Source organism: Staphylococcus sp. HMSC068C09 (assembly GCF_001813735.1).
Classification (GTDB): domain Bacteria; phylum Bacillota; class Bacilli; order Staphylococcales; family Staphylococcaceae; genus Staphylococcus; species Staphylococcus hominis.
This window is the reverse complement of record NZ_KV813764.1, coordinates 137,754-188,315: the sequence shown is the minus strand read 5'-3', so window position 1 is coordinate 188,315 and position 50,562 is coordinate 137,754. Positions and strand designations below refer to the sequence as shown.

Below are 50,562 nucleotides of genomic sequence, written 5' to 3'. Positions count from 1 at the left end.
TATTATGTATTCATTTTCCAAAATCAAATATCGATATTTACAGTCAAATAAAAGGGAGATATGCCTTCGACCGGGTAGATGTGGAAGGTCCTTTTTATATCTTAAAACATCATAATCATGAATATGAAAGAATCCAACATCCAAATGATATTCTAGATTTAATTTTAGCTGAAGAGCCAAAACTTGATAACGCTGCTAGTGAACAGTTTAGAGAAGATTTAAATAATAGTGCTGCTAATATGATTCTGGCACTAAGTTATCAAGCTAAACATATGCATTCAAACTACGAGTCCTTATGGGAATTGATTGCAAAAAGTGACGATAGTTATTTACGTTCGGAACAATCAGTTATAGAAGGTCATCCCCTTCATCCAGGCGCAAAGCTTCGTAAAGGGATGAGTGCTAAAGAGAATATTCATTATAGTTCAGAATACGGTCAAGAAATCCAGTTAAAATGTGTATTCATACATAATAGTATAGCAAATGTTCAATCCTTATCTTCAACCTATAATGATATGCTTCAACAATCTTTTCATAAATTATTTACTCACCTTTTAAATAAATATAATGATATAAGAATTGAAGATTATCATTTAATGGTTGTCCATCCTTGGCAATTCGAACATATTTTACTTAGTCAATATCAACAAGAACTAGATGAACAACTTATTATTCCTATTGATATGACCTTACCTTATTATGCTGGCTTATCATTCAGAACATTAATGCCAAAATATCCTAAACTATTCCCGCATATTAAACTTTCTACAAATGTTCATATTACTGGGGAAATACGGACGCTTTCTGAACAAACAACGCATAATGGACCTTTAGTTACTAAAATTGTGAATGATATTTTAAAAAACGACCCTGATTTTCAACCTTATCGCATAGAAACCTTAGATGAAATTGCTGGCATTCATTTTTATAATTCTAAAGATCATTCAACAATCCAGACTGAACGTAGTGAACAACTAGGAACATTATTTAGAGAAAATATTTATACATTAATCGAAGAAGATACAATACCTGTCATACCGTCTAGTCTTGTTGCTTATTATCCAAACAATACTGAACCGCCGATTGAAAGCTTAATAAAACGATATCAACATACACATCAATTTAAGACATTTGAAAAAGCGGCTTATGCATGGATTCAAGATTATGCGACTCAATTATTAGGACTAGTTATTCCACTATATGTAAAATATGGAATCGCACTAGAGGCACATTTACAAAATTCTATTGCTACATTTAATCAAGATGGTTGTTTAAGTAAAATCTATATTCGAGATTTCGAAGGATTACGTATTGATGAAACTCAATTAAACCAAATGGGGTATAAAACATCACATTTCCATAAGAAATCTAGAATTCTTACTCAATCTACTACATCTGTTTTTAATAAAGTATTCTATTCAACTGTTCAAAATCATCTAGCTGAATTAATATTAACAATTACTGAAAAAGTAGAAAATATGGATTTTGAAAAAATAATGTGGCATCATATCAGTCATATTATTCAAGATATATTAGCTAAGTTGACTGACGTTGATACAGGACGTATGCAAAAGATTACTCATACTTTATTTGCTGCAACAATTGATTATAAGTGTGTAACCACTATGCGTTTAGAAGATGAAGCACATCATTACACTTATATTAAAGTTAATAATCCACTACATTAAAATTAAGAAGCGGAATAACATTCAATTTGAATGTTATTCCGTCTCTTGTTAAAAAATGATATTAACCATAAAAAGACCTTGGAACATTCCAAGGTCTTTTTTCAATAAACTTATTGTAAATCTGATCTTTCGAAATTATTATTGTTGTTATTATTGTTATTGTTGTTGTTATTTTTTTGGTTTTTTTGTGCCCATTCTTTTTTAGTCATTACGTCGTCAACTTGCATGTTAACTTCAACAACATCTAAACCAGTAATGTATTTAACTTGTTCTTTAACTAAGTCAGTTACTTTACGGAAGATTTTTGGAGCTGATTCACCATATTCTAAGATGACTTTTAAGTCTACAGCCGCTTGTTTTTCACCAACTTCAACAGAAACACCTTGTGTTACGTTGTTACCGCTTGAGAATGCGCTAGAAATACTGTCAGTGAATCCGCCTTTCATATCTAAGATACCTCTTACTTCACGAGCAGCGATACCAGCAATTTTTTCGATAACTTCATCAGAGAACGTTAATTTATTTTCAAAATGTTGTTGATTATTTTGACGTTCTTCTCTGTATTGTTGTGCTTGTTCTTGACGTTCTTCTCTTTCTTTTTCATTTACTCCAGTTTGGTTATTATACGCTTGTTTAGCTTTGTTATTATCTACAGCCATGTGAATTCTCCTTTTTAAATAAAATTTAATTTTTAATACTTAATTTTTTAATTTATATGAATTCTTAAATAATGAATGTTAACTCCATCGATTTAAGAAGTTCATGAAATCTTGTGTACGGTCTTTCATATACCCAACGCCAATTCCGATTAAACATAAAACAATAATTAAAATTGTTTTCCAGAACCCTAAAGTCAGGAATAAGATTGCAATAATTAAGAATGCAAAGAAACCTATAATTCGCCATTTATACGACTTTAGGAAGTCGATAATTTGTTGAGTAGAATCTTGACTATTTTGATTATTATCAGCCATGTTATCCCTCCCTTATAGTACGCGTTGTCCGGCAGATTTTTGATCTCTAACATTAATTTCTAATTTTCTAACAGGCATTTCAGTAAAATGCTCAACATTATGTTTAATGTCAGATCTAATGCTTTCAGTTAATGATTTTACTTGCACATCATTAGGTACTAAGAAATCAGCTTTAATATCAATGTAAGAATTGTTTTTCTTATTGTAAAGTTTAGTAACCACGTTTGGTTGTCTGATTTCATCGTATTTAGTTAATGTATCGTATGCAGACTTTTCGACTGCTTTACGTGATACATAAATATGTCCATCATTATAATCTTTATAAAGACCTGGTTTTCTATATGTTGGTTTAAAGATGCTAAATACCAATATAATACCAATTAATACGAGTAAAGCAGATAAACCAATTAATAGTGGTTGGAACCAATTGAATTGTAAGAAATAGTCTTGATAACGCTTAATACGACTATCATCTATGTACATAAACAATAAGAAACCAACAATCGCAACTATTAATAGGCCAAGGATAAAGTTTTTAAATCTATGCACCTCTAAACACACCTCCTTAGTCATTGTTGAAATTATTTAATTATAAAATTTAAGTACCCTTTAAAAATTTTTTAAAACGTTAACATTAAAATTTTTTATTTAATTTTTTTAAATTTATTAAAGTTTACCTTCTAGATTAAATATTCCCAAATTTAACACAATAAAAACCTGTTTTTCATAATTATTTTCGTTTTTTTATATTATTCGTTTTTTTGTATTTTAAATTATCTTTTTTCATTAAAACATCTTTCTTTGATACCCGCGGATGATCTGAACTCAACGTTTTAAATAAAGACCATATCATAAGAATAATAACTACGGAAAATGGGAGTGCTGCAATAATTAATAAGTTCTGAATTGCTTGTGTTCCTCCGGTGTAAATCATTATCATCGCAAATAAGGCCATAATAATACCCCAACTTACTTTAACGAAAGAGTTAGGATTAATATCTCCTTTACTACTTAACATTCCAAGTACATAAGTAGCCGAATCTGCAGAAGTTACAAAGAAAATCATAACAACGATTAAAGTAACAATACTTAATACAAATCCCAATGGAAAATGCTCTAAAGTGGCAAATGTTGCAGTTTCTGCTGCTTCTTTAGCAATATTAGCAATTCCACTATGCTGAAGATACACTGCTGCTCCTCCGAACACTGCAAAGAAAAAGAAAGATACAAGAGCTGGAGCAAATAACACTCCTAAAATAAATTCTTTAATTGTTCTACCACGTGATACACGTGCAATGAATATTCCTACAAATGGTGCCCAAGACACCCACCATGCCCAGTAAAATATAGTCCAATTTTGTACCCATTGAAATTTTGCGCCACCATCCATTGGAATACGCAAACTCATACTAAAGAAATTAAAAATATAATTTCCTAATCCGTTAGTAAATGTATTTAAAATATATAAAGTAGGTCCTACTAGAAATAATCCTATTAATACAATAAAAGCTAAAATCATATTAATATTACTTAAAGTTTTTATTCCCTTATCAATTCCGGACCATGCAGACCAACTAAATAAAATAGTTGCAATAATAATAATGATGACTTGTGTGCCGAAATGACTCGGTACTTTAAACAAGTAGTGAAGACCTTCATTAATTTGTAAAGCACCAAAACCTAAGGTAGCTGCTACACCTGTAACCGTTGCAATAACAGCTAAAACATCTATAGCACTTCCGATTGGTCCTCTCATTCTTTTTTCTCCAAAAATTGGAACAAGCGTTGCGCTTACTAAACCTGGATACCCTTTATGAAAATTAAAATAAGCAAAAACTAATGCAACAATGCTATACACTGCCCACGCATGAATTCCCCAATGGAAGAAAGCAAACTGGAACGCATCATTAATTGCTGCTTGTGTACCAATTTTATGTATAGGCGTTGCTTTATAGGCATGACTAACTGGCTCAGCTGTAGTCCAAAACACTAATTCTATTCCCATTCCTGCACTGAACAACATAGCAAACCAAGAAAGTAATGAAAATTCTGGCTCTTCTCCTTCCACACCTAACGTAATGGATGCATATCTTGAAAATAATAAGTATACGCAAATAAAAAATATAATTAAAACTAGTAAAAGATAATACCAAGAAAAATTAACTGCAATAAACGATGTAATATTTTGCGTGATTGCTTCTAATTGCTTAGGTAATATCGCTCCATACACTACAAATAATGTACAGATAGCTAATGCAATCCAAAATACAATGCTTATAGATTTTTTTCGCATTATATTATTCTCCTTTCTGATAGTTAGAAATTCTATACCCTATTCATGTTATATCTAACGATATATTGGAATTTTTATAATTAATCAAATTGATATATTATAAAATAATAAAAACGCCTCTTAATGTCTTATTTATAGACACTAAGAGGTGTTAAATCATTCTCTATTCTTCTACATTTATAACAAGTTTTCCTATCATGGAATTGGATTCTAATATTTGATGTGCTTCATATAAATGTTCTGCTGTTAAGCCATTGATGACTTTTGTCGTTGTATTTTGATACGTACCATTCTCAATTTTTTTAGCAATATCCTCTAAATAATAATGATGTTTAATCATGTCTTCTGTTTGAAAAATAGGTCTTGTAAACATAAATTCATGTGTAAAGGAAACACTTTTTGTTTTTAATAAATTTAAATCTTGTGATCCTTTAAAAGCTACAATCGTAGCAACATGTCCTCTTGGTTTCACTATATCTATCATTGTTTCATAATACATGTCTGTATCAAACGTGCAAAATACGAAATCTACCGCTTCAATGTGCTGTTGTTCTAATTGAGATTTTAAATCTTCTTTATGATTGAGTACGATATCTGCACCCATCTTTTTTGACCAATCGATTGTTTCTTGACGTGACGCAGTTGTAATGACTTTTAGACCATATGCCTTAGCAATTTGAGTCGTAATGCTTCCAACACCACCTGCGCCATTGATAATAAGTAATGTTTTCCCTTTATTTTGATTTGGATTCTCTGAAATTTTAAACACATCAAATAAAGTTTCTGACGCTGTAATACCAGTTAACGGAAGACTAGCAGCTTGTTCTGCCGAAAGATTTTTAGGTGCTTTTGCGACTAATCGTTCATCAATAAGTTGATATTCCTGATTTGAACCATGTTGATTAGGCGCACCAGAATAAAATACAATATCGCCTTCCTTAAACATTGTAACCTCTATTCCAGTTTTTTGAACCGTTCCTACTGCATCAAAACCTAAAATTCTCGGAGAATTTTTAACTTCAGTAAGGCGTTGTTTTGTATCAACCGGATTTACACTTATACTTTGTATTTTAACAAGCAACTCTCTAGAAGATGGCTGGGGCATATCTAATTCAAATGGTTCAAATACATTTCCTTCTTCTAATTTAAATGGTTGTTTAAATCCTATAGCTTTCATAAGTATATACCTACCTTTTACTGAATTTTAAATTATACATTCTCTGACACTTTAACGATCTGTTTGCCAAAGTTTTCACCTGTAAATAAGTTTCTGAACGCTTTTGGTAAATATTCAAATCCTTCTTCTATAGATACTTTTGTTTTAATTTTTCCTTCTTGTATCCACGTTGCCAGTTCTTTACTTGCATGTTCAAAGTCATCGGAAAATTCCGCTACCAAGAAACCACGCATCAGTGCTTGATGTTTAATTAATGTGCTTTGTACACGTGGACCTTTTTCTTGTTCAGTATTATTATAATTAGAAATCGTACCGCAAACAGGAATACGTGCATGACGGTTGAGATGTTTCATAACTTCATCGGCTATTGTGCCACCTACATTTTCAAAATAAACATCTACGCCATTCGGTACGGCTTTTGCTAATGCTTCTGCAAAATCATCCTTTTTATAATCAATGCCTGCATCAAAACCCAATTCTTCTGTTAGATAATTCACTTTTTTATCTCCACCAGCTATACCTACTACTGTAGCACCTTTGATTTTAGCAATTTGACCAACCACAGCACCTACTGCACCAGAAGCTGCTGAAACTACTACAGTGTCGCCTTCTTTTGGTTGACCAATCTCTAATAAACCATGATAAGCTGTTTGACCTGTCATACCTAACGTACTTAAATATAAATAAAGTGGTACATCTGTATTAGATATTTTACTTATTTTCTCTTCATTTACTGTATTAATACGCTTCCATGGCAACATACCTACAATAATGTCATCTTCATTAAATTTTTCAGAATTTGATTTAATAATTTTGCCTACAATGTGACTTTGAATAGGTTCGCCAATTTTAAAAGGCTCCACATAAGAATCGGCTTGAGTCATTCTTCCACGCATATATGGATCGACAGATATATATAAAGATTCAATTTGAATTTCATTTTCTTTCGGATCAACTATGTCAATATTTTCATATTTAAATGTATCATCTTGGGGCATACCTTTAGGATATTTTGCTAATAAAACTTGCTCATTATTCATTATAAAAGACTCCTTTCAGTATTCAAAAACAGTGTCATATCACAAACAATTTTATCGCAATTCAACTGCTTTCACTTTATAATGTCTAGTATGATAACACTTAATACTTTATTATACCAAGCAAAGTGAGGTCTTAAACTTGAAATTAAGTATCTTAGACTATGTACCACTCTTCGAAGGTGATACACCACAAGAAGCTTTAAATCATTCAATTGAACTTGCTCAACTATCAGAGAAACTTGGTTATGCACGTTATTGGGTAGCAGAACATCATCAAGTTCCTTCTGTTGTATCAAGCGCTCCTGAAATCGTAATGGCTATGTTACTTGAACATACACACTCTATTCATATTGGAAGTGGCGGTGTGATGCTCCCCCATTATAGTGCTTACAAAGTTGCAGAACAATTTAAAATTATGGAAGTCAAACATCCTGGCCGAATTGATATGGGAATTGGGCGATCTCCTAGCTTCAAAAATGTAAACGAAGCGCTAAATGAATTTAAAACTCAAAAACCCAAACTATCTCAACAAATAGATGATTTGAACAAATACTTTACGAATGACACTATTCATTCACATCGTTTCAAAACTTTAGAAGCCACTCCATACACAGAGCATTCACCTGAGATGTTTATTTTAGGAATGAGTGAACAAAGTGCTGAACTTGCCGCAAAAAAAGGCTTACCTTTTGTGATTGCTCATATGGGTCAATCGCACGCAAATTTAACACATGTCATTCAACATTATAAATCGCGTTTTACAGAGTATCATGGTCATTCGCATTCACCCTATATTATTTTAGCTACTTTTGTCGTTACGGCAGAAAATGAATTAACGATTAAGCAATTAGTAGATACATTAAATTTGTGGTTAATACGTATTAATTATCTTAAACAACCTAAAGTATATCCTTCTATTGAAACAGCACAGCAACGCCATTATTCTGAAAGAGATCGAGAAAAAATAGAAAAAAATAAACGTCGAATGATTAGTGGCTTACCACATGAAGTAGCTCAGCAGTTAATACAATTACAAAACGAATTTGAAGTCGATGAAATCATGATTCTTCCTAATGTATACGGACATACTCATCGTACTAAATTAATTGAACTTATAGCTCAGGCTTGTCTAGATAATTAGGAGAGTCAGTATTATGAACGCTCCTAATTTTTATTTGTTTCATAAACTTTAATGTTTTCATTTGCAACATCTTTATTTTCATGAAGTTGGCTATGTTGAGTCGCCGATTCTGTATATTAAGATTTTTTATACGTTTTTGGACTTGCTTCTAACAGAGATTTTAAAGGCCGAGGTGAGCTATTAGATACTTTAACGTCAAAATGCATACCATTTTGATTATCTTCATAAATATTTAAATCTTCTATTTGTTTACCTTTATAAATATTCTTTAATCCAAGTCACTTTTTATCATCTTCACTCATTTTGTTTGGTTTGCCATTTTGATCAACTTGAATTTCATTCACCTTTTCATTTAAATTAAGAACGCCATTATATGTTCTAGCCATATTGACTTCTTTTTTATTTAGTGTCGGAAATGGTGGATGATTACCATCACTTTTCATAAAATACGTGAAAGATAAATTCCCCATAGAATATACGACAAAATTATACTCCTTATTTTTTAATACTAGTATCTCATCTCAATAAAATAAGAAACAGGACAGAAATGAAAATTTCTGTCCTGTCAAATTTATAAAATTACTTAATTTCTTTAGATTCAGCTAATGCTTTATACCAATATGCACTTTTTTTCGGATAACGTTCTTGTGTGTCAAAATCAACGTAGAATAGACCATAACGTTTTTCATAACCATTAGACCATGAGAACACATCCATAAGTGACCATAAGAAATAGCCCTTTACATTGGCACCATCACGTATCGCATCAGCAATGACTTCAAGATGTTTTTTAACATAGTCGATACGTGCATCATCATCAACTGTCTTACGTTCTTCGTCGAATTCATCTTTATACCCAAGCCCATTTTCAGTAACATAAATTTTATGATAGTTAGGATAATCTTTTATAACACGCATAATTTGATCATAAAGACCTTGTGGATAAATCATCCAATCCCAATCAGTACGAGGAACATCTATGTCAAATTCACGTTGTCCTACACCTTTAAGTTGATACTTAGAGCCACCTTTATCTCCAGTAGCATTGTGTGTAATTTCTGATTCTCCTTCATATCCTCTCATCCAATCACTCATATAGTAATTGATACCTAGGAAGTCATTTAAATCTTTTGCAGCATCTAATGTAGCATAGTCTTCATCGGTAATATCTAATTTACCGCCATTGACAGAAAGAATATGTTGTACACCTTCCATAGTTTCACGAGAATATTTTCCTAAATACGTTGCATCTAAGATAAATTTGTTATGAATAATATCTTCAAGTTCTGCTGCTCTTACATCTTCCGGATTTGAAGGATCGTATGGATACTTAGTTGGTAATGCATGAACGACTCCAATTTCCCCATTATATCCATTGTCTTTAAATAATTTAACCGCTTTCGCATGTGCGACCATCATATTATGATGAGATTGGAATACTTTTGCAAAATCATATTTAATACCTGGTGGGAATTTACCTACTAAATACTGGCCATCACCAATAGGACCAATTTCATTAAAAGTAGTCCAATAGTTGACTTCAGTAAATTCTTCAAAGCAGAATTTTGCATAGTCTACAAAATAATCAATCGTTTTACGGTTTAAGAAATCTCCATCACTGTGAAGTGTTTCTGGGGTATCAAAATGATGTAATGTAACAAACGGTTCAACGTGACGTTTATGACATTCTTTAAATAATTTGTGATAGAATTCTACACCTTTTTGATTAACTTCTCCATAACCTGTTGGAAAAATTCTTGACCATGCGATAGATATACGGATACCATTAACACCAAATTTCTCACTTAATTCTAAATCAACTGGATATTTATGATAAAAGTCACTTGCAGGTTCAGCTGTATACCAATAATTTTCTTCTAGATAAGTGTCCCAGGCTACACGACCTTTTCCGTCAGTTTGAGTCGCACCTTCTGCTTGATAAGCTGCTGTTGCACCACCGAAAATAAAATCTTCTGGTAATTTTTTCATTATACTTTCATCTCCTAATTATTTTTCAAATTGTTGTTGAACGAAGTCTAATGCTGCTTTGCCATCACGAGTTAAGTTAATGTATTCAACACCTTGAGTTTTTGCTAATTTAATACCTAATCGATCTGTATCTTGTTTTATATCTTCATAGTTAGAAGCAACTTGAGGCGCTAAAATAATTAATTGATAGTCTTTCATAATATCCATATGTGCACCATAACCACCAGCTGCCGCTTTTACAGGTACCTGATATTCTTCAGCAGCTTTGTTTAACGCATTTGCAAGTAATCCACTTGTACCGCCACCGGCACATAAGACTAAAACGTTAGTTTGTTCGTTAATTGAATTTGATGACTCTTTAGCCGATACTTCCTCATCGGAAGGTGCTGGTTCAGTTGTTGTCGCTTCATTTGCACCAGCAGTTGCTAAAATTGCATCTGCTTTTTTCGTATCAAAGTTTGCGGATACTTTTTCTTTTAATTCATTATTTACTTCTTTGTTACCTCGTTCTTCTTCAAGAATTTGTTCATCATATACTTTTAAAAATGGATAATAAATCATAACGTCAACTACGATTAATACAATTGCTAACACAAATGACCAAAATGCAAATCCTGTACCCATCACAATACCAAGAGGCCCTGGTGTCGTCCATGGTAAGAAGATGCTAAAACTATTCATTTTAAGTACATCAACAAAGAATTTAAAGATCCATACGTTTGCTATTGGTGCAAAAATAAATGGTATGAAAAATACTGGGTTTAATACGAGTGGTGCACCAAATAAAATTGGTTCATTTACTCCAAAGAATGTTGGTACAACTGATGCTCTACCAATTGCTTTATTTCTTTTTGATTTAGTTAACCACATAAACATAAATGGAACGACTAATGTAGTGCTTGTTACACTATTTTTATGTATAAAACTGGTCGAATTCGACCACTTTAGAATAACCGTATCGAAATCGAGGCGGTTAAAATAAAAAAAGACCGTACCTGTTAAGGTACGGTTAAATAAATAATTTTGCTAGAAGTCCTGCTATTGCAACTATTAAACTAGTCCCAGAAAGCGTCCAAGTAATTATGGACTTTTTATCCTCTTTACGTTCTTTTCTGAAACTCTCCATTTGTTCATTCAATGCTAATTGCAATTTATCGCTCAATCTGTTTGGTATATCATCTATTTTAGATTCTAAACTTTTAAATCTATCGTCTATCCTTTTTTCAAATTGTTCAAATTCTTTTCTCTCAATATATTCAGACATTTTATACACCTCTTCATAAGTAGAATTTGAATTTGGGTTAAATTCGTAACTACCACTTGCCTTTTTCAATTGTCTTGAATCAATAATTGTTCTTTCTTCCTTATGTTGCAATTTAAATTGTTTTGGTCTGCTAACTTTTTTATTACCCATGATTAAGACACCAAATTCACATTAAAATTAGATTGAGCTTCGGCATTATCTATAGACAATTTGATAGTATAAACTCCTTCTTTTTGGAATTTAAAATTATTGAAATTTGCATTTGATTCAAACACATTATTAAATTTTTTGTCTGGATTATCTTTAATTAATCTTTGATGATCAATTTCAACGTCAATATCAAAAATTACTTTTTGCTCTGGATCTATAATTTGAAAATTCAATTTATACTGTCTATGTTCTTCTAAATTAATTATCCCAAAAGATACATTAAAAGAAAAGTTATTTGGCAAAGCCTCTAAATCAATAAAGGATAAAGGCTTTTCAATTACTAAATCTCCTTGAGAATTATTAAACACACCAAGCGAAGGAACCACCCATGCAATGTTAACCATTTTTCTTATTCTCCTTTTAATATATTTAACATAATTAAATATATAATAAACAACTTATTTAAAAAGGAATAGACCGAACATAATACGAACATAAAAAAACACCACGCTCATAAGAACGTGGTTTGAACGATTTACTCATTTAAGTTAAATCTGATATTCGTCTAATTATCATAAACTGGGTATTTTTATTATAACATAAAAAGCTACCCAGTGACATGTTAGGTAGCTTAGAAGGGAACATGCTCAAGTGAGTTGTTCCAAAAGATCATTAAGTTTTTAACTGGGTGTGAAACCCTTGTGAGTTAATTATAACATAAAAAGCCATAACCCGAATAGAATTATGGCTAGATCGTTTAGCGTTAAACTATGTTTATATTATAACATAAAAAAAGAGGGAAAAGCACTAAACTTGTCCCTCCATAAAACATAATGAACTTTGTAAACGTATGGGATATTATCCCAAGTCGATTATATCATATTAATACACTTCTACAATTCTCAAACGTTCATGCCATATCCATCCGTTATTATTTCTAGAATAGACACGACACCAACCATTTTTAATTTCAAAGATATAGAACTGATCATATCCTGCTCTATAAGTATTGTTTGTCACGTACCACTCTATACCTCTAAATTTAACTAACGCTGCACCATGATAATCGACACGCGCTCTGAATTTAGCTTTAGATGACTTTTTCATGTTTAATGGTGGAATACTATTCACTTTTATTCCTGTTGTATCTGCAAGAATATTACGTTGCGCTACTGCTTGTTTATCATCTTTTTTTGCAAAATTCTTACCACCTGCTGTTTTGTAGATATCTTTAACGATTAAGCGTTCATACCATACATAACCGTCATTGCTAGGACTGTAAACTCTAGCCCAACCATTACGAATTTCATAAATGTAGAACACGTCGCCCGGATTGTATTCTTCACTCGTAACAACCATTACGTTATTATGGTTAGGTCTACAAATTCTAACGCCCTCGCTATCTGCAACCGCTTTGAAGTATGGTTGATTACTCCATGTTAAGTTTAGCGGTGGCTTTTTCTCTAACTTGATTGAACTTTTAGATTTACGTTGAGGTTTTTGTACTTCTTTAATATCAGTTAAATCAACGCTATCGTCTGCGAAGTCTGGCACAATGAAATGTGTTAAGCCTGTGTAATCATCTTCACGTAATTTAGCTGGCGAATTGGCTTTACTATCGAAGTTTTGTTCTAAGATTGTAAATGATTTTGTACCGCCGCTATTGTCCCAAACTAAACCAGTATGTCCCCACTTTTTGTAAATTCCTGACGTATAAATTGGAATTGCACAAATAGGCGGCACGTAATCTCTTGTATTTTTAACCACTTTCCAACCTTTCGGCATGGCGTTTTTAGTGTGTAACTCTTTAGCGTTACCAATGAAACGTACGCCGCCTGTTACATGATAGATGAAGTCTACAACGACATCTACACATTGATAAGCCCACTCTTTATCAAAGTCGATATATTGTCCTTTCAAGCTGTGCATGTATTCGATTGCTTGTTTATACTTAACCACACTTTGTGGCGAAGGTGTCGGCTTTTTAGTTGTTTTTGTTGATAGTTTCTTGCTCGGTGCTGGTTTAACGCCATTAATATATTTAGCGATTTGCTTATCTAAATTCTTAACGTTTCTCGAATATCCACAAGCCTCTAATAAGTTTCCGGGATCAATCTTATCAGCTTGAATATCTTGGTGTCCCGGCACTTCGGTTTTATAATCAATTCCCCAATAGTTACATAAATACGCTAATACACGTGCCATATTATCTAACGACTTACGTGAACGTTGAATGTTGCCTGGAAAATAGCTACCTTCTACACCAAACGCTACGTCGTTAGCGTCAGCACCATACCACTGATTATCAGTAGGCGTGTTATATATTACATGCCACGCTTTCTCTGTAACTGGAATACATACAATGCACTCTTTATCATCAACGAATATATGAGCGCTGGCAACAGTAGCCCAATTTTCCATATATGTGTTTCTATAATAATTCACATTCGTTTGTGCTGTTGTGTGAGGATTTCCAGTATCATGTGCTACCGCAAATAAAGGTTTCTTACTTGTTAAAGGTTGCCCACTTCTACGTGTTCCAATCGGTAAAAAATCATATTTAACTGGGACACCATTCCATTTTTCTGCCATTATGCACGACCTCCACCAATTTTATTATTTTTATCTTTAGTTGAACCTGTACGTGGTCGAACTGTTTCCCAAATACCAGTAGCCATTAGTCCACTAATCAAACCAGCAAGCAATCGACCTCCGATTGATAATTCGGTAACAATTTCAGGAATAAAAGCTGTAATACCACCTAAAACGATACCAATACCAATGGCAATTAAAGGTACAATGTTTTTAGGTACGCCAGCTTGCTTAACTAATTGTGTTAATGCGATTGTGATAACTGAAATTACTGTTGCAAATGCAATAATACTTTCCATTTCTTCCACTCCTTATTATTCAAAATAAAAAGCCGACACAATGTGCCGACTTAAAAGAATGCAGCTGCAAAACCTAATGCTCCGACAAGTACCGAAGCAATACCACTGATAATTGCAACTATAATCTTTACGTTATAACCTTGTTTCTCTTTAATAACTTCGCTGAACGTTTCAAGTTGTTTGCTATGATCTTTAACTTGATACTTAACATCAGTGAAATCTTCACCGAATTTCTTCATTGTTTCGTTCAATTTCTCTAAATGCTTTTCTGAGCGTTCTTGACTTTCAAACGCTTGTTTTTGATAGATGATTTGTTTATCTACCTTATTATTCAAATCTTTCAATTCACTAGTGTGTCGTTTATCATTCTCATCTATTTTTCGATGAATTTTACTCGTGTTATCTATCCACTCTTCTCTTAATACGAAACGTTCATCTTTTTCCTGCAACGTCTGCACCCCCATAGTAAGCGATTAATGCATTAATCATTGCTAAAGTTGCAAACTGTACTGGACTTAACCAATTAATCGCATTAAAGATACTTGCAGAAGTGAGTAAAAAATAATAAATTGCATTCCCACTACCACCAAAGATAAGTAAGAAGTTAAATTTATTATCCACTTGTTGTTTAGGTAAGAAGATAGGTGCAAGAATGATAAACAAACTAAAAAGCATTCCTAAAACGCCCCATAACCAAATAGGCATGACTTGATGGAGTGTTATATAGAAATCGCTATCGCTTAATACTGTGTTTTGTTCCTTAGTCCAAAAGAAACCTCTTTCAAACATAAGTAAGCCAAAACCAAAGATAAAGATAGCTAACACTTTGTAGTTAAATGAATTTTCTTTCATATTTAAAACTCCTATTCTGCGTTAGTTTCAGTTGTTTCTTCCACGTACTCTAAAAGAGTGGTTAGCTTTACTGGTTTGACTGTCACTTTTTCAGCAATAATACCAAATTCATAATTTAGTTCGTTTAAGCTGTTTAAACGACTAGCAAGTGCTTTAATTTTATTTAAATCATCAAATTTAGTCGCGGTATTTACATTAGTAGTAGGGTAGAACTGTCCTCTAAAGTCATTAGATAAAGCTGCTTCTTCTCCTTTTTCATTCACTTGTACTAAGATATAACTTTCTGTGTTTTTTACGATTTCATTTGCCATGATAAATTCCTCCTAAAATTTGGTATAAAAATAGCGCTAAAGGTTACTCTCCTTCAGCACTTGTTTGTTCATTATTTTGTTGTTCTTGTTCTCTAATTACTGCTCTTAACATTGCATTTTCTTGTGAAAGTTTAGCGTTTTGAGTAACTAACTCCTCGATAACGTAACTTGGATTAGCTTGTAATTGATTGTTCATTTAATTGTTCCTCCAATTTATCTACTTTTTTAATTAATTCTTGAATAGCTTTAGTATTCCAAAACATGACCTCATTACCGTCAAAACCATCTCCATGTCGCCATTCAATAGGTATTTCTCGTTCAATAATAATTCCGTGATGATTACGTGCATAGTTTGTTTCTTTTTCTGAATTTAACTTGTATGAATACAATCTCAAGTCATTTCTAAATGCATCTAATACATTATAATTCCATTCTTTAATATCATATTTGAATTTTTCAGACGACATAGCGTGCCAGTTAGCAAAGCGAATGTCTTTATAACCTGTATCTCCACCGTTATACCGTAAGTTATTTGTCACTCGTAATTCACCAGTAGACACACCTATATAGAAATCTTTAGCAGTATTAACCCTTATAGAGTTAGCTTGTACATCTAAACATTGCAAGTCTTTGTATCTCACATCGCCATTGTTGTAACCTTTTTTATTAGTTATACGCAATGCATCGTCTACTAAAATATAACCATTACTTCCTTTAGCAGTTAAATCTCCATATAATTTATCTGCAAAGAAGTGGCCAGTCCCAATATCACCGTCTTTGTTTGTTGCATAGATTGTACTATTAATAGAACTTTTACTAAATCTCAAGCCTGAACCATATTGTGACGTATCACTTGAAACATTACCGTATTTAAGAACACCGTCTGTGTATGCACCACTATCGTTTTGTTTTACATACATAGCAAATTCATTGTTTCCAGTTCGATTATCACGGTAAGGTCTGAAGTAAATACCATAGTTACTTTCAATGTTTACAGTTAAGTTTGCATTTAGAATAATACGACTGTAATCACTTTCTAATGCTACTGCACCATAGGTTGAATGAAGTCGTACACCTCTTGAAGTATCATTATATTTTGTAGAGTGGAATTCTAATGTACCTGCTGTTTCATCACCAGCGCCTGCAAGCATGGTAGATAAACCTTTTTCGGTTAAATATAAGTTATAACCAGTTGTTCTATTTTGTACTTTTACAGTACCGCCTTGAATACCTAAACGTAAATTAGCTGTATCTGTTTCGTTTGCCCAAGTACGTGTGAAAGAACCATAAGAAAGGATAGAATTGTTTCTAATATCTATATAGTCAATATTATCTCCACCACGAATACCAATGTTATTAACATTGATATCTAAACCTTCGGGACTTAAATTTAAACGGTTGATAATCTCATTTTTACCGACTTTATCATCAACTTTACTTGCCATAACATTGAAGTCTTTATTGACTGTAATATCTACTTTATCGCCTCTAAGTTGAATACCATTTCTATCCATTGTGTAAGATTGAATATTACCGTTTTCATCGTAACTTAAATTTATCCCTTTAGTTGTGGCTGATATTTCTGAAATCACTTGAGATAATGTTTTACGACTAGCGTTAAACTTTTGTTCGTCAACTTTTAAAGCTATTTTATCGCCATTTTGAGTAATTGATGTTTCTAGTTTAGTCATGGCTACGTCATTACTTTGTTTATATTCATCTGTGTATGCTTTGGCATTTGTCTCGGCGCTATTTGCTTTAATAACTGCATATTCTTCTGCTGCTGTTTGTGCTGCATTAGCTTTACTTTGTGCGTCTGCCTTTGCCATTTCTAGTTTGCTTTTAGCATCTTGTATTGCTCTTTGTTCTTCATCTGACACGATACCGTCTGCATATGCTTTTAATTGCGTTTCTTTTAAATTGTCTTGAGCGTCTGTATACGCTTTAGATGCTTTTTCTGCGTCTTGTTGCGATTTTTTTGCTAACATTTCTATATCTTCTGGTGCAGGCGACCAATCAAGTTCTTTTGTCCCTTTATATAAGCTCACTTTCCCAATAAAATGGCTATCAACGTTAGGTGTCAATATAATTCTTATATCTTGATAACTTTTTGTGTTAAATCGAATAACGTTATCAGTTGTATATCCTATAATCGTGTTAGAACCTTTATTATAAAATACTCCCATTCTTACATTTTGGTCTGATTCGTGTATTTTTAAAATATAATCTGTATTTTCTTCAAGTGTAGGATTAGTACCATTACCTCTGTCATAGAAATAGAAATTAAGTGTTCTGTTAGCGTTTAATGTAACGCTATAAGCCCCATTAATTACACCGTTGACAATATTTTGATGCGGAGAATAATATGATTGTAAATAATTTCGGTTTGTAGATTTAATGGAATCTATACCACTGTTATATTCAGTTATTGTCACTCTATCCTCAATTTTATTTGCAAGTTGTATGCGGTCACTATCAGCATTATCTAATCTTTGAACTATATTGTTTTGATCTGTTTTATAGTCTTGTTTAGATACTTTACTTTCAATTTGCGTAGGTAAAATATCAAGTGTGGCTTTATTACTTTTAACTGTCGTTTCTAGTGGTGTAAGTCGTCCATCAACATTCTTCAATTTTTGCTCTACATCATCACTTTTAGCCATTAAACTAATTTGTTCATCTAATTCTGTTATATTTGTTTCATTAGTTGTTACGCGTGTTGTGATAGGCACTAATTGATTAGATGTATTTTGATTTGCTGCCTCTTGCGCCTCTTGTGCTTTTTGCTCTGCGTATTCTTTTGCTTCATCACGTTTTGCTATTGCGTCAGCTATTGCTCGTTTTTCTTCATCTAATACTTTTCCGTCAGCATATGCTTGTATTTCTGTCTGTTTTAACTCATCTTGTGCTTTAGCATATGCTTTGGATGCTTCTTCTGCTTCTATTTTTGCTTGATTTGTTTGTCTTTGTAAATCTTCTGGCGCTGGCGTCCAATCAGTAGCCATTGTCCCTTTTTCTACTTTCATATCTGTTATATAAAAGCTAGGATATGTGCTATTCATAACTAAAAATGTAATGCGTATTTTTTCGGTAGTAGTAGTTACATTAAAAGAAAACGTTTCTTCTTTATTGAAGTCGAATGATTGATAAGATATATATTTTTCATTGTTGTTTGTATCTATTTCTTTAACTGGCACATACACACTATTTTTAGTGTTATCTGCAATAGGTTTAACTTTGAATGAAATTGTATAAGTTTCGTTAGGTATTGCGCTTATTGTTTGTTGAACTAGCCAATCGTTATAAACTTTTACCCAAAGTCTATCGCCTATCTTTTCTAAACGACCATCTAATTTATTATCAAAGCCATAATCATAATTAAGTGTACCTAATAATAAGTTACGTCCGCCGACTTCAATACCATCTATTTTTCGTTCTACGCTATTTATACTAGCGCTTAATTTACTTTCGCTAGTATTTATCTTGCTATCTATTTCCTTACCTAAAACACTGTTTAAATTACTTATTTGACCGTCTGTATATTCTTGTAATGTAGTTTTAAGATTTTCTACTTCATTACGATTAGGTATATCAGCATATAACTGTTGATTTTCACTATCCCAACGACCATTAGGTAACGTTTGTGCTATTTTATCCATAGCATCATTAAACTTCTCATCAGTATATTGTGATTGAAGTAATTTCAACCGTTTATCAATAGAAATTTTAGCGTCAGTAACGTATTTATATAATGTTTGTAACTTTTCTCGATACACTGTAAATAAAGTTTGTGTATCAACTAATTTTCCTATTGTTGCTGTATCTTCATCCATGCTATCTAAATTTGTCTTGATGTTTTGATACACGTTGTCTACATCTGATAATGCTTGGTTTAAGTTTGCTTTTAAATCATCATCGACAAGATATTCATTATTTAACACATCGTACACATCATTTTGTAACTTGCTATGTTGAATAGTTAAATTGATGAAACTATTATTTAAATCTCGATACATTACTTGTTCACGTCTTAAACCACCGATTTTTTCTACATCATCAGCTGTTTGAGTTATCCATTCTCCGTCCCAATATCTACGTAGTACTGCAACATCAGAGTTTGACGTATCGTACCATAATGTATCGTTTTGTGGATTTTCTGGTGGCTCTGCACCTTTAAATATTTTACGTTCGTAATATTCTAGCTCCCCAGCTACAACATCACTCACAATAGTATTCACATTAGATATACTGTCGTTAAGTTTTTTAGTAATTTCATCTAACTTTCTATTAAAGAACTCTCTGAGTTTGGTTTCTTCGTACTCAATGACATTACCGAATGTAAACTCACTCTCATCTGCTAGCCAATTGTACTTAATGCCTATGACTTCTGCTTCTATATATAAAGGTGGTCTGAAATCTCTATCTTTAACTCTGACGATATCTCTTAGATGTACTGTTACATCGTTATAATATTTATGAATATCGATTGAAGATACTTCATAACTTATTGCTGCTTGATTACGTTTGTTAAGTTCTGTTTTAGCAAGTGTAGTCAAACGTTTGAGTGTCATGTTCTCATCTTCGGTTTCAGGCTCATATACATCCCAAATATAACGATTAGGAAGTCCGAAAATCTCTTGTGCTTCATCATCTACTACAACGGTTTCAATTCTTGAGCCATCTTCTTTTTCAGGACCAACTGCAAGTAAAGCAGTTTTCACTTCAGATAGATCAATCGTTCTTGTCATGCCTGTTAAGTCTTTACCTTTAGTAATTTCTTTACCTTTGAATAAGTTTTTAGGTTTAGTAATTGATACATAACGATGTTCAACAGTATGTGCGCCTAATTCGATATAAAAACTAGGAACCATGTCGTAAGTAGTACAAAGCATGTAAATTAAATCAAACGGATTAGTGTGAGAAGTCCATGATGTTGTTCTATTGCCACCATATTCTGTATCATCAGATACTTCCCAACCTGTATCAGCAAGTGTTTTAAGTAACGCTTGTGTTGTTGTATGTGCTTCAAACTTACCAGGTTTAATTGGCTTTGCTGTTTTCAAATCTTCTAGGTAACTTGCGTTACATTCAATTTCAGTTGTACCGTCAAAGTTATCTGCAATGTGGATGATAATAAACTCTCTAAATGTACCGTTATTGTCTTGAGCGATAATACGATTGCGTTCTCTTAATTTCTCTGCTCGAGTATTTTCAATCGTAAAATCAAAGGTTTCTGTTTTTTCTTCTACATTCATACTCATTTCGACATTAAGCAATGCGCCATCACTTTGACTAATAAAATCAATGATGTTGTCATTAAAATCAAGTACATGTATTCCTACATTCTTCACTATCTAACCTCCAATCTATAAAAATCTATCTTGCCAGTATACTGTCGTGTCATATGTGTTTTCTGGATAAATCATACATTCATTCATCCCTTTATTTATGTTGAAAAAGTCACTACCAAATGTTTTTAAATCAAGCGCAGGCTCTTCATTAATTGTTACTGTTTTTTCTTCCATATTGATATTAATCAAGTCACCTTTTTTAATAATTAAATCTCTTGCTTTAGGTGGTTTGGGTAATATTTCATGATTATAACTACCTAATATCGTTGTTGGCATATGATAATTATTACCATTCTTAGCAATATAGATACTTACTGCTGATATAGGTCGTTGATAGAAGTTTCCTGCGTCAATGAATACTTTTTCTGTAACGTCTACTGGAGTTATTCGTTTAGGATAGTCTACTTCATCATATTTCCATGTTTTTATATAAAACTTATCTCCAATACGTTTTAAACGCATATAAATTACTATATGTTTCCATGTGTAAAACTTAGGTGCGTTTGTATAACTGTATATCTTCTTTTGATTACCGTTTTGGTCGAATAGTGTCACATGTATTGTGCCTATATTTTGCGTTGCTCTAGGGTTGCTATAACCAATAGAAGCAATCACACGGTTATCTGTGTCGTATATATATTGAGTTGCATGTGTAGCACCTTTTTTACCTTGATTAACGTGTATTTTAACTGTCGAACTAAAATCTTGAGTACTTTTACCGAATGAATGCTTATATTCTGCACCATTCCATCCACTCGTGCCTGTAATACTGTTTTCATCAAGCATAAAAGCGTCTTTTGAAGAACTCATTGCCATAGAACCACCAACTGTTCCACCAGTTACATTATCGTTGATAGTACCGTTAGTGACTTTAGTCCATCCAAAGAAAGAACGCATCTCATCATTAAATAAAGTCGGTGTATAATCTTCGACCTTTTTATCTAAATCATCATCACCTATCATGAAATAATCTTCATCATTCTTCGTGATAGAGAAATAACTCGCATTCTTTAATGCTGTTGCTTGTACAATAATAGGACTGTCGGCTGTCCCTGTACTAACTACTGATACTTGATCTGAAATAGCTGTGTTTTTAGTGCCTTCGACTGCGTATTTGTATGGATCAAGTAATGTAACTTTTAGAGAGAGTTCAGCTTGCATACCTACATCTTTATCTAATTCGAAAGGACCAGTGATATAAGCATTCCAATACCAGTTTTGGCTTTCGAACTGCAATTTAATTGGTTTATCACTATCCACTCTTTTTACTAAATCATTTATGATATCATCATGATTTTTTTGACCGTTTCTGTTTGTGTGAGTGTCATTCCTTACTATCAAAGGTATTTCAAATTCTAATGGACCTATCTTTCTATCTTTTAATACACCCCCAACTCTACCTGCTACTTCTTCAACTTCTAAAGCATAATTAAAAGAGGGTATTTTGAACCCTCTTTCGATATAAATATCATTCACTTTTTTATCATTAATAATTAAAGTGTCGCTCAAAATATCCCTCCTAAGTCACACTAGGTTTAAATCTAGCTTTTCTATTTTTATGACGTTCTCTTTTATCAACGATTGTGTTTACTTCTTCGCCTAACGAATATCTATCAATTACATTAGACTTGTTTGCAATACGTTCATTACTATCTTCTAAGTTGAATAATGTAGAAATAATTGCGTCCATTTTTTCAACTAAAGATGTTAATTTAATATTCTGTTCTTTTAACGCTTGATACTCTAAGTTTCTACGCATTTCTGTTTGCTGTTGCTTATCTTTTTCTTCTCTAATACCATCTGCAAAGCGAGAAATTGCTTCATATACTGCTGATTGAGTGCGATTGAAGATATCACTATTAATGACACGTTCAATAGCAGCGATTGATACATCATTAGGGATAATTTGCTCGCCACCTCGTAAGTTCATGATTTCGCCACCTTTTTCAAACACAGTAGCGTAACCTTTACGAGCATTGTTTGTTCCTGTGGCGTACTTTTTACGTCTACCAGTTGGCCCCCAACCAGTTAAGCCACTAGCCATTCGACGTTTCCAGTAAGATAAATTAGCACGCCAATCTGTGTTATTGAAGAAAGCAAGTAATTGGTCGTAACCGTTTTTAATGTTTTTATGCCCTCTAATTGCGTAGCTGTTAAATGAGCCTGGTGTATATTGTAGTAAACCTTGTGCTTCATTACCGCCACTGTTCACGTCTTTTATCCCTTGAGTAACTCCAGCGTTACCACTACTTTCTGTTTGGATAAGTCGAGCAACATCATTCACATCAGCGCTAGATACTCGCACACCAATTGCTTTAGCAGCACGTCTGATATCTGGTTTCCAAGCACTTGCTGATTTAGATACTCCACCTTTACTACCGTTGTGTGATTTCAACCATTTAACTGGATCAATAGAGTGTCCTGTCATTGAACCAAAACCGTGTTTATTCATTTCATAGTGTAAGTGAGGACCACTACTTGAACCTGTGTTACCAGAAATACCAATAGCGTCGCCCGGTTTAACACGTTGTCCATTTTTAACAAGCCATTTACTCAAGTGACCAAAATAAGCATCATAAGGTTTTGCTCTTACGATAACATGTTTCCCAAAGCCTGATGCTGTATGTCTTGTTTCAACTTTACCGCCCATCGGCGTTAGGACTTTTTCGTAAATATATGGTAAGTCAATACCTGGATGCGCCCAGTTGAACGGATAGCCTGGTGGTGGACCGTTCGGACTGTATCTTGTAGTAATGTTATCAAGATACTTAATAAATCGACCGTCGCCATCGCCACCAGAAACGTCATCTAACCAACCGCCAAATAATGACTTAACACCATCTTTAAGACGTTTCCACATTGCATCCCAAAGCATCTTAGGAATTTCACCATTAACCATGCTAAAGTCAACACCGAATTCTTTTAGAACTTTATCGACAAGTTTTCCAGGACTACCGACGTATTGTAATAAGTCGCCTGCTTTCTCTTTAGCCCATGTTCCTGCAGCACCTAGAGCGCCTTTAGTTGTGTTAATCATTTTCTTAGCACCATCACTAAGTGATTTAACTGTATGTTTAGCACCTGAGCCTATATCTTTAGTTTTGTCAGTAACGTATTTCCACGCTTCTTTTGCAGCACCTCCAGCACCACCTGCGCCGAAACCACCTTGTCCCATCATTTCTCCAGCGTCAAATGTAGGATGATTATGTTTCTTGCGTTTCTTAGCGTCTCTTAGCATACGTTTTCTAACATCTGCACCACTATCTGTACCACGAGAAAATTTAGGAATAAAGCCTTGATTTCGGAGTTTTTGAGTGTTTCTACCACTTATAACTTTATCCCCTTTATCCAATGGGAAAATTACATCTTTACCAATAGGCGCAATGATTGATCCGTTTTTACGTTGCACCAACTCTTGATGTCCGTTTAATCCTGTTCCATTTCCTCTACCTTTGTCATTCAAAGTAGCTAGTGTAGGACGGTTGATTACACCATTTGATACAAAACTTTGTGAGCTTGCACCTTCTGTACCAGTAGAAAGTTTAGGTATTTTGCTATCTATACCTAATTTACCGCCTACCCAGTTTACAGCTTTGATTAATGCATTCAAACTTTTCTTGACTGCGCTTACCATTCCAGTAATATGACCTTTGATTTTTCCAATAATATTTTTAAGTCCGTTAGACATATTGTTGAACACCTTACGGACACTATTCCATAAACCTTTAGCCATGTTCACTGTTGTATTCTTGATGCTACGCCAAGTGTTTGACATAAAGCCTTTAACACGATTGAAAATAGTACGTGTGCCTCTATAAAGACTGTTGAATGTATTACGGACACCTGTCCATAAAGATTTGGCGAACTTAACTGTTGTATTTCTAATATTACGCCAAATGCTACTCATGAAACTTCTGATTTTATTAAAAATACTACGCGTTCCTCTTGATAAGCTATTCCACGTTGATTTTACGCCTGACCAAAGATTTTTAACTAATTTAATAGTAGTATTTTTGATAGCACGCCATACACTAGACATAAAGTTTTTTAGCTTATTAAAAATATTACGCGTTACTTTAGATAAACTATTAAATATATTTTTAACGCCACTACTTAAACCTTTAGCTAATTTTATTGTTGTATTTTTAATAGCAGTCCATGTTTTTGTCATCCACGATTTTAAAACACTTACAATTTTCTTAACGCCATTACTCATACTGCGAATAGCATTTATTACACCGTTTTTTATAGCATTCCACGTTCTGATTGAAATAGATTTTATGACATTCCACGTCGTAGAAATAAATTTCTTCAAACCACTAATCACAGTTTTAGCACCATTAACTAATGATCTAATAATTCTCAATACACTGTTCTTAATGGCTAACCATGTTTTTATAGAATTATTTTTAACGAAATTCCACAACGTACTAAAGAACGATTTCAAACCATTGAAACTCGCTTTCACTAAGTTAACTAAACTTTTAGCGATAGCAACTATTCCGTTCTTGATAGCGTTCCATGTTTTTATACTGGTTACTTTTATAAAATTCCATATATCCGAGATAATATTTTTAAGCGCTTGCATAGGATGTTGAATTGCAAACTTAATTGCATTCCATGTTACTTTTGCAGCGTTTTTTAAAGCATTCCAAATAGCAATAGTTGAGTTCTTGATAGCAGTCCAAATATTAATAATATACGGTTTGATAAATCCAAATACTGCTACTGCACTATTTTTTATTGCGTTCCATGCATTTATTACGAAATTACGGAATGTTTCGTTATTCTTCCATAAGTAAATAATGGCAGTCGTTAAAGCACCAATAACTGTTATTGCAATGCCAATTGGACCTGTCATAAATCTTAGTGCTAGACCTAAACCTCTAGTCGCAAGTGCAGCAGCTTTAGTAACGACTGACCATGCTTTAGTTGCAGCAGTTGTTATTTTTGCTTGTATAGCTTGTCGTTTCATTCCTAGCGTTGCAAATGCGCCTTGCGCACCTAATAACTTCTCTGCACCTGTAACAGCAAGTAAAGCGCCTCTCATACCAGTTAAAGCACCTTTAACTAGGAATATTGGTTTAAGTAATAGTAAGATAGCACCTGTTAGAGCTACTGTTGAACCTAGTATTTTACCTATCATAGGATGTGTGTTAATCATGCTCGATAGCCAACCAGTTATAGCATTAGTTACCGACAATGTGACTGACGCAACGGGAGCCATACCTTTCACTAGCCCCCAAAGTACACCAGTGATGTTTTTAATTAATTGCCATACTTTAGGACCATTCGTTTCTAGGTATTCAACAAACTGTTTGAAACCGTCTGAACGTTTTAATTCTTCGCTCCACTTCCTGAAACCTTCCGTTACGCTTTCTATACCTAGTAAAACGTTGTGAGAATGTCCACTAAATGCACTGAATAGATTGAATAAACCAGCAAATACATTACCGAATATTCTTCCAACAATAGGTAAGTTAGTTTTAGTGTATTCAACAAAACCGTTTATCGCTTTAGAGCCTTCAACACTATTTGCCCATTTTCTGAACGATAAAGCCATATTTTCAAAGCCTTTTGATGCCCACACGAATAATGGACTTAACTTGTTAAATACAGCAGTCGTACCGTCTACAAAATGATAAGCACCTTGTAATAAATGGCCGAACGCTTGTGTTCCTTGTGTATTTAGAATATTGAAAGCAGTTTTTGCATTAGCTGAAGTTTTAATCCAATTTAACATCTTTCCACTCATGCCTTCTATTTGTCCTGCTGTTCGTGTTAAGAAAGGATTGAGGTTAGATAAAGAAGTTCTAGCAATATTAATACCATTACTAAGTGTGTTGAAAATTTTAGCTTGATTTTGAGCGATAAGTCCTTCCCATTCGTTTTTCAAACTACTTAACACACTTTGATAACGTCTTGTTTCATTAGTTAGTGCTAATTCGCCATCTTCTAGTTTTTTAAGTGCATATGTTGCTTGACCTGCAAACACATTAATAGCGCCCATACCAATACCAAATGCGCCACCTAGACCGATAGCACCACCAGCTAATGATGTGAGCATACCGCCAATACCAGCACCAGCACTTACGACTGAACCCATGATAGGTACTAAGTTGGCAAATTGTGTAGCCATGACTTCACCGACTACACCTTGTGTAATTTCGCCTAAACTTCTTAATGTAGTAGCGATACGATCCATACTACCTCTAGCACCTGCAAACCCTGCTCCCATTAGAGTAGTAGCTAATCTCACTTTACGTTGTGACCTAGCAACTTCATCTAATTCATCTGAAAGCTCATCTGCTCGACCTTGTGCAATTTGCATAGCGATACTTTCTTTTAAAATATCGTTACGCAATTTGTCGGCTTGTCTACTTGTAGAACCATGTGCTAATGAAACTTCTTTTAAATTTTGTTTAAGTAAGCTAATGTTAGCTTTTGATTTAGTGATAGTATAGTTCATTTCTGTTAAGTGATCTTTGTAGTTATCAACTGAACGTGTACCTTGTTTAAAAGCGATTTCACTAAGTTTTGCTCTGTTTTTAAGTTCACCTAAGCTATTCTTTACTTGGTCACTTGAACGATTAAATTGCTTGTAAGCTAATTCTGTCTCTTTTAATTCACGATTATAAGTAGAAAGTTGATTTTCTGCTTGTTGTACTGCTCTTGAGGCACTATTAAGCTTTCTTTTTTGTTCTTCAGTAACCACATTAGATTTACTGATTTCACTTCTAACATCTTCCAAGCTATCTTGTCGTTTTTTAAGTAAACCCTCTTGTGCTGTGATTGCTTTACCTAAATCTTTTTCTCTGTTTGCTAATTGTTCAGCGCTTAACTCATTTTTCTTGAATTCTGAGCGTTGAGAGCGTAAAGATTTATTGATGTTCTTTAGTTCTCGTTCTAATGTTCTTGAGGAGGCTTTTATGGGGTCGACATCCATCGAAACCTCTGCACCTAAGTTAAAATCTGCCATTATTCCACCTCCTTATTTTTAAATTAATGCCATCATTTGTTCAGGACTTAATGCTCCTGCTTTAGCCACTTTAGAAGCCTTACGTTTACGTTTTTTCGTATTGAAGTATTTATCGAAATCTTCCATAACAATTGCGTCAACTTCATGTGGTTTGTATTGTGCATCTTCGATAAAATGACGGTAAACCAGATAAATATCTTCGACTATTTCGTCTGCTGTTTTGTCTTTGTTGTAGTCGCTTTTTTCTTTGACTTTCCCGCGTCATTACTAGCGAAGATTTTGCTATAAGTATCTGGCAAACTGTTTTCGACTTCTAAACCGTCAAACACTTCATCAATCGTGAATTGATTGTCGAATACTTTAACTAATAAATTTGCGAACTCGTCATAAATTTCAAAATCTTCATCGTTGCCTTCTTCTTTGATTTGCTCGTTTAGTTCTTCTGATTTATTTAAGAACTCTTTATACTCATCTGTTGCTTCTAGCTCGTCTAGTTCTTGATATAATTTTTCTGCTTCTTCATCCGTCTCTACATCTGCTAATTTATTCTCTACTTTTTCAATTTTGTTTAAGATCGAACGATGTTTACGGTATAAGTTTTGTAACTCGCCGATTGTACTAAAACCTGTTTGTAATTTTTGCTCGAACTCTGCTTGTGCTTTAACTGCACCTAAATTCAATTTATCTTTAACAAATGTTTTGTTTTTACCATCAATTTTTAAAATTACTTTAGCCATTCAAACTACTCCCTTATCAGTTATTTTTGTATACAAAAATAGGCGACTTATTACAGTCGCCTTAAATCATTTATGCAGCTGGTGTATTGTCGGCAGTCGTCACTGCGTCGTCACCATGAATTGCTTTATAGAAATCTTCTTCGTTGAAATCTGGATCTGCACTATGAATACGTGCAAATACTAATTTGTCATTATCACGTTGTACGAATGAACCTTCCATTTCTACTTGGTCTTGTTGCTCTGGACTATCTTCCATAGTAGATGCACTTGTATTAGGAATATTGAAGTTACCACGAGTTAACCCGTAGTAGATGTAAGAACCATCATTGCAACGATACTTCCATGAAACTGATAAATATGGAGGTACTAAATCAGAAGTGTATAATTCCATACCTTTGTCAACTTTTACTCCTAAGAACTGTTCACGTTCTTCTTTGTTTAATTCCATTAAGTTTGCTGTAACTGTTGCACCAGTAATACCACTGAATAAGTTTAATTTTTTAACTCCATCTGCATATACTGGTTCGTTACCTTGTTCTAATTCTAATTCGATTTCTTGTAAGCCTGGAACGTCTGTTAAAAGACCTAGTTCAAAACCATTACCTGCTTGACGACGCGCTTTGAAACCTTCACATGTAATTGCTACTTTTTTATCTGCCATTATTAATTACTCCTTTACTGGTAAAATTATTTCGTATTCATTCATTTGATTAAAAAGGCCGAGTTCCTTATCTTTCGAAAAGTCTCGGCTTATCACTCTGCCATTGTGTTGTTTGATAATGTCGTTCACATACTCACTTACTGTGTAAGTGGTATTGATGTCATTACCAAACGTTTCAATTGCAAATAAAAAGCGATAGTATTCACTATCGCCATCTCTGTATATTGTGTTTTGTAATAAAATTTCTGTAATTCTTATTAAAGGTGTGTATTCTGCTTTTTGATAGTTTTCGGGAATTTCAAAATTAAATATTTTAGGTTGCTTACTAGAATTGAGTGATCTCTCTAACTCTTTATCGCTTTTTAACCACGAGTATATACGTACGATAGGGTGTCTAGTCGACATCGACCATGTTCCTTACTGCCTCTTTATATATTGCAAGAATTGGGGCTTTACTCATTTCTAATGAACGTCGCATAAAGTGTTGTGGTGGTTGTCCCATAGAACGATTAGAGGGACGAGTACCGACATCGGGAAAGTGGATATACCAACCAGCATCTTTACGTTTACGACCTTTATCAAAACCAACTGTTTTAGTTGGATTAAGTTCATCACGACTAAAATTAGATATTTTTAATACCTCTACTGCATGTGTCGAATGAGTTTGTCGCTTGTGTACTGGTGTATTAGCCTCAATGTTAGCTTTGTAGAGTTTTGCAGCCTTTGTTACTGCCTGTTTTGATTGCTTTTCACTATTGATAACTAATTTTCTAATTTTATCTGATATATCCTTGTCACTGTCGTAACGTTGTTTAACCATTACTCTACCACCTCGCATTTCAACATTTGACGCTCTAAATCTTGTAAGTCTGTTTCAATATATTTAATTTTGTAATCTTTCCCTTTGAATTCAACTATCATATCTGACTGTATATCAGCCTTTTGTCTATAACGGATAATAAAGTCGATTGTTCCTTTTCTTGCCTCTAGGCCCATTTCTCTAAATTCTTTTATTGTGGTTTTTGACACTTCGCAATAAGGAGTGGCAATCAACTTCTTATCTGTTACATAAACACCTTCATCATTGACTGTTTCAGTTTGGTCATAAATCTTTATTCTATGTTTGAGCCTTCCGATTTCCATAAAGCATACGCTCCTCTCAAACTTTGAATAAGTGCTAGTGATGAAGGTGCTACATTGTGCTTAGCGAATTGACTTGTAGTTGATCTATTCTCGTAGTGGTGGCCAACTTGGTTAATCACAGCTAAGTTATAAAGTGCATTACCTTTATAAAAGGCATTTGCTTTGCCATAACCACTTACAGCACCTTGTATTTCTTGTTCAGATGCTTGTATCAACCCTAGAATTTCATCATCATCAAAATCATGGTCAACTCTTAAACGATTTTTAACTTCTTCAAGTTCCAAAGTAAGCATTTAATCACCTACTTTTTCTCTTTATTATCAATACGTTCTAAGAAAGGACCTTCATAGCCTTTATCTGATAAAGTTTTCTCAATTTCTTCTGAACGTTTGACAGTCATCTCAACTTTTTCATTTTTGATTAGTTTTTTTTCTAATTCTAAATCTTTATAAGGTTTTAACACTTTGAATTTAGCCATTATTTAACCTCCTTATGCGACTGGTTCAGAATTTGTAGTTTGTAAATCAACTACTACTGCTGCTTTGTGGTCTAATAGACGTGCATCTTGTCGTACTGCAACCATTAAACATTCACCAAAGTGCATATAGTCAGTCCATGCTGCTTGATATTGAGAACGATCAAATAAAGTGATAGCATCTTTCAAGTTACCAAAGATGAGTGTATTTGCACCATTTTCTCCAAGCATTTCATCAGGTAAAATTACCACTTTACCACCTAATAAACGTTGAGCAGTCGCTTCTTTAACGTCTGGTTGTAATAAATATCTATCTTCTCTATCTGCCAATTTATCTATTGTATTAAATGCTGTTTGAGAGACAATCGCTACATTATGTTCATAGTTAGGGATAACATGTTTATTAATAGCGTCTTTCAATCCATCTACAACTTCTTTAGATGTTACTCCTGTTACAGTTTCAGAAGGAATGCGTGTATTTTCTCCTTCTTCACCAGGCCCACCATTTTTAATTAAATCAATAATTGCTGCATTACGAGTTGCTGCAATTGTACGTGCTAACCATTGTTTCAATTCTCCTAATACATCAATTTGTGAATCTTCAATAGCTTCACGAGAAATTCTGAAATATCCACGATGAGTTTTAATATCATACGCTAGTTGGAAGAATGGTTTAACTGCTAATTCAGGGTTTTCAGCTAGTTCTTCAACAACTGGTAAAGCTGCTACACTTGATTGACGTACTACTGGGAATTTACCTGATCCGTTTTTAACTTTCTTCACTGTTACATATTGATCTAAGTTAAATTCAACTTCTTTTAACTTTAAAATGTCAGTTACAATTTCTTCTGGGATAACAACAAAACCAGAATCAGTTTTTAAGCTACCACCTGGAATATCTGCTCGTGTTTCGATATAACGCTTAAAGTCACGAACTTCTTTGCTATCCTTAGATTTGCTACCTTCTGTTGCGCGAGGTGCAAAAGGTGAAACACTACGTTGTTCTCCATTAGTTGAAGATGTCGAAGTAGAATCATTATCTCCTTTATTTTGTTCATCATCTTTTTTAATTTCATCTTCTAATTTAGTGATTCGTTCATCTAATTTTCTAATTTGTTCCACTAAATCAATTGCTTCTTTTGGCTTTTCGTTATCATATGCTTCTTGCGCTCTGATTTCTAAATCTTTTCTTTCAGAACGTAAACCTAATAAAATTGTTTTTTTGTTCATTATTGAACCTCCTAAATTTAGTCATAAAAAATAAGCACCATTCATTGAATGTGCTTTATGAGTGTATGATTTGTGGCGTTCACCTTCGCCAAGTTAAATATTCATCATTTTTAATGCTGCATTAGCTTTTTCCATTAATCTACGTTGTTCAATTTGCTTTTGCTCATTCTCTTTAATATTTTTGATACTTCTTAAAGCTGGTGCTACATCAGTATCTTCGTAAGCTGGATAAGTAACAATGCTCACATCGAATAAAGAACGGATTTTGTTTACTGTACGCTTAAATATGCCATCTTCACGTCGTTCAAATTCATCTCCATCTTCTTCAATGGTGAAACCGAATGAACATTGATTAATATTTCCTAATTTAATGTTTTCATATAAGTCTCTAGCATACGATGTATTAGGTAGTTCACATCTGAAACGTAAACCAACATCATCTACTTCAAGTTTTAATGTGTCAGCTACTGTACGACCTAAAACATAACTGGAGTTATGATCAATTAAACATCTCACATCAGATAAATCTGCATTTCTTAATGCTTCTGGTGAAATAACTTCTACAAATTCTCCTAATAAATTACTTTCTCTATTAAATTTCAGAGCATAACCTTCAACAATCATATTCTCATCATCTTTAGCGATAATATTATCACTCGTTCTGAATTCCTTGTTCATCATTTCCACCTCCCTTCAACTGAGAAAGTTGAAATTGATTAGCATATTCTAATGAAACATGGTTTAAATCTACTCTTGGTATTTGTCCTAAGCCTTTAGGTAAAGGTATCAAACCTAATTCTTTACGATACTCATCTAAAGAAATGCCACCGTTATTTAATTGACTGTTTAATGTTTCTACATAACTATCCCAATCAATCTTTCTAAAGCCACTTGTATCAAACATGAATTCCTTATTATACATTTCTTTTTGAGTAACCAACTTAAAATCTAATTCAGAGGTCCACATCTTCATGTATCCTCCTAAACAATTCATTAGATAATCATTGTTTACATCTTTCAATGAAGTATTATTCATTTCAATTCCAAATTTCGATAAAGGAATTTGAAAAGCTTTAGCAATGGCTTTGGTACTTAAATCATTTTCATTGATAGCTTTCAATACATCGGTACTAATCTCTAATTGTTCATATTCCATAGTGGAGTCTAAAACTAATACTTTACCTGCTTGATCTTCACCACTGTTTGCTTTTTGCCATTCTTCTTTAATTTTATTTCTAGCTTCTGGTGATAATTTACCATCTTTCATTTTTAACAATGAGCCAGCTTGAGCGCCATTAGTGAAAAAATTAGTAAAGAACTTTTTAGCAAAACGTTGTGCATTAATATCTTCTTTTAAAGCATCAATAACAGATAAACCATTTAATCCATCACTAGAAAAAGGTTTAATGTCTATAACATCTGAAAAAGGAACTTCTAACAATTCACCATCATTGTCTATTTCGTAATAATTTTCACCTTTATCATCTGTTTTTAAATGACACCTACTCGTCTTTATATGATAAAGTTCATTCACTCCACCTTGTGGATTGCGTTCGATTTTAATATAACCGTGTTTAGTGAGTAACGCGTTTAACATAGTAATGAATTTAAGCATATAACCATTGTAATAGGGATTAGGTTTTTTATTGAGCAACATTTCTAATCTATCTCTTTCACTTGCTACTCCGTTTTTCAATACCTTGATATCTAATTTAGCAATATCACGTGAAATTAAAGTAACTGCAGTCCATATATCACTATTCATCAAAGTTTCATAATCTTTCCATGAAATCTCATTTAACGGAATTGTGTTATAAGGGAAAATAGTTAAATCTTTTTCAGTCAAAGTGCTTTCTTCAGGTAGTGATCTAGTTTCGAAGAAAATACCCACAGTTCACACCTCCTTTTATTTAATTGGTTGCTGTGATTTCTCGAATTGATAAATTAAAGAAATCACAATAAGTGTTACTCCCGTTGCTAATAATCCAATAATATAATCAAATTTTAAATATATTGATATATTCAGTAATGTTAATCCTAATAAAAAAAGGATAGCTACAAGATTGTTAATCAAGAACTGTCCTAATGTTTTCAATGTATTCACTTATATTCCTCCTAAAATCCGAAGTCATCAGATAAAATATAGTCTTGCAAACTACTTTCGAATTCGTAATTCATAGCTAATGTATAAGCAGTAACTAATGCAACCAACGCATCTATTTTATTTCTGTTCATTTGTTTATCCAGCAAAATATTATTGTTGTTATCTGTTTTAACAATAGCGTTGTTAATTGCTAAGTTTAAATTAGGGTTATTTTGATGTTTGATTTTGTTCTCAAACACATCTAATCGAAACTGTTTTAACGCTGGTGACATATGCTTATAGTTTTGTGGTACTTCAACTAACAAATAATCTGTCTCATGTTCCATCTTAGTTACAAATGCCGAAGCACTCCAACTATCGTAAGCAATAGCTTTCACATTTAAGTTATGTTGTTCAATAAATTCAATTAAGTAATCTATTACTTGTTCATAATCTATAATTCCTGATTCTGCACGAGTAAGCGTAGCCATATTAGTATCAATCAATCTCATGTAATCAATTTTATCAGCTTGCGATTTCTCATATAATGAATGTTTAGTGCCAACAAAAACATGTGAATCAACATAATACTTTCTGTCGTCTGTTGGATATATAAAGCTTAGCGCAGTTAAATCTTCGCTTCTTGATAAGTCGACACCAATATAAACATCTCTACCATCAATTTCTAATGGTTTCTCAACATGACCTTCAACCCAATCGTTATAAGGAATATAAGTATCTTTGCTAGCTTGTCTCCACATATTAAAGTTTTTAACTAGTATTCCATTTAGACCTTGATTATCTATACCTTCTTGAACTTCAGCTTCCAAATTACGTTGTAATACTACTCTTAAATCGTCTAATTCAAACAATGGATTGGATTTAATCCAAGTTTCCGGTTTATGTACCTCATCTTCACTATCTTGTTCTGCTACATAAATAAAATAATTCTCATTTACAACTTCTCTTGATAACACTTTAGTTACATATTCATACTCTTCAAACATAGGACTATTTAAGTTATGACCTGCTGTAGAAATGATGATGAGTGAAGGATTATTAAGTAAGACTTGACCACGTCTTAAAGTTTCGTACATTCTTCTATTTTTAGCTTCATGAAATTCATCGATAATAGCATAACTGAACTGATAACCTTCCAAATTACTCGCTTCATTCGAAACTGCTTTAATTTTACTTTTATCTTGTAAGTTTGAGATTTCTTTTTTACTTTCAGTAATTTTAGTGAGTTGTTTTACCTTTGGTGACTTCATTCTGACTGATTCCACCTGTGATGTTGTCATATCATAAGCTATACTTGCTTGTTCTCTTGAGTTTGCGCTTAATCCTATCAGTCTTTCGTTTGCAGGCTCTTTCCCTATTAACAATTCATATAATGACAGACCACTAATTAATAATGTTTTACCATTCTTACGACTCATTGAGATATAACCTTTAGTGAAACGTCTGTTACCTAAATGATCTTTCCAACCCATTAAACTACCAGCAATAAATTTTTGGAAACCTGCTAACTTCATCGGTTTTCCAGATTTAGGATCTGGCAACATTTCTAAGAACTTAATAACTTTTTCTGATTCTTCTACATCAAACTTATATTTAAAATTATCTGTATTTAAATCTTTTAAATGACGTTTACACGCTTGAATATTCTTTTGGCTCGCTAATACATTTCCTTTAACAACTTCTCTAGCATATTCAGTTACTTGATCTATATTATTTGCCATTTATCATTTCCTCAAATTCATCTGTTTCTTTTTTATCTTCTTTAGGTGTAAAGATTTTCAATCTTGCATCAATACTTAATCCAATCTTAGGTGCGATAGAATTAATTTGCGCTAACGCATCTCTTTTAATTGCATGATTCTGATTGAGTTTTGTCCCTCTTTCAGTTTCAATAATTGCATCTCCCTCATTCATTCGAATAGTTGCATTGACATAATCTGAAAATGCTTGACAATAAGCTGATACTAACGCTAAATCGAGGCTAGCAATAGGCAATTCAGAAAGTAAAGGAACAATTCGCTTGTATTCTTCTTTTGCTTTATCATCAAGCCAATAAGGAGGATCTAAATCAATTTTTTGTAAGCTGTTGGCCTTTTCCTCAGATGCTTTACGTTTTTCTCGTTCTAATACTGTCAATTTCCCTTTTCGTTGGTCTAACGTTTTTCGACTTTTTCCCATTTACTTCACCTCGTTTCTATAAAATTTATGCGTTTTCCCACATTTTCAAGATTTTATTGATACTTTCGCTGAAAGAAAAGTGGACGAACGATATAAGAAAATACAAATCTTAGGCGGTGTTTTTCTCGTACCCCTTTTTGAACTTATATTCTCGAAAGTCCAAATTGCCATCTACCTTTAAAATCTGGCAGGGTGATTTTTCCTTGTCTGAGCAATTTCTCATCTCGTTCTTTTATCGTATTGTGTCGAATACAACTTGCGACAAGATTATCTAGATCCAATCGTTTCTCATAGTCATACTTAATAGGAATGAAATGATCAACAACTTCATATCTTTTAACAATTCCTTGATTTAAACAATACTGACATAGTTCGTTATCTCTTAAAGCTGCTGTACGTCTCACTTCTCGCCATGCTTTGCTGTTATAAAAGGTGGCAATAGGCTTTTCCCTAGCATACCTACTTTGCGCATAGCTATTCCTAGCTTCATTAACAAGATAGGAATGTTCCTCACAATATGATTGATTGAAGTTAATTAATTGATTACATCCAATCTTATTACATTTCTTTTTCGGAATAACTTTCACTTCTTTCAAGACAAAAAGAAAAGAACAAACAACAATGAAGTTGAATGTTCTTTCTGATTGTTAGATATTATTATCACAACTCAATTATAAGTTTTATTTATTCAAATATAAAATTAGTGTTGATGTTGCTTATCTTGTTGAAGTTGTTGAAGTTGTTGATTGTGTTTATCTTGTTGTTTTACATATACATTTACAATTTCATTAATTCGACTATCTAAGTTTGTTCTTCCAATGTTCATGATCTCTCGAACATCTTTAGGTTTCTTTCCTTTCTTGAATAAGTAAAGAATATTTAAATTCATATCATTGTTAATGTTATGTTCATACTTATCTATAAACGACACAACTTCTATATGTTCATCATGTATTCTCGATAGCACATAATTACGAGTAGCAATCGCTTGTACCTTATCTGTTGTCTTACCTTGTGGCTTTGGCATAGCTGCTTCAATACCATACTGCGCTGTACCATTACTATCTTGAATGTACCCTTCATCTATAAGTATGTTCTTACGCCAATGATAACTATATATCATATCCCTTATTTGTTCGTGTGTGTACAAGTGTTTACCTCCATTACTTAAACTGTTTCTTTGCTCTTTCTATTTCAAACTCCACATCTTCAATATCGCAATCTCTCACGTACTTAGTGAATAGGTACACGTTCGTATATCTCTGTGCATTTAATTCCTGACGCAATACTGTATTGTTACCTATCGCAATGAGTAGCAGTACGCCGAGTATAATGGTTAATGCTATCCACATATCTTTAACCTCCAATATATTTATCTTTAAGTTTTAATAACTCATTATAATTAGCTTTGAGTTTTGTTTCTGATATTTCGGCATCAGTTGAAAACTCATCTATGATTATTTTGGAACTGTTATAGTATTCTTTTAGTAAATAATCAACCAAACTTTCTTTACTGTTTATACGTTTAACATCTTCATTTATATCTGGATTTTTGATTTCTTTTTCCCTTGCTGCTTGTACTTCTTGTTCAGCTTTCTCCATTTCTATTTCTAAACTTTTATAAAACTCGTCATGAGGTTTAAAGTAAATTTTCCATTCGTCATTATTGTTCGAATACTTTTCTTCAAATAACTTTCTGTTTTCAGGTTCATCTAAAACTACAACCCATTTTTCTTTTTGTTTAGCAAATACTGTTGGTTCTTTTATTCTTTCGAACACTACTCACTCACCTCTGCTTTAATTCTGTTCAAGTCGTATTGATCCCACTCACTAGCAAAGTCCTTAGGTGCGGTATCAATATCATCTTCGCTTTCTAGCTTGATGATGAGTAGAGAAGTGAGATACTTCCCTAACTCATACATAGCGATTAAGATTAAATCTTTAAGTATGCGTTTAATCATTACTACGCACCTCACTTTTAAAATTAATATCTTTTACAGTGATACTATTATGATCTTCTAATAAGTAATAATAACTAGATAAGAAATCTGCTATAACTATAGGATGCTTAACAGCCATTCCTTGTTGAGTATTAATTCCGGACAATTTTAAAAAATACACGTCACTATAATTGATTACTGAACAATCACCGACAATCAAGGTGTCATCTTCTATTTCAAACTCAATGCCTTTGCTAATTAATTCTGAAGTTATTATTTTGAAATCACTCATTCCGTTCACTCCTTACCAAGTATTCTTTTAATCTCTGCTACTATATCCTTCTTACACGTAGCCTTTATCTTTGTCTGCTGTTCCATCTTGTCTTGCATGATTTCGCTCCATTTTCTTTTTGTATGCTGCAATCAGTTGGTCGATAGTGTATAACTGTTCGGCTATTTTAAATACAATTATTAACCCTCTAATAGGAGTAAAGTCCTCATCTTCAAACTCATACATCATGTCATAAATCATTTCTTGGTTAATGAAATAAGATTTTTCTAAAAAGTTTTCAAGTTCCCAACTTTCAAAGAACAATTGGATATCATATTCATCGAATTTGCGTTGATTAGCAATACTCAACCCAAACGCCAACATATCCGCTAATTCATCTAGTTGCACATCTAATGGCTTTCCCGGTTTCTTCTTCCAGTTTTTAAATGTTTCTAATGTGTTAAACCATTCAAAGAACTCAACTACATATGCAATCTTGCTATCTTGTAAATTAAGTGTTGGAATTCTATCGTCAAATTCCTTTTGAATTTGTAGTAACTCTTGTAATTGATCAACTGTTAATGTGTTATTCATTTATTGTTCCTCCAATTTTTGAATTAATTGAATGCTGTACCATTCTTGAAAAACGTTCACTTTCTGCTTTTGTATCAACTATTTGATATCTGTAATTCAACGCAGGTGCTACTGGTGGTTTAAGTGGCGACTGCTTAATAACTACTTTTTGTTCACCGATCAATGTATGAAAACTTCCACCATTCAATAAGCTGAGTAAGTCATTTTCATCTAGGAATATAGTTTGTTCACTCATCACTACCACGCTCCAATTCTTCAATATAATTAAATAAATCTTCATAAACACCACTTAATAAACTATAGCTTGGATTTTTAGTATCTTTATAAAGTACACCGTAATTATCTAGTTCTTCTTTGATATTTTCTTTTACTAGGTCAAACCTGTTCGCTACCTTTTCTAACTTCGCATTATTCTCGCGCAATTTAGCCATATCCTGTATTAATTCATCTCGTTGTTTACGGAAACTGTCACGTTCTTGCTTTAATTGTTGAATATCATCAGTCCATTTTTGGACTTGTGAACCATGTACGACAAATTTTGGATCTTCTGCCATTCCTATCCCTCATTCCATTTAGAATTCTCTTTCAATAGCCCTGCGTCCCTTAGATCATCATTCAAACTACGTGTCCCGTCCTCGTACCAAACATTAGCGAGATATCTACCGAACACATCACTTTTGTAGGTCTGGACGTAGATGTCTTTATGTTCTACACATTCTCTAGTGAATGCTGTTGCCTCTTTAAACTTATCCTGTCCTCTCTCTGGCGTATCGACACCTAGCAAACGCACACGACGTTTAGCGTAGGTATCAAAGCCACAATCGAGTAAGATATCCAAAGTGTCCCCGTCCACAACATTGGTGCATGTTGCTTTGTAGGTGTAGAGATTGTTGATGTTCAATTAGTTATCCTCCAATTCTCTTTTATACACAATAACTGCACTTGGGAAAGGTGCACTGTTTTTACTGTTACCGAATTTCAAACGACCTCTTAGAAATCTAATATCATCTGCTTTATCGAAAATGAAATCGTGCCAATAAGTTGTATCTGTTCTTGCTGGTATCAAACAAACGACCGTTGCTCCATTTAAATTTTCTTCGTATGCTTTCTTGATCCATTTTTTAATTTCTCTGCCATAAGGTGGGTTCATGAACACAACTTCATTTGACCAATCTTTACTCAGTCCATCATTTTCAATAGTGAAATACTTGCTACACTTAGCATTTTCATCTGTCGCACATGGATCTGGAGTGAAATTAAATTCATCATTCAACTCATCAAACAAATTTTGAGGTGTAGCCCATTCATTCGAATTACTACTATAATGAACATTCATCTCAAACACTCCCTGTTCCTTTTTATGTCACACTCACTAACTTTCATTGTCACTCTACTTCCTGCTACCTTAACCACAAAACCTTTGATACCTAGCTGTCGTAATTCACGCTGTATTTGTGTAGGTGTCTTGCCTTGTGTAGCATAGCGATAGCGTTGGTTAATTGTGTTGGATAATATCATGCGTTCAACTCCTCATATTCGTCTGCCCACACATACATTAGTCCATCACTTACACATCTACTGTTGCATCTTCTTGCAATATGTCGTCGGTCAACGAACAATACACTTTGTGCCTCTACCGTGCTTGCGAACTCCTCTACAATCTCATTGTTGCTATCCACTAGGTAAAGTGGTTTAGAACGCCCTGTATTTCTACGATATAATCTATACTTGGCCATTGTAGAAGGGAATAGATTATCTGCTACAAGATTGTTGTATCTACTATCTCTAGGGTAAGCATGGTAACCTGTCTTTAAACCACCGATAAATGTCTCATACACAATATCTGCTGCACGATATTTACTGTTCTTATAAATCACTGTGATTACACCTTTACAACCATTACCGAACTTATACTTACCATTCGGCGTTTTCATTCTTCCTAAGTTGCTAACGTACAGATCATATTTATCACTGTATTTCCAAATCTCATCATCTACGATAACTTTTTCATTAAACTCTTGTTTCTTCTTAAATCTAGGTAGCGTATCTGAAAAGAAACATTTCAACTTATCGTTATAGATGCCATGTTTACTTTGATACCATAGTGTATTGTGTGGAATACCCGTAATATTGTGTAGATGAGATAAGTCGGTTTTAGTTACTGTGTGAGTGAATGGCTCGTACATATACACCATAGTTAGTCCTCCGTTCGTCATTCCATTGATCTTTCATATATATTTTCTAATTCTTTATCAACATCAATTCCTAATTTGTCTTCGATTTCCAACATTTTTTGTTTACTTTCTCCTTCTAATTGACTTCTTAATATTCTCCAAGCTTCATACATCAAATTGGCATCACTAAATTGATCGACCATCGCAAAGAAATCTTCGTTATCCATATAAATACTTTCTTCTTCATCTTCAGAAAACGGAGTGAATGTTGAAGTTATTTCACAAGCGTTTTGTGAGATATACCAAAAATCTACATCATATGCCATTCTATTCTGCCTCCCAATTCTCTATCGCAAATTCCACACTTTGCTTAGCTTTCTGTAAGTCTTGTAAACCATTCTTTCTAGGCGCTCGCATTAAGTATTTGAGTGCATTCCCTACGTGATAGAATACTGACGCTGATTTGTACGTCTTACCTACTAATTCGATAATCATTCGTGCTGAGAACTTACCGAACTGATAATGAGGTGGTTCATGTACCATGTCTTGTTCTTCCTGCATATCCACCTTACGTGTGAAAGGCTCGTTTACTTTTTCGAAATTCCAGCTATCATCTATCTCGATTTTTCTACCATCTGTTGTTTCAATTTTTGCCCAAAAGTAAATACCATTCTCTGAATTAATACCGTTAGGTTCATCAACAATCGCTAAAACACTATGTTTTTTCCAGCCGGATATTCTTATTACATCATTTCTCTTTAATTCACTAATTCTCATCTGCTTATCCCCTTACCTTGTTCAATTTCAACGGGAACCTTGCCTTTACCATAGACAAGTTCCCAACCTCTTAATTTTTGCTTGTAGTATCTTTTACGAACAGTCGAATCTCCGACATCAAAATATTTATATACGTCGCATAGTCGATATTTTTTACCACCGATATACACATCTGGAATATTTTTATATCTATCGTACATACGATCACTTCCAACCTTCTGAAATTAAACTGACATCTTTTACATCAGTAATATCTAATCGACTATCGAACTCATCGGGATAATCTGTTGCTAAGTTCATTACACGAGTTTCTTCACTTTCCGTTTCGCTATCTGCATCAATATAAGCTGTACCTTCGATTACAAAATTAACTTTTAGTTTTGCCATTACTCATCACCTGCCAATTCGCCATCTTTCCAAATAAGTGTAAGTGTTCCACCATCATTGATTGAGTAATAAGCAATACTTCTAGTGCTACTCTCAGCTGTATTGATAGATATACTACGATATATAGAGGCTTCTGATGCGTTGTCCCCCGATTTATAAATTTTTAAAAGCAAAGGAATTATAGTATCTTCCGTAATTTCTTCTTTAACTTCTACTGTAAAAGTTTCGTTTATAGCAATTTCATGCTCTGTCGATACATTTTGAAGATTATCGAAATACACAGAACCACCATCGAGATTGCTATAAAACGCTTTTTCTGTAATATGGTTCTTCCAACCCCATTGAATTAATTCTGGTAATGTCATTTCTACTTTACGTTTAATCTTTGCCATTCTTCATCTTCTCCTTTACGATTTCTAATGCTTCTTCTGGACTATGTGCAATACCATGTATCACATTGTGTTTCTCAAAGAAATCTCTGAATTTCACTTGTTCATCGCTTACTCTACCTTTTGGCTTCTTAATCTCTACTGCGACAAATTTTCCATCAGTTAATCTCACACCGAATACATCAGGAAAGCCTTTCGGTAGCAGTTTGATTGTTCTGCCACCTACTCGAACTGTTCCAGCATTAGCACGCCAGACTTTGCAACCATTTGCGTTAAGTGTTTCAATAATTTGTTTTTGAATTTCGCTTTCTCTCACGTTGTCACTCCCATAGAAAATCATCTATCGTTGTCTGCTGTTTCAGTTCTTCTCGTCTGAACAGCTTATGCTTACGTTTCATCTCTGCTAGTTCTTCTTTTGTCACGTACTGCTTAAAATATTTATCTGCCATTCCACCTAAGTTGGTTAAGTAGAAAGTGCCATCATCTCTAGGTAGCACTCTCAACACTTTCCAACCGTCACTTTCAAACAGATCATAAGCGTTAGGTTGATTTTCGATAAGTCCCATCGCTTTGCCTCCACTTCGTATCGTTTTCAATAATGTTTAGCACTTTCTCATAGTCATCGAATGGCGATATCTTTTTTTCTTCCAGCAAGCGATTGATAGCCCGACCAACTTCAATCAGTAACGTTCCAATAAGTTGATCGTTGCTATAATCTTGTCGGTACATTGTTCCGAGTAGCTTTTTATATTCGATAACCGTCATGTCATGAACCTTTGTGTACGTTTGTAGTATTCGAATTCGATGACACCTGTTTCACCGTCTTTATTCTTTGCAATATTACATTCAACAATTGACTTACCGAGTTCATCTTCTTCATCTTGGTTGTAGTAATCTTCTCGGTATAAAAGCATGGCCAAACTTGCATCAGCTTCGATGCCCCCTGCTTCTTTCATGTCAGACAACATAGGTCGTTTGTCATTACGACTTTCTACACCACGACTGAGTTGTGAAAGTAATACGATGATTGCACCAGTTTCGTTTGCTATGATTTTCAAATCACGACTTATTTTTTCAATACCGTTTCTACGGTCTAATTTGCTATCTGTTTGCATTAATTGAAGGTAGTCGATGAATATGACCTGTTGCTTATCTTTGTTCTTCATGGCTTGCTTACGGACTTCCTGAGTGCTTACATTACTTTGTGAATTAACATCTATTTCAAGTTTTAATATTTCGCTTGCACCTTTAGTTAATTTTGTTAAATCGTCATAGGTTAAATCAGCTTTTTGCTTAATACGTTTTAATTCAATACCAGTAATGGTTGATAACATTCTCTCTAATATTGCTACGCCTGTTGTTTCTAAACTAAATAGCGATGTTTTATAGCCTTGTTTAGCGATATTAAGCATCATTTGAAGTGCAAATCCTGTTTTACCTACTGAAGGTCGTGCAGCGATTACAACTAACTGTGTAGGCTCTAAACCACCTATTTTGTAGTCCATTAGTGGATAGCCTGTCTTAATCACTTTCTTAGGTTCATCGCTATACAACTCTTCTACAAACTCATCAACGATTTTCTTTGTGCTTGTTTCATCTGTTGCGCTAATCATTGATACTTCATTTAAGTCAGTAAGCATTGTTTCAAATGACTTTATACTTTGTGATTGATTAAACTCGTTAATAACTTCATTTGCTTGAGATACCTGATAGGCTTCTAATAAGTTCTGTTGGTAACGTTCAAATATGCCATAGCCGATAAAATCTGAATTGTAGAGTTTTTGTATTGTGTCGAAGTCCAAGAAGTTTTTGTTCTTCGATGTTTCTAGGAATATTTCTTGATGATCGACCTTACCGACTTCAAACACATATTCCATAAATGCTCTGAAATCGTCGTAATAGAACATATAAGGTTTAACACGTAGCTTTTCGATAAGTTCAGGTTTCTTGAGTAAACTTGCAATAATCGTACTTTCAATATCTCTACGCTCATTCATAGCTGTTCACCTCAAAGTTTCTTAGCTGTTCTTTAAATTCATCGAGTAACTTTTTTCTTGCAGCCACATATTCTGGATCATTCTTCATTTTCCAATGATGCTCTTTTACATCTTCTGGCTCTTCTTCATATTCCAGTTTTTTAGGTGCTTTTCTCATGATTTTAGGTAAGTTAGGTGGATATGAGTTGCCACTGTTAATGTAGTTTTTAACTGTTTTAAGTGTCGGTTCGTAATCACCATTTTCACTTAATACGTCTATCCATGTTTCTAATTTAGGAGTATCGAATTCCATATTATAAATACGTCTGACTTTATCTATAATTTCGAATGCTTGTTGTTTAGTCATACTCATTCGTTAACACCTAATTTCTCTTTCATTGCTGCAAATACATCTTCTGTTTCTTTAGATTTCTTTTTCTTAGGTGTCACTTTAGCTAGTGCTTTCTCTTTAGTGTCTACACCTTCGTTATTCCAATTTCTTAATACTTTAATTAGGTAGTTAATACCTTTCTTGTTTTGTTTACAGTAGTTAATAGCTACTGTTGTTATTTCTAGTTTGTTTCCTTTAATAAGGTTGAGTTCATCTTCTAATTCCTGTACTTTTAAAGGACTTTGTATCATTTCTAATTCTTTACTAACTAACTGAAAGATTTGTGACGTGTCGCCTGTCTCATTATTAGTATTATTATTATTAGTGGAGTTATTATTAGTAGTGTTGGATTTTCCTATGTTGGTTTTTCCTACATAGGTTTTTCCAATCTGGTTAGGTTGCTCAAATACTTGGTATTCATATTCTCTTAATTGACCTTTTTCATTTCTTCTTCGAGTACGATGAATATATCCAGCCTGCTCTAATTCTTTAATGCCAGTTCTCAAACTATCTCTACCGTCAGACGAATGTTTATTTAATTCAGTTTCGTAAATTCTCCAATCATCTGGTCTACTTAATAGATAAAGAAGTATGCCTTTAGCTTTCCAGCTTAGGTTATCGTCATGAATAAAACTCTTGTGTACAGTTACGAAGTTTCCACTTTCTTTGTAAACTCTAAAAACTGCCATTATCTCACTCCTTTCAGCATTCTATTTAGTCGTTCATCTACATCCACCCAACTATCTGTTAAGTGGTACTTATTATTGAATGTGTCCATTCCTACTTGGTGCTGTTCGTTGTGATGAGATCTACATAGTGCTAACACTTGATTTCCAAAGTGGTTAATTTTCGTTCTATCTCTGCCACGTCCTACTGCAAATCTATGTGCTAAGTCAGAATGTGGTTTGCCACAGATAACGCAGTTGCGATTTACCGTTGACCAATATAGAAACGCTTTATCATTTTTGAGTAAATCGCTTGTTTTATAGTTAAGTGGGATATTGTTATGAAACACCCAGTCGAGAATGACTTCGATTAATTCTCTAGCTTGTTCTCTTGAACAATTACTTAATGACAAGCGTTTATCATAGCCATTTAGAAACGTTAAATAATCTTGGAACATTTCTCTCATATACTCTCTTGGTTGCCCTGTATAAGCCTCTATATCGTTACAAAGAGCGAACACTTTCCGTCGCTGCTTATCAGTGATTAGGAATGGATCAATAGCTTTAACTTCACATTCAACGTCTAGTCCGTTATCTAGTAATAACGATGTTTTGTTGTCTATATCTACACCCTCAATGACAACGGTAGTTGTACCGTCATCTTGAGTAATGTAATTTTTAATAATTGGCATTTAATCACTGCCCTTAATGATTAAAGCTTCATTGTTTATATCTAAATCGCCTTTTACTCTAAGATAGTCGGCTAAACCTCTGCATGATTTACATGGTGTTTGATGACAAAAATTTCTTTTAGCACACTTTAATTGTGTAGGCGCATCTTGTTTTGCTAATCGTTCATTAATTTCCAAATACATATTAGTAGCTGGACAATCAGAACATCTGTTTTTTCTTAACTCTAGTGGCTCACCTTCGTTAGAAAGATGTTCAAAAAATTCCTTTTCTTTATAAGAAACTTCAACGTTAGTTAGTTGTGCCATTTAAATCACTCCTAGAACGGTAAATCGTCATCATCTATATTTGCGTTGTTATCATTTGTAAACGGGTTATTGCCTGCTGGTGCTTGTCCTCGTTGTTGTTGAGGTTGACTGTTTTGTTGGTTGCTACCTTTGTTGTCTAAGAATTCAATTCTGTTAGCAATCACTCGTACTACTGAACGATTGTGTCCTTCTTTATCTTGAAATCTATCTTGTTTCAAGTTGCCTTCAATTAAGATTTTGCTACCTTTACCGCAATAGTCAGTGAGTAGTTGAGCAGTTCTACCAAATGCTGCAATATCAAAGAATGAAGTGTCATCTTTTTTGAATGGGTTGTCTACTGCTAATGAGAAGTTAGTTACTTGTGTTTGTCCTGCTTGTTTTAGTTCTAAGTCTTTAGTGATACGTCCTGTTAAAATTGTTAAATTAGTCATTATTCAATTCCTCCAAGCCATTTATTAATTTGTTGTCTTGTAACGTTGATTTGTTGTTTGTTTAAATCATTTACGTTCATATTTTTTAATTTTTCTATCTGTTCTTGATATTTGCTTGCAGCATTACTTCTTTCAGCAATTTCGATAAAACTATCTGCTTCTTGTCTAAGCAACTCTTTCAATTGGTTACTTGAAGTTGCATATCTTTCTTGTTTTTGTTTTGCATCTGCATCATCTTCATCAGTTGGAATATTGAAGAATTTCATTAAGAAATAACGTTCTGCGTAAGTTAATGCAGTACCATGTGCTTTTGATACATCGTCTTGTTGACCTACTGCATAGAAAGTGACTTCGAATTGTTCTTCTGGTTTATCTGCATTGATCCATACATAAGTTAATTTCATTTCAACGATAAATTCTGATGTTGTAATCTCACGACCAGCTTTTTTATTAAATCTTGTTACATCAATTTGTTTGTAATTTTCTTCTGATGTTTTTGGTACAAGTAATAAATTGTTTTCAATCATCTTATTTCTAATTCTGTGTAATACTTGAGAGCCACTTACGTATGAGTAGTTGTAACTTTTTGCATCTTTAGTAAAACCATCAATATTAGCTTTAACATCTGCTATCTTTTGGAATAAGTTAAGTTCTTGTTTTTCTTCACTCATCATATTCAACCTCCTCATATTTAGTTGTTTCTGTTACTACTTTTTTGATTGCTGCATGTTGTGTCATGTCTATTGAGGCTTTGTCTAAACCGTCAAACTCTCTCGCTCTGCGTTTATCTCTTGTATAATCTGTATCTTCGGGAGAGTTAGGTCTGTTTCGTATATATAAGTCGTAAGGTGCGTTCTTTAGCTTAATTAGATAAGTGACTGTTTCTTTCATCGATTAAGCACTCCCCTTTAATTACTTTCTTAGCAAGTTCGAATTTGTTATGAAGTTCTTCTGATGTATAAAATTCAGCGAACAAAATATTTTCAGCTCCTGCGTCATACTCATCTGAGCGATGAAAGAAGAATAGGACTACTTCACCTTCACAGGCACCTGTTCCGAAATGACATTCAACATTTTCTTTACTGTGCATAATTAATGCATTTAAGTCGTTAGCGATTTTTAGTAATTTGTGTTTCAACTTGACGACCTCCTTATTTAGTTGTAAATTTTAAGTACATATATATTTGAAAATCTTTGACTGTTTGCTATTGGCGTAGCAATCAGTCTTTTTTGTAGTAGTATTCATCAAAGAATACATAGCTTACTGTTGCTGCGATTAATGCAATTCCTAGTGCTTTTGGTATGAATGTTCCAGTAATAAATAGTGCAGTTGATAGTGCTAGGAACATTGTTCCAGCGATATACATGCTTTTATCTTCGTTACTTATTTTTTGCTTTCTCACGTTCTTCCTCCTCAATTACTTTTTGTAATGCACCAGCTTTGTACATGAAGTTTAAAAAGTAGTTATACATTTCTTCTGACATATCGTTCACTCCTTTCGTATATAATGTAGTTATCCCTTCGAGTTATTTTCTGTTAAATCTTTAGGCATAGAATTCAACTAATTTTTACTAATACCGTAGTCTGTAAGTCTTAAAGTTTTATGCTTTGCTTTAGACTTCCTAGCACTTCTAATCTCCTCCACCAAGACGATGATTAGGAGTGCTATTTTTAGTTTCTTTAGCATGGTTATGCCTCCTTTCATGTATAATTTAGTTATCAACCTAAGGAGGTGGATAACATGAATAAAATTCCATTCGACCCACAATACTTTGCTAATGCATATCTAAGTACTCAAGAATTCAAACCCGAAAACTATGAAAGCGAGCAAGATATGATTGACGAAGCTTTCTCTGTGTATTTAATGGCGTTTGAACACGCTAGAGATTTTGTCGAGAAAAACCAAAATGACGGTTAGTATCTAAATTTGATTTATTAGTGAAACTAATTGTCGTTTTTCTAGTATTCTTTTCAATTTTTATAACCTTCCACGTCACAACTGCCATTGTGATGAGGAGGGTTGTTTTGTATAAAAATTTCATGGTTATGCCTCCTTTACGTTGTTTGTTCGATTGTTGGCACTAATCAATTTTTGGCTCAGGAATTAATTCGAAATGTTTCTCTAACTCTTGTAATGCCCAACGCATAATTTCTTCTAAGTGTTGTTCTCTATCCACTTCTAACGTTGTTACTTTTCCAGCTTCTTCGATAGAGTGTTCGTATGTTTTTGATTTATCGTTAACATTCATTTCTAGAGTGTAATGGATGTAAGTTAGTAATTCTTTTTGTTCTTGTGTCATTTTGTTGCCTCCTTAAATTTCGATTGCTGATGGTCTAACGTCTTTAATAAATTGAATAGCTAAGTCTACATCTTTACGTTTGATGTGATTGTTAGGTGCGTTACCTTTCATGCCTAGATGTTTCTTAGATTTAACTAATAATTTTGATTTGACTTTTCCTAATTGATGTCTGTATTCTTCTTTAGCTTTTTTGTTTGCTAATGCTTGTTCATATACATCTCCGATTAAGAATTCATCTATCGTTACTTGAATACCAGCTTTACCTAGAATTTGTTCAGCTTTAGACTTGATAGCAAATTTGATAGCGTCAATGTCTTGTGGCGTTACATATTCTCCTTCGAATTTTTCGTTTAATTCTTCTAATTTTTGATTACTTACTTTTCCTGTTGAGATTAAGTAATCGAGTTTGTCACTAACTAATTGTTCGATAAGTTGGTTCATATCATCTAATGAAGTAATTCCATATGCACTTGCTAACTCATTATGTTGTCTTTCTACTTTGATGAAGTAACCTCTGATTTTTCTTCCGATTTCACTACGTTGTATCATTGAAATTTCTTTTGCCATGTCGAGTGTCATGATGTGATTTTCTTGTTCATAAGTACGCGCCCTTTTTTGACCGTGTACTATTTCACTTTGG

At 33.5% G+C, this 50,562-nt stretch carries 67 protein-coding genes and 2 pseudogenes; 3 read left to right on the top strand and 66 right to left on the bottom strand.

Going from position 1 to position 50,562, the window contains the following annotated elements:
• A partial coding sequence (locus HMPREF2930_RS08570) for an IucA/IucC family protein (RefSeq protein ID WP_070597371.1) occupies nucleotides 1–1,688 on the top strand: 1,688 nt, incomplete at its 5' end.
• Between the two features lie 110 nt (nucleotides 1,689–1,798).
• Here HMPREF2930_RS08570 and HMPREF2930_RS08565 read toward each other — a convergent pair.
• From HMPREF2930_RS08565 to HMPREF2930_RS08540, 6 genes are all read right to left on the bottom strand, one after another.
• Nucleotides 1,799–2,347 carry an Asp23/Gls24 family envelope stress response protein gene (locus tag HMPREF2930_RS08565; RefSeq protein ID WP_002448598.1) on the bottom strand — a complete coding sequence of 183 codons (549 nt, stop codon included), beginning with the start codon at nucleotides 2,345–2,347 and terminating at the stop codon, nucleotides 1,799–1,801.
• Between the two features lie 78 nt (nucleotides 2,348–2,425).
• A complete protein-coding gene (locus HMPREF2930_RS08560) occupies nucleotides 2,426–2,662 on the bottom strand; it encodes a DUF2273 domain-containing protein (RefSeq protein ID WP_002448488.1) in 237 nt (78 codons plus the stop codon).
• 12 nt (nucleotides 2,663–2,674) lie between these two features.
• Nucleotides 2,675–3,211 carry an alkaline shock response membrane anchor protein AmaP gene (amaP, locus tag HMPREF2930_RS08555; RefSeq protein WP_002448415.1) on the bottom strand — a complete coding sequence of 179 codons (537 nt, stop codon included), beginning with the start codon at nucleotides 3,209–3,211 and terminating at the stop codon, nucleotides 2,675–2,677.
• A gap of 181 nt (nucleotides 3,212–3,392) precedes the next feature.
• On the bottom strand, nucleotides 3,393–4,955 hold the full coding sequence (locus HMPREF2930_RS08550) for a BCCT family transporter (protein WP_070597369.1): 1,563 nt from the start codon (nucleotides 4,953–4,955) through the stop codon (nucleotides 3,393–3,395).
• A gap of 163 nt (nucleotides 4,956–5,118) precedes the next feature.
• Nucleotides 5,119–6,132: a zinc-binding alcohol dehydrogenase family protein gene (locus HMPREF2930_RS08545; protein WP_017175378.1), complete on the bottom strand. Its 1,014-nt coding sequence runs from the start codon at nucleotides 6,130–6,132 to the stop codon at nucleotides 5,119–5,121.
• Between the two features lie 32 nt (nucleotides 6,133–6,164).
• A complete protein-coding gene (locus tag HMPREF2930_RS08540) occupies nucleotides 6,165–7,172 on the bottom strand; it encodes an NADP-dependent oxidoreductase (protein ID WP_017175379.1) in 1,008 nt (335 codons plus the stop codon).
• Nucleotides 7,173–7,311: 139 nt separating this feature from the next.
• Here HMPREF2930_RS08540 and HMPREF2930_RS08535 point away from each other — a divergent pair, with 139 nt between their 5' ends.
• Entirely contained in the window at nucleotides 7,312–8,313 is a 1,002-nt protein-coding gene (locus HMPREF2930_RS08535; RefSeq protein WP_017175380.1) for an LLM class flavin-dependent oxidoreductase, read from the top strand.
• Between the two features lie 116 nt (nucleotides 8,314–8,429).
• Here HMPREF2930_RS08535 and HMPREF2930_RS11570 read toward each other — a convergent pair.
• The 58 genes and pseudogenes from HMPREF2930_RS11570 to HMPREF2930_RS08255 all read right to left on the bottom strand — a co-directional run bounded on the left by HMPREF2930_RS11570 (nucleotide 8,430) and on the right by HMPREF2930_RS08255 (nucleotide 49,024).
• Nucleotides 8,430–8,828: pseudogene (locus HMPREF2930_RS11570) on the bottom strand (alpha/beta hydrolase).
• 64 nt (nucleotides 8,829–8,892) lie between these two features.
• A complete protein-coding gene (gene lacG / locus HMPREF2930_RS08525; RefSeq protein ID WP_029376784.1) occupies nucleotides 8,893–10,305 on the bottom strand; it encodes a 6-phospho-beta-galactosidase in 1,413 nt (470 codons plus the stop codon).
• A 15-nt stretch (nucleotides 10,306–10,320) separates the two neighbouring features.
• Nucleotides 10,321–11,205: pseudogene (locus HMPREF2930_RS08520) on the bottom strand (PTS lactose transporter subunit IIBC); the annotation flags it as partial.
• Between the two features lie 106 nt (nucleotides 11,206–11,311).
• Entirely contained in the window at nucleotides 11,312–11,716 is a 405-nt protein-coding gene (locus HMPREF2930_RS08515) for a hypothetical protein (protein ID WP_070597367.1), read from the bottom strand.
• 2 nt (nucleotides 11,717–11,718) lie between these two features.
• Nucleotides 11,719–12,120, bottom strand: a complete 402-nt coding sequence (locus HMPREF2930_RS08510) for a DUF6941 family protein (RefSeq protein WP_070597365.1) — start codon at nucleotides 12,118–12,120, stop codon at nucleotides 11,719–11,721.
• Between the two features lie 478 nt (nucleotides 12,121–12,598).
• Complete coding sequence (locus HMPREF2930_RS08505) at nucleotides 12,599–14,308, bottom strand: N-acetylmuramoyl-L-alanine amidase (RefSeq protein WP_053019205.1); 1,710 nt, start codon at nucleotides 14,306–14,308, stop codon at nucleotides 12,599–12,601.
• Complete coding sequence (locus HMPREF2930_RS08500) at nucleotides 14,308–14,607, bottom strand: hypothetical protein (RefSeq protein WP_048681864.1); 300 nt, start codon at nucleotides 14,605–14,607, stop codon at nucleotides 14,308–14,310. Before HMPREF2930_RS08500 ends, HMPREF2930_RS08505 begins: the two co-directional genes overlap by 1 nt.
• A 50-nt stretch (nucleotides 14,608–14,657) precedes the next feature.
• Nucleotides 14,658–15,056 carry a hypothetical protein gene (locus HMPREF2930_RS08495; RefSeq protein WP_064617406.1) on the bottom strand — a complete coding sequence of 133 codons (399 nt, stop codon included), beginning with the start codon at nucleotides 15,054–15,056 and terminating at the stop codon, nucleotides 14,658–14,660.
• Nucleotides 15,040–15,459, bottom strand: coding sequence for a hypothetical protein (locus tag HMPREF2930_RS08490; protein ID WP_049419952.1), 420 nt, complete (start codon nucleotides 15,457–15,459; stop codon nucleotides 15,040–15,042). Before HMPREF2930_RS08490 ends, HMPREF2930_RS08495 begins: the two co-directional genes overlap by 17 nt.
• An 11-nt stretch (nucleotides 15,460–15,470) precedes the next feature.
• On the bottom strand, nucleotides 15,471–15,770 hold the full coding sequence (locus tag HMPREF2930_RS08485) for a hypothetical protein (RefSeq protein WP_037540969.1): 300 nt from the start codon (nucleotides 15,768–15,770) through the stop codon (nucleotides 15,471–15,473).
• A gap of 43 nt (nucleotides 15,771–15,813) precedes the next feature.
• Nucleotides 15,814–15,966 (bottom strand): hypothetical protein, encoded by a 153-nt coding sequence (locus tag HMPREF2930_RS11565; protein ID WP_176745772.1) that lies wholly within the window; start codon nucleotides 15,964–15,966, stop codon nucleotides 15,814–15,816.
• Nucleotides 15,944–21,121, bottom strand: a complete 5,178-nt coding sequence (locus tag HMPREF2930_RS08480; RefSeq protein WP_070597363.1) for a phage tail spike protein — start codon at nucleotides 21,119–21,121, stop codon at nucleotides 15,944–15,946. The genes HMPREF2930_RS11565 and HMPREF2930_RS08480 overlap by 23 nt, the downstream gene beginning before the upstream one ends.
• Nucleotides 21,122–21,136: 15 nt before the next feature.
• Nucleotides 21,137–22,630, bottom strand: a complete 1,494-nt coding sequence (locus tag HMPREF2930_RS08475; protein ID WP_070597362.1) for a phage distal tail protein — start codon at nucleotides 22,628–22,630, stop codon at nucleotides 21,137–21,139.
• Nucleotides 22,631–22,640: 10 nt separating this feature from the next.
• A complete protein-coding gene (locus HMPREF2930_RS11835; RefSeq protein WP_070597360.1) occupies nucleotides 22,641–28,100 on the bottom strand; it encodes a peptidoglycan DD-metalloendopeptidase family protein in 5,460 nt (1,819 codons plus the stop codon).
• 203 nt (nucleotides 28,101–28,303) lie between these two features.
• Nucleotides 28,304–28,837 carry a phage tail assembly chaperone G gene (gpG, locus tag HMPREF2930_RS08465; protein WP_034172780.1) on the bottom strand — a complete coding sequence of 178 codons (534 nt, stop codon included), beginning with the start codon at nucleotides 28,835–28,837 and terminating at the stop codon, nucleotides 28,304–28,306.
• Between the two features lie 70 nt (nucleotides 28,838–28,907).
• Entirely contained in the window at nucleotides 28,908–29,498 is a 591-nt protein-coding gene (locus HMPREF2930_RS08460; RefSeq protein WP_070436670.1) for a major tail protein, read from the bottom strand.
• Between the two features lie 6 nt (nucleotides 29,499–29,504).
• Complete coding sequence (locus HMPREF2930_RS08455; protein WP_070597359.1) at nucleotides 29,505–29,903, bottom strand: hypothetical protein; 399 nt, start codon at nucleotides 29,901–29,903, stop codon at nucleotides 29,505–29,507.
• A complete protein-coding gene (locus HMPREF2930_RS08450) occupies nucleotides 29,893–30,318 on the bottom strand; it encodes an HK97-gp10 family putative phage morphogenesis protein (RefSeq protein ID WP_070597357.1) in 426 nt (141 codons plus the stop codon). Before HMPREF2930_RS08450 ends, HMPREF2930_RS08455 begins: the two co-directional genes overlap by 11 nt.
• Nucleotides 30,318–30,641 carry a phage head closure protein gene (locus HMPREF2930_RS08445; protein ID WP_070436665.1) on the bottom strand — a complete coding sequence of 108 codons (324 nt, stop codon included), beginning with the start codon at nucleotides 30,639–30,641 and terminating at the stop codon, nucleotides 30,318–30,320. Before HMPREF2930_RS08445 ends, HMPREF2930_RS08450 begins: the two co-directional genes overlap by 1 nt.
• The gene (locus tag HMPREF2930_RS08440) at nucleotides 30,611–30,934 is read right to left on the bottom strand and encodes a head-tail connector protein (RefSeq protein WP_070436663.1); all 324 of its coding nucleotides are present in this window, start codon (nucleotides 30,932–30,934) and stop codon (nucleotides 30,611–30,613) included. The genes HMPREF2930_RS08445 and HMPREF2930_RS08440 overlap by 31 nt, the downstream gene beginning before the upstream one ends.
• Before the next feature lie 8 nt (nucleotides 30,935–30,942).
• On the bottom strand, nucleotides 30,943–31,119 hold the full coding sequence (locus tag HMPREF2930_RS11560) for a hypothetical protein (RefSeq protein WP_176745771.1): 177 nt from the start codon (nucleotides 31,117–31,119) through the stop codon (nucleotides 30,943–30,945).
• Between the two features lie 12 nt (nucleotides 31,120–31,131).
• The gene (locus tag HMPREF2930_RS08435) at nucleotides 31,132–32,346 is read right to left on the bottom strand and encodes a phage major capsid protein (RefSeq protein ID WP_070597355.1); all 1,215 of its coding nucleotides are present in this window, start codon (nucleotides 32,344–32,346) and stop codon (nucleotides 31,132–31,134) included.
• Between the two features lie 93 nt (nucleotides 32,347–32,439).
• Nucleotides 32,440–33,024, bottom strand: a complete 585-nt coding sequence (locus tag HMPREF2930_RS08430; RefSeq protein ID WP_070436659.1) for an HK97 family phage prohead protease — start codon at nucleotides 33,022–33,024, stop codon at nucleotides 32,440–32,442.
• Entirely contained in the window at nucleotides 32,999–34,237 is a 1,239-nt protein-coding gene (locus tag HMPREF2930_RS08425) for a phage portal protein (RefSeq protein ID WP_070597353.1), read from the bottom strand. Before HMPREF2930_RS08425 ends, HMPREF2930_RS08430 begins: the two co-directional genes overlap by 26 nt.
• 15 nt (nucleotides 34,238–34,252) lie before the next feature.
• Nucleotides 34,253–34,450: a hypothetical protein gene (locus tag HMPREF2930_RS08420; RefSeq protein ID WP_049417276.1), complete on the bottom strand. Its 198-nt coding sequence runs from the start codon at nucleotides 34,448–34,450 to the stop codon at nucleotides 34,253–34,255.
• Nucleotides 34,451–34,461: 11 nt separating this feature from the next.
• Complete coding sequence (locus HMPREF2930_RS08415) at nucleotides 34,462–36,171, bottom strand: terminase large subunit (protein WP_070597351.1); 1,710 nt, start codon at nucleotides 36,169–36,171, stop codon at nucleotides 34,462–34,464.
• Nucleotides 36,161–36,628 (bottom strand): phage terminase small subunit P27 family, encoded by a 468-nt coding sequence (locus HMPREF2930_RS08410; RefSeq protein ID WP_049417272.1) that lies wholly within the window; start codon nucleotides 36,626–36,628, stop codon nucleotides 36,161–36,163. Before HMPREF2930_RS08410 ends, HMPREF2930_RS08415 begins: the two co-directional genes overlap by 11 nt.
• A gap of 143 nt (nucleotides 36,629–36,771) precedes the next feature.
• Entirely contained in the window at nucleotides 36,772–37,215 is a 444-nt protein-coding gene (locus HMPREF2930_RS08405) for an HNH endonuclease (protein WP_070436651.1), read from the bottom strand.
• 113 nt (nucleotides 37,216–37,328) lie between these two features.
• The gene (locus HMPREF2930_RS08400) at nucleotides 37,329–37,778 is read right to left on the bottom strand and encodes a hypothetical protein (protein ID WP_049419963.1); all 450 of its coding nucleotides are present in this window, start codon (nucleotides 37,776–37,778) and stop codon (nucleotides 37,329–37,331) included.
• A 13-nt stretch (nucleotides 37,779–37,791) separates the two neighbouring features.
• The gene (locus HMPREF2930_RS08395; RefSeq protein ID WP_070597349.1) at nucleotides 37,792–37,980 is read right to left on the bottom strand and encodes a DUF1514 family protein; all 189 of its coding nucleotides are present in this window, start codon (nucleotides 37,978–37,980) and stop codon (nucleotides 37,792–37,794) included.
• A gap of 4 nt (nucleotides 37,981–37,984) precedes the next feature.
• Complete coding sequence (locus HMPREF2930_RS08390) at nucleotides 37,985–38,407, bottom strand: hypothetical protein (RefSeq protein WP_070597347.1); 423 nt, start codon at nucleotides 38,405–38,407, stop codon at nucleotides 37,985–37,987.
• On the bottom strand, nucleotides 38,407–38,589 hold the full coding sequence (rinB, locus tag HMPREF2930_RS08385) for a transcriptional activator RinB (RefSeq protein ID WP_070597345.1): 183 nt from the start codon (nucleotides 38,587–38,589) through the stop codon (nucleotides 38,407–38,409). The genes HMPREF2930_RS08390 and rinB overlap by 1 nt, the downstream gene beginning before the upstream one ends.
• Nucleotides 38,582–38,860, bottom strand: coding sequence for a hypothetical protein (locus tag HMPREF2930_RS08380; RefSeq protein ID WP_017175563.1), 279 nt, complete (start codon nucleotides 38,858–38,860; stop codon nucleotides 38,582–38,584). The genes rinB and HMPREF2930_RS08380 overlap by 8 nt, the downstream gene beginning before the upstream one ends.
• A gap of 51 nt (nucleotides 38,861–38,911) precedes the next feature.
• Nucleotides 38,912–39,433 (bottom strand): dUTPase, encoded by a 522-nt coding sequence (locus HMPREF2930_RS08375; protein WP_049414109.1) that lies wholly within the window; start codon nucleotides 39,431–39,433, stop codon nucleotides 38,912–38,914.
• Nucleotides 39,426–39,668, bottom strand: coding sequence for a hypothetical protein (locus HMPREF2930_RS08370; protein WP_070597343.1), 243 nt, complete (start codon nucleotides 39,666–39,668; stop codon nucleotides 39,426–39,428). Before HMPREF2930_RS08370 ends, HMPREF2930_RS08375 begins: the two co-directional genes overlap by 8 nt.
• Complete coding sequence (locus HMPREF2930_RS08365) at nucleotides 39,661–39,987, bottom strand: hypothetical protein (protein ID WP_070597341.1); 327 nt, start codon at nucleotides 39,985–39,987, stop codon at nucleotides 39,661–39,663. The genes HMPREF2930_RS08370 and HMPREF2930_RS08365 overlap by 8 nt, the downstream gene beginning before the upstream one ends.
• A 2-nt stretch (nucleotides 39,988–39,989) precedes the next feature.
• Complete coding sequence (locus tag HMPREF2930_RS08360) at nucleotides 39,990–40,334, bottom strand: thermonuclease family protein (protein ID WP_070597339.1); 345 nt, start codon at nucleotides 40,332–40,334, stop codon at nucleotides 39,990–39,992.
• Nucleotides 40,335–40,769: a DNA N-6-adenine-methyltransferase gene (locus HMPREF2930_RS08355; RefSeq protein ID WP_070597337.1), complete on the bottom strand. Its 435-nt coding sequence runs from the start codon at nucleotides 40,767–40,769 to the stop codon at nucleotides 40,335–40,337.
• Nucleotides 40,766–40,951 carry a hypothetical protein gene (locus HMPREF2930_RS11790; protein WP_070597335.1) on the bottom strand — a complete coding sequence of 62 codons (186 nt, stop codon included), beginning with the start codon at nucleotides 40,949–40,951 and terminating at the stop codon, nucleotides 40,766–40,768. The genes HMPREF2930_RS08355 and HMPREF2930_RS11790 overlap by 4 nt, the downstream gene beginning before the upstream one ends.
• Entirely contained in the window at nucleotides 40,948–41,628 is a 681-nt protein-coding gene (locus HMPREF2930_RS08345; protein ID WP_070597333.1) for a hypothetical protein, read from the bottom strand. Before HMPREF2930_RS08345 ends, HMPREF2930_RS11790 begins: the two co-directional genes overlap by 4 nt.
• A 17-nt stretch (nucleotides 41,629–41,645) precedes the next feature.
• Nucleotides 41,646–41,933 (bottom strand): hypothetical protein, encoded by a 288-nt coding sequence (locus HMPREF2930_RS08340; RefSeq protein ID WP_070597331.1) that lies wholly within the window; start codon nucleotides 41,931–41,933, stop codon nucleotides 41,646–41,648.
• A gap of 1 nt (nucleotide 41,934) precedes the next feature.
• Nucleotides 41,935–42,384: a DUF3310 domain-containing protein gene (locus HMPREF2930_RS11555; protein ID WP_083313652.1), complete on the bottom strand. Its 450-nt coding sequence runs from the start codon at nucleotides 42,382–42,384 to the stop codon at nucleotides 41,935–41,937.
• Nucleotides 42,381–42,584 carry a hypothetical protein gene (locus HMPREF2930_RS08330; protein WP_017174804.1) on the bottom strand — a complete coding sequence of 68 codons (204 nt, stop codon included), beginning with the start codon at nucleotides 42,582–42,584 and terminating at the stop codon, nucleotides 42,381–42,383. The genes HMPREF2930_RS11555 and HMPREF2930_RS08330 overlap by 4 nt, the downstream gene beginning before the upstream one ends.
• A gap of 4 nt (nucleotides 42,585–42,588) precedes the next feature.
• The gene (locus tag HMPREF2930_RS08325) at nucleotides 42,589–42,771 is read right to left on the bottom strand and encodes a hypothetical protein (protein ID WP_049414095.1); all 183 of its coding nucleotides are present in this window, start codon (nucleotides 42,769–42,771) and stop codon (nucleotides 42,589–42,591) included.
• The gene (locus tag HMPREF2930_RS08320) at nucleotides 42,771–43,163 is read right to left on the bottom strand and encodes a hypothetical protein (RefSeq protein ID WP_070597327.1); all 393 of its coding nucleotides are present in this window, start codon (nucleotides 43,161–43,163) and stop codon (nucleotides 42,771–42,773) included. Before HMPREF2930_RS08320 ends, HMPREF2930_RS08325 begins: the two co-directional genes overlap by 1 nt.
• The gene (locus tag HMPREF2930_RS08315) at nucleotides 43,150–43,476 is read right to left on the bottom strand and encodes a VRR-NUC domain-containing protein (protein ID WP_049414093.1); all 327 of its coding nucleotides are present in this window, start codon (nucleotides 43,474–43,476) and stop codon (nucleotides 43,150–43,152) included. The genes HMPREF2930_RS08320 and HMPREF2930_RS08315 overlap by 14 nt, the downstream gene beginning before the upstream one ends.
• A gap of 4 nt (nucleotides 43,477–43,480) precedes the next feature.
• Complete coding sequence (locus HMPREF2930_RS08310) at nucleotides 43,481–43,726, bottom strand: hypothetical protein (RefSeq protein WP_070597326.1); 246 nt, start codon at nucleotides 43,724–43,726, stop codon at nucleotides 43,481–43,483.
• Entirely contained in the window at nucleotides 43,701–43,925 is a 225-nt protein-coding gene (locus tag HMPREF2930_RS08305; protein WP_002500246.1) for a hypothetical protein, read from the bottom strand. Before HMPREF2930_RS08305 ends, HMPREF2930_RS08310 begins: the two co-directional genes overlap by 26 nt.
• Entirely contained in the window at nucleotides 43,922–45,157 is a 1,236-nt protein-coding gene (locus HMPREF2930_RS08300; RefSeq protein ID WP_070597325.1) for a DnaB helicase C-terminal domain-containing protein, read from the bottom strand. Before HMPREF2930_RS08300 ends, HMPREF2930_RS08305 begins: the two co-directional genes overlap by 4 nt.
• Complete coding sequence (locus HMPREF2930_RS08295; protein ID WP_070597323.1) at nucleotides 45,150–45,509, bottom strand: hypothetical protein; 360 nt, start codon at nucleotides 45,507–45,509, stop codon at nucleotides 45,150–45,152. The genes HMPREF2930_RS08300 and HMPREF2930_RS08295 overlap by 8 nt, the downstream gene beginning before the upstream one ends.
• Entirely contained in the window at nucleotides 45,506–46,216 is a 711-nt protein-coding gene (locus HMPREF2930_RS08290; RefSeq protein WP_070597321.1) for a DnaD domain protein, read from the bottom strand. The genes HMPREF2930_RS08295 and HMPREF2930_RS08290 overlap by 4 nt, the downstream gene beginning before the upstream one ends.
• Entirely contained in the window at nucleotides 46,216–46,884 is a 669-nt protein-coding gene (locus HMPREF2930_RS08285) for a putative HNHc nuclease (protein WP_070597319.1), read from the bottom strand. The genes HMPREF2930_RS08290 and HMPREF2930_RS08285 overlap by 1 nt, the downstream gene beginning before the upstream one ends.
• The gene (locus tag HMPREF2930_RS08280) at nucleotides 46,885–47,190 is read right to left on the bottom strand and encodes a hypothetical protein (protein WP_070597315.1); all 306 of its coding nucleotides are present in this window, start codon (nucleotides 47,188–47,190) and stop codon (nucleotides 46,885–46,887) included. It lies immediately after the preceding gene.
• Nucleotides 47,191–47,201: 11 nt separating this feature from the next.
• Complete coding sequence (locus HMPREF2930_RS08275; protein ID WP_070597313.1) at nucleotides 47,202–47,621, bottom strand: single-stranded DNA-binding protein; 420 nt, start codon at nucleotides 47,619–47,621, stop codon at nucleotides 47,202–47,204.
• Nucleotides 47,621–48,292 carry an ERF family protein gene (locus HMPREF2930_RS08270; protein ID WP_070597376.1) on the bottom strand — a complete coding sequence of 224 codons (672 nt, stop codon included), beginning with the start codon at nucleotides 48,290–48,292 and terminating at the stop codon, nucleotides 47,621–47,623. The genes HMPREF2930_RS08275 and HMPREF2930_RS08270 overlap by 1 nt, the downstream gene beginning before the upstream one ends.
• On the bottom strand, nucleotides 48,285–48,512 hold the full coding sequence (locus HMPREF2930_RS08265) for a DUF2483 family protein (RefSeq protein ID WP_070597309.1): 228 nt from the start codon (nucleotides 48,510–48,512) through the stop codon (nucleotides 48,285–48,287). Before HMPREF2930_RS08265 ends, HMPREF2930_RS08270 begins: the two co-directional genes overlap by 8 nt.
• Complete coding sequence (locus HMPREF2930_RS08260) at nucleotides 48,484–48,759, bottom strand: hypothetical protein (protein ID WP_070597303.1); 276 nt, start codon at nucleotides 48,757–48,759, stop codon at nucleotides 48,484–48,486. Before HMPREF2930_RS08260 ends, HMPREF2930_RS08265 begins: the two co-directional genes overlap by 29 nt.
• An 82-nt stretch (nucleotides 48,760–48,841) precedes the next feature.
• Nucleotides 48,842–49,024 carry a hypothetical protein gene (locus HMPREF2930_RS08255; RefSeq protein ID WP_070597301.1) on the bottom strand — a complete coding sequence of 61 codons (183 nt, stop codon included), beginning with the start codon at nucleotides 49,022–49,024 and terminating at the stop codon, nucleotides 48,842–48,844.
• 339 nt (nucleotides 49,025–49,363) lie between these two features.
• Between HMPREF2930_RS08255 and HMPREF2930_RS11550 the strand changes: the two genes are divergently transcribed.
• Nucleotides 49,364–49,540, top strand: coding sequence for a hypothetical protein (locus HMPREF2930_RS11550; protein ID WP_176745769.1), 177 nt, complete (start codon nucleotides 49,364–49,366; stop codon nucleotides 49,538–49,540).
• Nucleotides 49,541–49,703: 163 nt separating this feature from the next.
• On the opposite strand, the gene tscA is transcribed toward HMPREF2930_RS11550, so the two are convergent.
• On the bottom strand, nucleotides 49,704–49,922 hold the full coding sequence (gene tscA, locus HMPREF2930_RS08250) for a type II toxin-antitoxin system antitoxin TscA (RefSeq protein WP_070597300.1): 219 nt from the start codon (nucleotides 49,920–49,922) through the stop codon (nucleotides 49,704–49,706).
• Nucleotides 49,923–49,934: 12 nt separating this feature from the next.
• A partial coding sequence (locus tag HMPREF2930_RS08245) for an antA/AntB antirepressor family protein (protein WP_070597297.1) occupies nucleotides 49,935–50,562 on the bottom strand: 628 nt, incomplete at its 5' end.

What these genes read in the sequence shown, in the direction of transcription:
- HMPREF2930_RS08265 (WP_070597309.1), bottom strand. Translation starts at nt 48,512, where the DNA reads ATGAAAGAAACAGTCACTTATCTAATTAAGCTAAAGAACGCACCTTAC.
- HMPREF2930_RS11835 (WP_070597360.1), bottom strand. Translation starts at nt 28,100, where the DNA reads ATGGCAGATTTTAACTTAGGTGCAGAGGTTTCGATGGATGTCGACCCC.
- HMPREF2930_RS08490 (WP_049419952.1), bottom strand. Translation starts at nt 15,459, where the DNA reads ATGAAAGAAAATTCATTTAACTACAAAGTGTTAGCTATCTTTATCTTT.
- HMPREF2930_RS08310 (WP_070597326.1), bottom strand. Translation starts at nt 43,726, where the DNA reads ATGGGACTTATCGAAAATCAACCTAACGCTTATGATCTGTTTGAAAGT.
- HMPREF2930_RS08340 (WP_070597331.1), bottom strand. Translation starts at nt 41,933, where the DNA reads ATGGCATATGATGTAGATTTTTGGTATATCTCACAAAACGCTTGTGAA.
- HMPREF2930_RS08450 (WP_070597357.1), bottom strand. Translation starts at nt 30,318, where the DNA reads ATGGTTAAACAACGTTACGACAGTGACAAGGATATATCAGATAAAATT.
- HMPREF2930_RS08280 (WP_070597315.1), bottom strand. Translation starts at nt 47,190, where the DNA reads ATGGCACAACTAACTAACGTTGAAGTTTCTTATAAAGAAAAGGAATTT.
- HMPREF2930_RS08545 (WP_017175378.1), bottom strand. Translation starts at nt 6,132, where the DNA reads ATGAAAGCTATAGGATTTAAACAACCATTTAAATTAGAAGAAGGAAAT.
- HMPREF2930_RS08285 (WP_070597319.1), bottom strand. Translation starts at nt 46,884, where the DNA reads ATGCCAATTATTAAAAATTACATTACTCAAGATGACGGTACAACTACC.
- HMPREF2930_RS08270 (WP_070597376.1), bottom strand. Translation starts at nt 48,292, where the DNA reads ATGAGTGAAGAAAAACAAGAACTTAACTTATTCCAAAAGATAGCAGAT.
- HMPREF2930_RS08345 (WP_070597333.1), bottom strand. Translation starts at nt 41,628, where the DNA reads ATGGTGTATATGTACGAGCCATTCACTCACACAGTAACTAAAACCGAC.
- HMPREF2930_RS08440 (WP_070436663.1), bottom strand. Translation starts at nt 30,934, where the DNA reads ATGCTTACTTTGGAACTTGAAGAAGTTAAAAATCGTTTAAGAGTTGAC.
- HMPREF2930_RS11550 (WP_176745769.1), top strand. Translation starts at nt 49,364, where the DNA reads ATGAATAAAATTCCATTCGACCCACAATACTTTGCTAATGCATATCTA.
- HMPREF2930_RS11560 (WP_176745771.1), bottom strand. Translation starts at nt 31,119, where the DNA reads ATGGCTAAATTCAAAGTGTTAAAACCTTATAAAGATTTAGAATTAGAA.
- HMPREF2930_RS08460 (WP_070436670.1), bottom strand. Translation starts at nt 29,498, where the DNA reads ATGGCAGATAAAAAAGTAGCAATTACATGTGAAGGTTTCAAAGCGCGT.
- HMPREF2930_RS08370 (WP_070597343.1), bottom strand. Translation starts at nt 39,668, where the DNA reads ATGAGTGAACAAACTATATTCCTAGATGAAAATGACTTACTCAGCTTA.
- HMPREF2930_RS11565 (WP_176745772.1), bottom strand. Translation starts at nt 15,966, where the DNA reads ATGAACAATCAATTACAAGCTAATCCAAGTTACGTTATCGAGGAGTTA.
- HMPREF2930_RS08500 (WP_048681864.1), bottom strand. Translation starts at nt 14,607, where the DNA reads ATGGAAAGTATTATTGCATTTGCAACAGTAATTTCAGTTATCACAATC.
- HMPREF2930_RS08320 (WP_070597327.1), bottom strand. Translation starts at nt 43,163, where the DNA reads ATGGCAAAGATTAAACGTAAAGTAGAAATGACATTACCAGAATTAATT.
- HMPREF2930_RS08510 (WP_070597365.1), bottom strand. Translation starts at nt 12,120, where the DNA reads ATGGTTAACATTGCATGGGTGGTTCCTTCGCTTGGTGTGTTTAATAAT.
- HMPREF2930_RS08410 (WP_049417272.1), bottom strand. Translation starts at nt 36,628, where the DNA reads ATGGGAAAAAGTCGAAAAACGTTAGACCAACGAAAAGGGAAATTGACA.
- HMPREF2930_RS08275 (WP_070597313.1), bottom strand. Translation starts at nt 47,621, where the DNA reads ATGACTAATTTAACAATTTTAACAGGACGTATCACTAAAGACTTAGAA.
- HMPREF2930_RS08560 (WP_002448488.1), bottom strand. Translation starts at nt 2,662, where the DNA reads ATGGCTGATAATAATCAAAATAGTCAAGATTCTACTCAACAAATTATC.
- HMPREF2930_RS08550 (WP_070597369.1), bottom strand. Translation starts at nt 4,955, where the DNA reads ATGCGAAAAAAATCTATAAGCATTGTATTTTGGATTGCATTAGCTATC.
- HMPREF2930_RS08295 (WP_070597323.1), bottom strand. Translation starts at nt 45,509, where the DNA reads ATGAGTATGACTAAACAACAAGCATTCGAAATTATAGATAAAGTCAGA.
- HMPREF2930_RS08505 (WP_053019205.1), bottom strand. Translation starts at nt 14,308, where the DNA reads ATGGCAGAAAAATGGAATGGTGTCCCAGTTAAATATGATTTTTTACCG.
- HMPREF2930_RS11555 (WP_083313652.1), bottom strand. Translation starts at nt 42,384, where the DNA reads ATGAGAATTAGTGAATTAAAGAGAAATGATGTAATAAGAATATCCGGC.
- tscA (WP_070597300.1), bottom strand. Translation starts at nt 49,922, where the DNA reads ATGACACAAGAACAAAAAGAATTACTAACTTACATCCATTACACTCTA.
- HMPREF2930_RS08565 (WP_002448598.1), bottom strand. Translation starts at nt 2,347, where the DNA reads ATGGCTGTAGATAATAACAAAGCTAAACAAGCGTATAATAACCAAACT.
- HMPREF2930_RS08430 (WP_070436659.1), bottom strand. Translation starts at nt 33,024, where the DNA reads ATGAACAAGGAATTCAGAACGAGTGATAATATTATCGCTAAAGATGAT.
- HMPREF2930_RS08330 (WP_017174804.1), bottom strand. Translation starts at nt 42,584, where the DNA reads ATGTACGATAGATATAAAAATATTCCAGATGTGTATATCGGTGGTAAA.
- HMPREF2930_RS08515 (WP_070597367.1), bottom strand. Translation starts at nt 11,716, where the DNA reads ATGGGTAATAAAAAAGTTAGCAGACCAAAACAATTTAAATTGCAACAT.
- HMPREF2930_RS08485 (WP_037540969.1), bottom strand. Translation starts at nt 15,770, where the DNA reads ATGGCAAATGAAATCGTAAAAAACACAGAAAGTTATATCTTAGTACAA.
- HMPREF2930_RS11790 (WP_070597335.1), bottom strand. Translation starts at nt 40,951, where the DNA reads ATGATATTATCCAACACAATTAACCAACGCTATCGCTATGCTACACAA.
- gpG (WP_034172780.1), bottom strand. Translation starts at nt 28,837, where the DNA reads ATGGCTAAAGTAATTTTAAAAATTGATGGTAAAAACAAAACATTTGTT.
- HMPREF2930_RS08540 (WP_017175379.1), bottom strand. Translation starts at nt 7,172, where the DNA reads ATGAATAATGAGCAAGTTTTATTAGCAAAATATCCTAAAGGTATGCCC.
- HMPREF2930_RS08305 (WP_002500246.1), bottom strand. Translation starts at nt 43,925, where the DNA reads ATGACGGTTATCGAATATAAAAAGCTACTCGGAACAATGTACCGACAA.
- HMPREF2930_RS08300 (WP_070597325.1), bottom strand. Translation starts at nt 45,157, where the DNA reads ATGAATGAGCGTAGAGATATTGAAAGTACGATTATTGCAAGTTTACTC.
- HMPREF2930_RS08355 (WP_070597337.1), bottom strand. Translation starts at nt 40,769, where the DNA reads ATGAATGTTCATTATAGTAGTAATTCGAATGAATGGGCTACACCTCAA.
- HMPREF2930_RS08415 (WP_070597351.1), bottom strand. Translation starts at nt 36,171, where the DNA reads ATGGCAAATAATATAGATCAAGTAACTGAATATGCTAGAGAAGTTGTT.
- HMPREF2930_RS08395 (WP_070597349.1), bottom strand. Translation starts at nt 37,980, where the DNA reads ATGTGGATAGCATTAACCATTATACTCGGCGTACTGCTACTCATTGCG.
- HMPREF2930_RS08290 (WP_070597321.1), bottom strand. Translation starts at nt 46,216, where the DNA reads ATGGCAGTTTTTAGAGTTTACAAAGAAAGTGGAAACTTCGTAACTGTA.
- HMPREF2930_RS08445 (WP_070436665.1), bottom strand. Translation starts at nt 30,641, where the DNA reads ATGGAAATCGGAAGGCTCAAACATAGAATAAAGATTTATGACCAAACT.
- rinB (WP_070597345.1), bottom strand. Translation starts at nt 38,589, where the DNA reads ATGATTAAACGCATACTTAAAGATTTAATCTTAATCGCTATGTATGAG.
- HMPREF2930_RS08380 (WP_017175563.1), bottom strand. Translation starts at nt 38,860, where the DNA reads ATGAGTGATTTCAAAATAATAACTTCAGAATTAATTAGCAAAGGCATT.
- HMPREF2930_RS08325 (WP_049414095.1), bottom strand. Translation starts at nt 42,771, where the DNA reads ATGGCAAAACTAAAAGTTAATTTTGTAATCGAAGGTACAGCTTATATT.
- HMPREF2930_RS08435 (WP_070597355.1), bottom strand. Translation starts at nt 32,346, where the DNA reads ATGAACAAAAAAACAATTTTATTAGGTTTACGTTCTGAAAGAAAAGAT.
- HMPREF2930_RS08365 (WP_070597341.1), bottom strand. Translation starts at nt 39,987, where the DNA reads ATGGCAGAAGATCCAAAATTTGTCGTACATGGTTCACAAGTCCAAAAA.
- HMPREF2930_RS08455 (WP_070597359.1), bottom strand. Translation starts at nt 29,903, where the DNA reads ATGTCGACTAGACACCCTATCGTACGTATATACTCGTGGTTAAAAAGC.
- HMPREF2930_RS08375 (WP_049414109.1), bottom strand. Translation starts at nt 39,433, where the DNA reads ATGAATAACACATTAACAGTTGATCAATTACAAGAGTTACTACAAATT.